Annotated in this window: 60 protein-coding genes and 1 other RNA gene (1 of these 61 running past the window's edge); 56 read left to right on the top strand and 5 right to left on the bottom strand. The window is 43.2% G+C overall.

Annotated features, from left to right (window positions below; genetic code table 11):
* From BLR65_RS13085 to BLR65_RS13070, 4 genes are all read left to right on the top strand, one after another.
* Window positions 1–224, top strand: partial view of a DUF421 domain-containing protein gene (locus BLR65_RS13085; protein ID WP_093794632.1) — the 3' portion only. It extends 448 nt beyond the left edge of the window; the window shows 224 of its 672 coding nt (coding positions 449–672); the start codon falls outside the window, past its left edge; it ends in the stop codon at window positions 222–224.
* Between the two features lie 71 nt (window positions 225–295).
* Window positions 296–1,198 carry an alkaline phosphatase family protein gene (locus BLR65_RS13080; RefSeq protein WP_245692751.1) on the top strand — a complete coding sequence of 301 codons (903 nt, stop codon included), beginning with the start codon at window positions 296–298 and terminating at the stop codon, window positions 1,196–1,198.
* Window positions 1,195–3,693, top strand: a complete 2,499-nt coding sequence (locus BLR65_RS13075) for a U32 family peptidase (RefSeq protein WP_093794630.1) — start codon at window positions 1,195–1,197, stop codon at window positions 3,691–3,693. Before BLR65_RS13080 ends, BLR65_RS13075 begins: the two co-directional genes overlap by 4 nt.
* Window positions 3,694–3,713: 20 nt before the next feature.
* Window positions 3,714–6,074 carry an endonuclease MutS2 gene (locus tag BLR65_RS13070; protein WP_093794629.1) on the top strand — a complete coding sequence of 787 codons (2,361 nt, stop codon included), beginning with the start codon at window positions 3,714–3,716 and terminating at the stop codon, window positions 6,072–6,074.
* Window positions 6,075–6,148: 74 nt separating this feature from the next.
* Here BLR65_RS13070 and BLR65_RS13065 read toward each other — a convergent pair whose 3' ends face one another.
* Both BLR65_RS13065 and BLR65_RS13060 read right to left on the bottom strand, forming a co-directional pair.
* On the bottom strand, window positions 6,149–6,742 hold the full coding sequence (locus tag BLR65_RS13065) for a hypothetical protein (protein WP_093794628.1): 594 nt from the start codon (window positions 6,740–6,742) through the stop codon (window positions 6,149–6,151).
* A 12-nt stretch (window positions 6,743–6,754) separates the two neighbouring features.
* Complete coding sequence (locus tag BLR65_RS13060; RefSeq protein WP_093794627.1) at window positions 6,755–7,075, bottom strand: YbaB/EbfC family nucleoid-associated protein; 321 nt, start codon at window positions 7,073–7,075, stop codon at window positions 6,755–6,757.
* A gap of 143 nt (window positions 7,076–7,218) precedes the next feature.
* Between BLR65_RS13060 and BLR65_RS13055 the strand changes: the two genes are divergently transcribed.
* Window positions 7,219–7,617 (top strand): hypothetical protein, encoded by a 399-nt coding sequence (locus BLR65_RS13055; protein ID WP_093794626.1) that lies wholly within the window; start codon window positions 7,219–7,221, stop codon window positions 7,615–7,617.
* Window positions 7,618–8,203: 586 nt separating this feature from the next.
* Here BLR65_RS13055 and BLR65_RS13050 read toward each other — a convergent pair.
* Window positions 8,204–10,345: a transglycosylase domain-containing protein gene (locus tag BLR65_RS13050; RefSeq protein WP_093794625.1), complete on the bottom strand. Its 2,142-nt coding sequence runs from the start codon at window positions 10,343–10,345 to the stop codon at window positions 8,204–8,206.
* Window positions 10,346–11,100: 755 nt separating this feature from the next.
* Here BLR65_RS13050 and tyrS point away from each other — a divergent pair.
* A complete protein-coding gene (gene tyrS, locus BLR65_RS13045; protein ID WP_093794624.1) occupies window positions 11,101–12,315 on the top strand; it encodes a tyrosine--tRNA ligase in 1,215 nt (404 codons plus the stop codon).
* Window positions 12,316–12,432: 117 nt separating this feature from the next.
* Here the strand turns inward: tyrS and BLR65_RS13040 are convergent, their stop codons facing one another.
* A complete protein-coding gene (locus tag BLR65_RS13040) occupies window positions 12,433–12,750 on the bottom strand; it encodes an alpha/beta-type small acid-soluble spore protein (RefSeq protein ID WP_245692749.1) in 318 nt (105 codons plus the stop codon).
* A 132-nt stretch (window positions 12,751–12,882) separates the two neighbouring features.
* On the opposite strand from BLR65_RS13040, the gene yunB reads away from it, so the two are divergent.
* The 33 genes from yunB to BLR65_RS29065 all read left to right on the top strand — a co-directional run bounded on the left by yunB (window position 12,883) and on the right by BLR65_RS29065 (window position 41,633).
* On the top strand, window positions 12,883–13,584 hold the full coding sequence (gene yunB, locus BLR65_RS13035; RefSeq protein ID WP_093794623.1) for a sporulation protein YunB: 702 nt from the start codon (window positions 12,883–12,885) through the stop codon (window positions 13,582–13,584).
* A 212-nt stretch (window positions 13,585–13,796) separates the two neighbouring features.
* Complete coding sequence (locus BLR65_RS13030) at window positions 13,797–14,048, top strand: (2Fe-2S) ferredoxin domain-containing protein (protein WP_093794622.1); 252 nt, start codon at window positions 13,797–13,799, stop codon at window positions 14,046–14,048.
* The gene (locus BLR65_RS13025) at window positions 14,044–14,424 is read left to right on the top strand and encodes a 4Fe-4S dicluster domain-containing protein (protein WP_093794621.1); all 381 of its coding nucleotides are present in this window, start codon (window positions 14,044–14,046) and stop codon (window positions 14,422–14,424) included. The genes BLR65_RS13030 and BLR65_RS13025 overlap by 5 nt, the downstream gene beginning before the upstream one ends.
* A 4-nt stretch (window positions 14,425–14,428) precedes the next feature.
* Complete coding sequence (locus tag BLR65_RS13020) at window positions 14,429–14,710, top strand: hypothetical protein (protein WP_176772741.1); 282 nt, start codon at window positions 14,429–14,431, stop codon at window positions 14,708–14,710.
* 74 nt (window positions 14,711–14,784) lie between these two features.
* Window positions 14,785–15,525 carry a YebC/PmpR family DNA-binding transcriptional regulator gene (locus tag BLR65_RS13015; protein ID WP_093794619.1) on the top strand — a complete coding sequence of 247 codons (741 nt, stop codon included), beginning with the start codon at window positions 14,785–14,787 and terminating at the stop codon, window positions 15,523–15,525.
* Window positions 15,526–15,709: 184 nt separating this feature from the next.
* Window positions 15,710–16,324 (top strand): BofC C-terminal domain-containing protein, encoded by a 615-nt coding sequence (locus BLR65_RS13010; RefSeq protein ID WP_093794618.1) that lies wholly within the window; start codon window positions 15,710–15,712, stop codon window positions 16,322–16,324.
* Between the two features lie 84 nt (window positions 16,325–16,408).
* Window positions 16,409–16,915 carry a crossover junction endodeoxyribonuclease RuvC gene (gene ruvC, locus BLR65_RS13005; protein WP_093794617.1) on the top strand — a complete coding sequence of 169 codons (507 nt, stop codon included), beginning with the start codon at window positions 16,409–16,411 and terminating at the stop codon, window positions 16,913–16,915.
* Window positions 16,899–17,516 (top strand): Holliday junction branch migration protein RuvA, encoded by a 618-nt coding sequence (ruvA, locus tag BLR65_RS13000; protein ID WP_093794616.1) that lies wholly within the window; start codon window positions 16,899–16,901, stop codon window positions 17,514–17,516. The genes ruvC and ruvA overlap by 17 nt, the downstream gene beginning before the upstream one ends.
* An 18-nt stretch (window positions 17,517–17,534) precedes the next feature.
* Window positions 17,535–18,557: a Holliday junction branch migration DNA helicase RuvB gene (gene ruvB / locus BLR65_RS12995; RefSeq protein ID WP_093794615.1), complete on the top strand. Its 1,023-nt coding sequence runs from the start codon at window positions 17,535–17,537 to the stop codon at window positions 18,555–18,557.
* Between the two features lie 10 nt (window positions 18,558–18,567).
* Complete coding sequence (locus BLR65_RS12990; protein WP_093794614.1) at window positions 18,568–19,122, top strand: epoxyqueuosine reductase QueH; 555 nt, start codon at window positions 18,568–18,570, stop codon at window positions 19,120–19,122.
* Entirely contained in the window at window positions 19,122–19,349 is a 228-nt protein-coding gene (locus tag BLR65_RS12985) for a DUF2905 domain-containing protein (protein ID WP_093794613.1), read from the top strand. Before BLR65_RS12990 ends, BLR65_RS12985 begins: the two co-directional genes overlap by 1 nt.
* Before the next feature lie 28 nt (window positions 19,350–19,377).
* On the top strand, window positions 19,378–20,721 hold the full coding sequence (locus tag BLR65_RS12980) for a SpoIID/LytB domain-containing protein (protein WP_093794612.1): 1,344 nt from the start codon (window positions 19,378–19,380) through the stop codon (window positions 20,719–20,721).
* Between the two features lie 19 nt (window positions 20,722–20,740).
* On the top strand, window positions 20,741–21,760 hold the full coding sequence (gene queA / locus BLR65_RS12975; protein ID WP_093794611.1) for a tRNA preQ1(34) S-adenosylmethionine ribosyltransferase-isomerase QueA: 1,020 nt from the start codon (window positions 20,741–20,743) through the stop codon (window positions 21,758–21,760).
* A 29-nt stretch (window positions 21,761–21,789) separates the two neighbouring features.
* The gene (tgt, locus tag BLR65_RS12970) at window positions 21,790–22,899 is read left to right on the top strand and encodes a tRNA guanosine(34) transglycosylase Tgt (protein WP_093794610.1); all 1,110 of its coding nucleotides are present in this window, start codon (window positions 21,790–21,792) and stop codon (window positions 22,897–22,899) included.
* A 61-nt stretch (window positions 22,900–22,960) separates the two neighbouring features.
* Window positions 22,961–23,254, top strand: coding sequence for a preprotein translocase subunit YajC (gene yajC, locus BLR65_RS12965; RefSeq protein ID WP_093794609.1), 294 nt, complete (start codon window positions 22,961–22,963; stop codon window positions 23,252–23,254).
* A gap of 113 nt (window positions 23,255–23,367) precedes the next feature.
* The gene (locus BLR65_RS12960; protein ID WP_093794608.1) at window positions 23,368–23,949 is read left to right on the top strand and encodes a 5-formyltetrahydrofolate cyclo-ligase; all 582 of its coding nucleotides are present in this window, start codon (window positions 23,368–23,370) and stop codon (window positions 23,947–23,949) included.
* 97 nt (window positions 23,950–24,046) lie between these two features.
* On the top strand, window positions 24,047–24,730 hold the full coding sequence (locus BLR65_RS12955; protein ID WP_093794607.1) for an HD domain-containing protein: 684 nt from the start codon (window positions 24,047–24,049) through the stop codon (window positions 24,728–24,730).
* Between the two features lie 105 nt (window positions 24,731–24,835).
* On the top strand, window positions 24,836–25,972 hold the full coding sequence (secD, locus tag BLR65_RS12950; RefSeq protein WP_093794677.1) for a protein translocase subunit SecD: 1,137 nt from the start codon (window positions 24,836–24,838) through the stop codon (window positions 25,970–25,972).
* Window positions 25,973–25,983: 11 nt separating this feature from the next.
* Window positions 25,984–26,892 (top strand): protein translocase subunit SecF, encoded by a 909-nt coding sequence (secF, locus tag BLR65_RS12945; protein WP_093794606.1) that lies wholly within the window; start codon window positions 25,984–25,986, stop codon window positions 26,890–26,892.
* Window positions 26,893–26,981: 89 nt separating this feature from the next.
* Complete coding sequence (locus tag BLR65_RS12940) at window positions 26,982–28,010, top strand: hypothetical protein (protein WP_093794605.1); 1,029 nt, start codon at window positions 26,982–26,984, stop codon at window positions 28,008–28,010.
* Between the two features lie 44 nt (window positions 28,011–28,054).
* Window positions 28,055–28,522 (top strand): DUF456 family protein, encoded by a 468-nt coding sequence (locus BLR65_RS12935; protein ID WP_093794604.1) that lies wholly within the window; start codon window positions 28,055–28,057, stop codon window positions 28,520–28,522.
* Between the two features lie 382 nt (window positions 28,523–28,904).
* Complete coding sequence (gene recJ, locus BLR65_RS12930) at window positions 28,905–30,959, top strand: single-stranded-DNA-specific exonuclease RecJ (protein WP_093794603.1); 2,055 nt, start codon at window positions 28,905–28,907, stop codon at window positions 30,957–30,959.
* Window positions 30,960–30,975: 16 nt separating this feature from the next.
* Window positions 30,976–31,488, top strand: coding sequence for an adenine phosphoribosyltransferase (locus BLR65_RS12925; protein ID WP_093794602.1), 513 nt, complete (start codon window positions 30,976–30,978; stop codon window positions 31,486–31,488).
* Between the two features lie 60 nt (window positions 31,489–31,548).
* Window positions 31,549–33,777 (top strand): RelA/SpoT family protein, encoded by a 2,229-nt coding sequence (locus BLR65_RS12920; protein WP_093794601.1) that lies wholly within the window; start codon window positions 31,549–31,551, stop codon window positions 33,775–33,777.
* Window positions 33,778–34,227 (top strand): D-aminoacyl-tRNA deacylase, encoded by a 450-nt coding sequence (dtd, locus tag BLR65_RS12915; RefSeq protein ID WP_093794600.1) that lies wholly within the window; start codon window positions 33,778–33,780, stop codon window positions 34,225–34,227.
* A gap of 15 nt (window positions 34,228–34,242) precedes the next feature.
* The gene (locus BLR65_RS12910) at window positions 34,243–34,869 is read left to right on the top strand and encodes an MBL fold metallo-hydrolase (protein WP_093794599.1); all 627 of its coding nucleotides are present in this window, start codon (window positions 34,243–34,245) and stop codon (window positions 34,867–34,869) included.
* The gene (locus tag BLR65_RS12905) at window positions 34,869–35,933 is read left to right on the top strand and encodes an AI-2E family transporter (protein ID WP_245692748.1); all 1,065 of its coding nucleotides are present in this window, start codon (window positions 34,869–34,871) and stop codon (window positions 35,931–35,933) included. The genes BLR65_RS12910 and BLR65_RS12905 overlap by 1 nt, the downstream gene beginning before the upstream one ends.
* A 7-nt stretch (window positions 35,934–35,940) precedes the next feature.
* Window positions 35,941–36,390, top strand: a complete 450-nt coding sequence (locus BLR65_RS12900; protein ID WP_093794598.1) for a Fur family transcriptional regulator — start codon at window positions 35,941–35,943, stop codon at window positions 36,388–36,390.
* Window positions 36,380–37,966 carry a coproporphyrinogen dehydrogenase HemZ gene (gene hemZ, locus BLR65_RS12895; RefSeq protein ID WP_245692746.1) on the top strand — a complete coding sequence of 529 codons (1,587 nt, stop codon included), beginning with the start codon at window positions 36,380–36,382 and terminating at the stop codon, window positions 37,964–37,966. The genes BLR65_RS12900 and hemZ overlap by 11 nt, the downstream gene beginning before the upstream one ends.
* Window positions 37,967–37,968: 2 nt before the next feature.
* The gene (gene hisS / locus BLR65_RS12890) at window positions 37,969–39,234 is read left to right on the top strand and encodes a histidine--tRNA ligase (RefSeq protein WP_093794597.1); all 1,266 of its coding nucleotides are present in this window, start codon (window positions 37,969–37,971) and stop codon (window positions 39,232–39,234) included.
* Window positions 39,235–39,275: 41 nt separating this feature from the next.
* The gene (aspS, locus tag BLR65_RS12885) at window positions 39,276–41,063 is read left to right on the top strand and encodes an aspartate--tRNA ligase (RefSeq protein ID WP_093794674.1); all 1,788 of its coding nucleotides are present in this window, start codon (window positions 39,276–39,278) and stop codon (window positions 41,061–41,063) included.
* 93 nt (window positions 41,064–41,156) lie between these two features.
* Window positions 41,157–41,338, top strand: a non-coding RNA gene (ssrS, locus tag BLR65_RS12880) — 6S RNA.
* A gap of 115 nt (window positions 41,339–41,453) precedes the next feature.
* The gene (locus BLR65_RS29065; protein WP_143122573.1) at window positions 41,454–41,633 is read left to right on the top strand and encodes a hypothetical protein; all 180 of its coding nucleotides are present in this window, start codon (window positions 41,454–41,456) and stop codon (window positions 41,631–41,633) included.
* A 62-nt stretch (window positions 41,634–41,695) separates the two neighbouring features.
* On the opposite strand, the gene BLR65_RS12875 is transcribed toward BLR65_RS29065, so the two are convergent.
* Window positions 41,696–42,985 (bottom strand): replication-associated recombination protein A, encoded by a 1,290-nt coding sequence (locus BLR65_RS12875; protein ID WP_211285133.1) that lies wholly within the window; start codon window positions 42,983–42,985, stop codon window positions 41,696–41,698.
* 278 nt (window positions 42,986–43,263) lie between these two features.
* Between BLR65_RS12875 and BLR65_RS12870 the strand changes: the two genes are divergently transcribed.
* The 17 genes from BLR65_RS12870 to BLR65_RS12790 all read left to right on the top strand — a co-directional run bounded on the left by BLR65_RS12870 (window position 43,264) and on the right by BLR65_RS12790 (window position 57,565).
* Window positions 43,264–43,692: an RrF2 family transcriptional regulator gene (locus tag BLR65_RS12870; protein ID WP_093794596.1), complete on the top strand. Its 429-nt coding sequence runs from the start codon at window positions 43,264–43,266 to the stop codon at window positions 43,690–43,692.
* A 9-nt stretch (window positions 43,693–43,701) separates the two neighbouring features.
* Window positions 43,702–44,910: a cysteine desulfurase NifS gene (gene nifS / locus BLR65_RS12865; protein WP_093794595.1), complete on the top strand. Its 1,209-nt coding sequence runs from the start codon at window positions 43,702–43,704 to the stop codon at window positions 44,908–44,910.
* Between the two features lie 39 nt (window positions 44,911–44,949).
* Window positions 44,950–45,321 (top strand): Fe-S cluster assembly scaffold protein NifU, encoded by a 372-nt coding sequence (gene nifU / locus BLR65_RS12860; protein ID WP_093794594.1) that lies wholly within the window; start codon window positions 44,950–44,952, stop codon window positions 45,319–45,321.
* Window positions 45,322–45,328: 7 nt separating this feature from the next.
* Window positions 45,329–46,423, top strand: coding sequence for a tRNA 2-thiouridine(34) synthase MnmA (mnmA, locus tag BLR65_RS12855; RefSeq protein ID WP_093794593.1), 1,095 nt, complete (start codon window positions 45,329–45,331; stop codon window positions 46,421–46,423).
* Window positions 46,424–46,520: 97 nt separating this feature from the next.
* Window positions 46,521–47,033: a PRC-barrel domain-containing protein gene (locus BLR65_RS12850; protein WP_093794592.1), complete on the top strand. Its 513-nt coding sequence runs from the start codon at window positions 46,521–46,523 to the stop codon at window positions 47,031–47,033.
* Window positions 47,034–47,043: 10 nt separating this feature from the next.
* Window positions 47,044–47,241, top strand: coding sequence for a hypothetical protein (locus BLR65_RS12845; protein ID WP_093794591.1), 198 nt, complete (start codon window positions 47,044–47,046; stop codon window positions 47,239–47,241).
* Between the two features lies 1 nt (window position 47,242).
* On the top strand, window positions 47,243–47,446 hold the full coding sequence (locus BLR65_RS12840; protein ID WP_144036425.1) for a hypothetical protein: 204 nt from the start codon (window positions 47,243–47,245) through the stop codon (window positions 47,444–47,446).
* Between the two features lie 60 nt (window positions 47,447–47,506).
* A complete protein-coding gene (locus tag BLR65_RS12835; protein ID WP_093794589.1) occupies window positions 47,507–48,532 on the top strand; it encodes an AI-2E family transporter in 1,026 nt (341 codons plus the stop codon).
* A gap of 94 nt (window positions 48,533–48,626) precedes the next feature.
* Window positions 48,627–51,245: an alanine--tRNA ligase gene (gene alaS, locus BLR65_RS12830; RefSeq protein ID WP_093794588.1), complete on the top strand. Its 2,619-nt coding sequence runs from the start codon at window positions 48,627–48,629 to the stop codon at window positions 51,243–51,245.
* A gap of 123 nt (window positions 51,246–51,368) precedes the next feature.
* Entirely contained in the window at window positions 51,369–51,626 is a 258-nt protein-coding gene (locus tag BLR65_RS12825; protein WP_093794587.1) for an IreB family regulatory phosphoprotein, read from the top strand.
* Window positions 51,627–51,835: 209 nt separating this feature from the next.
* Window positions 51,836–52,255: a Holliday junction resolvase RuvX gene (ruvX, locus tag BLR65_RS12820; protein ID WP_093794586.1), complete on the top strand. Its 420-nt coding sequence runs from the start codon at window positions 51,836–51,838 to the stop codon at window positions 52,253–52,255.
* Window positions 52,256–52,336: 81 nt separating this feature from the next.
* Window positions 52,337–52,675, top strand: a complete 339-nt coding sequence (locus tag BLR65_RS12815) for a DUF1292 domain-containing protein (RefSeq protein WP_093794585.1) — start codon at window positions 52,337–52,339, stop codon at window positions 52,673–52,675.
* A gap of 82 nt (window positions 52,676–52,757) precedes the next feature.
* Window positions 52,758–53,771, top strand: coding sequence for an endolytic transglycosylase MltG (gene mltG, locus BLR65_RS12810; protein WP_245692744.1), 1,014 nt, complete (start codon window positions 52,758–52,760; stop codon window positions 53,769–53,771).
* Window positions 53,771–54,379, top strand: a complete 609-nt coding sequence (locus BLR65_RS12805) for an O-methyltransferase (protein WP_093794584.1) — start codon at window positions 53,771–53,773, stop codon at window positions 54,377–54,379. Before mltG ends, BLR65_RS12805 begins: the two co-directional genes overlap by 1 nt.
* Window positions 54,376–55,614 carry a peptidase U32 family protein gene (locus BLR65_RS12800; protein ID WP_093794583.1) on the top strand — a complete coding sequence of 413 codons (1,239 nt, stop codon included), beginning with the start codon at window positions 54,376–54,378 and terminating at the stop codon, window positions 55,612–55,614. The genes BLR65_RS12805 and BLR65_RS12800 overlap by 4 nt, the downstream gene beginning before the upstream one ends.
* The gene (locus BLR65_RS12795) at window positions 55,611–55,832 is read left to right on the top strand and encodes a DUF4911 domain-containing protein (protein WP_093794582.1); all 222 of its coding nucleotides are present in this window, start codon (window positions 55,611–55,613) and stop codon (window positions 55,830–55,832) included. The genes BLR65_RS12800 and BLR65_RS12795 overlap by 4 nt, the downstream gene beginning before the upstream one ends.
* A 113-nt stretch (window positions 55,833–55,945) precedes the next feature.
* Entirely contained in the window at window positions 55,946–57,565 is a 1,620-nt protein-coding gene (locus BLR65_RS12790) for a peptidoglycan D,D-transpeptidase FtsI family protein (RefSeq protein ID WP_245692742.1), read from the top strand.
* Window positions 57,566–57,671 lie beyond the last annotated feature (106 nt).

Below are 57,671 nucleotides of genomic sequence, written 5' to 3'. Positions count from 1 at the left end.
CCATGATTCGTACGCCTGAAAATGAACCTTTGACAAAAAAAGATTTTGAGAGTTATATTAAGAGTGTCTATGATAATCCTCTTAGCTTGGCAGGCGAAAAATTGACAAAGTTTGAGCAGTTTATGGATAATGTCCAGTTTTTAGCGGAAAATCTGCGGCAGCAGCAGGGGCTAAACAAGAATGATGAGCGAATAAATGTAGACAAAGATAAAGAATTCCATTGACGAGAGGAAGGGATGAACCCTTCTTCTTTCTTTACGCAATATGAGGACGGTTTTTATTGATGCGAATACTCATGATTTTTATTGATGGTATTGGTTTAGGGGCTAATATCCCGGAGATTAATCCGTTTATACGGTTTGGCCTGCCCGTTATTCATGAATTGTTTGGTTGCCATTTGAGTCAAGAAATGGAACCTATTTTAACTCCGGAGAGTAGCATGGTGCAAATTGATGCCACATTAGGCGTGGCGGGACTTCCACAAAGTGCTACCGGCCAGGCGGCTATTTTAACAGGGTTAAATACGGCTAAGATAATGGGACGCCATATTCAGGCCTTTCCCGGTCCGGAACTGTCAAAGCTTATCATGGAACATAATATTATGAAACAATTGTTGGAACGTGAAATGCCGGTAACTTCCGCCAATATGTATTCACCGGATTATTTTGAACTAGTGGCTAAGCGTAAACGGCGGCATTCGGCAATTACTTTAGCGGCCTTAAGTATCGGTATGTTACTGCGATCATTAACTCATATACAAGCTGGGCAAGCTGTGTACCAGGATATCACCAATGAAATGTTGCCAAGGTTTGGAATAGAAAATGTACAGCCTATAACACCGAAGCAAGCAGCAATAAATTTGGTTAATATTTCCAGGAAATATTCATTTACCATCTTTGAATATTTCCAGACAGACCGCGCGGGACACAAGCAGGATTGGCAGCACGCCCAAAATATCGTTCGGATTTTGAATGAGTTTATCCGGACAGCTTATACATTATTGCCTGCAGATACCTTACTCCTGATAACAAGTGATCATGGTAATTTTGAAGATTTCAGTGTTAAGACCCATACCCTTAATAAAGTTCCGCTTATTGCGCTTGGTTTTAAAGCGCAAGCGACGATAAGCGGCGTTACTGATTTAACAGGTATTACGCCGGCGATAGTCGAAGCTTTGGGAAAGGATGAATTTTTGTGATTGAATTACTCGCACCTGTTGGCAGCAAAGAAGCTTTGGTTGCGGCGGTAGAAAGCGGCGCGAATGCCGTTTATCTGGGGGGCAGGATGTTTGGGGCTAGACAGTATGCTCCGAATTTTAGTGATAAGGAATTAGCGGAGGCTGTACGTTTTGCCCACTTGCGTGCCGTAGCAGTCTTCGTTACTGTTAACACGCTTGTAGACGATAGCGAGCTTTCTGTTTTGGCCGATTATTTACGGCACTTATATGACAGCGGTGTTGATGCTATTATTGTGCAGGATTTGGGAGTAGCGGCAGTAGCCCAAAAAATTGTGCCGGATATGCCCTTGCATGCCAGTACGCAGATGACAGTACATAATTTAGAAGGAGTTAACTTCTTAGCCAATATGGGCTTTAAGCGGGTAGTACTGGCCCGTGAATTATCGCTTGCCGATATTACGTATATCTGTAAAAACTGCACAATTGAGATAGAAACCTTTATTCATGGTGCGTTATGTATTTCTTATTCAGGGCAATGCCTGATGAGCAGTATGATTGGCGGCCGCAGTGGAAATCGCGGGCGCTGTGCTCAGCCGTGCCGCTTGCCTTATACGTTAGTTGATAGCGCCGGCAATGATGTATTAAGCCAAGCGGACGCTGGTGAATATTTGCTCAGTCCCAAAGATTTGAATACGATTAAAATACTTCCCGAACTTATAAAGGCCGGGGTGACTTCTTTTAAAATCGAAGGCCGGATGAAGCGGCCGGAATATGTTGCTGTTGTCGTTGATGCTTACCGGCGGGCGATTGACCGTTATTCGTCGAATCAGGAGCAATATACTATCGGCGAGCAGGACCAGAAGGATTTGGCGCAAATTTTTAACCGCGATTTTACCACCGCCCACCTATATGGTAAAAACGGGAGGGCGATGATGAGCGACAGACGCCCCAATAACCGGGGAGTGAGACTTGGGCGGGTGCTAGAATATCAGCCGAATGGTAAAGTCGCCGTTATAAAATTGGATGAACCACTTGCGGTCGGCGATATTATCGAGTTTTGGGTTAAAGTCGGCGGTAGGGTAAACGTCACGGTCCATACGATGTGGGTTGACGGCAAACCGGTTGGTGAGGCGCAGGCTCATGCTATCGTGGCGGTTCCAGTCACTTCGCCAGTTCGGGTTAATGACCGGGTATTTAAGGTATTTGCTGCTAAACTAATGGAACGAGCCCGCGCTTTTTTTAACAAAACAGAAGCCGTTCGGCGGATTCCCGTAAATGTGGCTGTAGCCGTTGAAGAAGGACGGCCGCTGGTCATTACCTTCACAGACGCAGACGGTTTTACCGGTCAGGCTCAAACCGGTTTTATTGCGGAAAAGGCTATAAAAAGACCGCTTACGGCAGAGAGTGTCGCTAAACAAATTGAACGTTTGGGAACTACGGTTTTTGCTTTACATTCCTTGGACTGCCAGATAAAAGGGCAAGTAATGGTACCTGTCAGTGAAATTAATGAAGCCCGGCGCCAGGCAATTGAACAATTGGAAGCCGACCGCTTGGCAAGGTTCAACAGAACCCCGCTGACTGAGAATAAAACAATCCATGATCTCTTGCCGCCAATACGGAGAAAACCTATCAGGAATAAGCCTGAATTGGTAGTCAATGTTGATCAGCTTGATAAAGTCGTGGCCGCGGTTGAACATGGTGCCGATATTGTCATGTTTGGCGGCGAATGTTTGGAAAAACGCTCATTATTTGCTGAAGATTATTATCAGGCGGCCGCTTATGTAAAAAAGCACGGACGCAAAATTATCTTGAATACACCGCGATTGGTGCATCCCGGACAAATAGCCGGCGTAAAAGAGGAGATTGCGGTATTTAATGAGATTAAACCGGATGCCATCAGTGTAGGCAATATGGGCCTTATTTCGTTGGTACAGGAACTTTCGGCAATCCCTTTGCACGGCGATTATCCCTTAAATATCTATAATAGTGTTACAGCCAATTACTTAACAGGGTTAGGATTTGCCAGTCTGACACTTTCGCCGGAACTAACTTTTGCGCAAGTCGAAGCGCTCACTGGTAGGAAACTGGCACCACTGGAATGTCTGGTGCATGGTTATTTGACACTGATGATTTCTGAATATTGCCTGCTTGGCAGTTTTTTAGGCGGACAGAACGGCAAAAACTGTAAGCGGGCTTGTTTGCGCGGGCGGTATTGGCTTAAGGACCGCAAAGATGAATTATTTCCGGTGGCAACCGATCAATTTTGCCGTATGCATATTCTGAACGCCAAAGAATTATCCATGTTGCCGCATGTGCCCAGATTGACCGGCACCGGTCTGAGCCGCTTGCGGTATGAGGCTAAATATAGTAATGTAGAAGAAGTTGCCAGGGTTACCGGGTTGTATCGAGCGCTAATCGACCTGGGAGAAGACCATCCGTTATTTGCGGAAGATAGAATTGCCGGTGCCGAGCATGAACATATTACCCGGGGACATTATTTCCGGGGAGTACTATAGTTAATTAGGAGAGAAATTACATGGAAGCAGCCGTATTATCAACCTTGGAATACGATAAAATCCGTGATATGCTTGCAGCGCGTACAGGTTCAGTTATGGGCAGGGAACTTGCCCATGAACTGGTACCGGTAAGCGAGGCGCAGCAAGTACAAAAGCGCCTTGCCGAAACGGCTGAAGCTCGCGGGATATTGAATCATATTGCGACAGTACCGCTTGGCGGAATTCGGGATGTGCGCTCTACGCTAAAAAAAGCTGAACTTGGTGCTATTTTAGAGCCGCATGAACTTTTAGCTGTGGCCAGTACGTTATATGCTGCTAGAAGGATAAAAGCCTTCTTCGCTGATTTATCTATTGAAGCACCGCTTTTGGCTTTGCGTGCCAGTCAAATTATGGTATTAAGAAATATTGAAACAGTCATTGAGGCGATTGTTAACGAACAGGGCGTTATCCGCGACGACGCCAGCAGTGAACTGCTCAAGCTCAGACGGGAAATTAAGCAGGCCCAAAGCCGGGTAAAAGAAAAATTGGACAACATTTTACGTTCTGGTGAATATCAGAAGTATTTTCAAGATGCACTTGTTACTATGCGTGGTGACCGCTATGTTATTCCCATTAAACAGGAATATCGCAATAATTTTCCCGGTATTGTGCATGATCAATCGGCTAGTGGCGCCACTTTATTCATCGAGCCAATGGCTATTGTGAACTTAAATAATGATATTAAACAACTCATAACTGCCGAAAAGCATGAGATTGAACGGATTTTAACAGTAGTAACCGGTCAAATTGCCCAAGTGGCGGAACCTCTAGGGGAAAACCTTGTAATTTTGGCTCAGCTGGATTTTGTTTTTGCTAAAGCTAAACTAAGTATTGATATGAGAGCTACTCAGCCAATTATTAGTCAACAAGGTTTTGTAAATCTTATCCAAGCCAGACATCCGCTGATCCCTGCTGAACATGTGGTGCCAATAGACGTACAGCTTGGGCGCCACTTTACTACTTTACTGATTACCGGTCCGAATACCGGTGGGAAAACGGTAACACTTAAAACGGTAGGTTTGTTTGCCCTTATGACGCAAGCAGGTTTATTTATCCCCGCTGCGCCTGATTCTGAGATGCCGATTATTGGCAATATCTTTGCCGATATAGGGGATGAGCAGAGTATTGAGCAGAGTTTGAGCACGTTTTCCGGTCATATGACTAACCTGGTAGGAATTTTAAAGAAAATAGGCGCGGACGATTTAGTTCTCATTGATGAAATAGGTGCAGGGACCGACCCCAGCGAAGGGGCGGCTTTGGCCATGTCAATTTTGGAACACATTCATACAGTTGGGGCGAAAACTATCGCCACTACACATTATAGTGAGTTAAAAACATTTGCCTATTCCCGCGAGGGCATTGAGAATGCCAGCGTAGAATTTGATATACAAACCCTGCGGCCAACCTATCGGCTGCTGATTGGGATACCCGGCAGCAGCAATGCATTTGCCATCAGCCAGCGCCTGGGCTTATCCGCTAAAATTATTGAGCGCGCAAAAGCGTTAATTCATAAAGAACATGCAGATTTTGAAACGGTTTTGCGGGCGTTGGAAGATCAGAAAAAAGCATATAGTTCACGTTTGGATGAGCTAAGTCGTTTAGAACAGGAAATGGGTAGAGTAAAAGAAAAAGTATTGGCCGATGAACGGGCTGTTGCGGAAAAAAAGAATGCGGTATTGATAAAGGCTCAGGAAGAGGCCGCCGCCGTTATTCGCCAGGCCCGGCGTAATGCTGAAGAGATAATTAGTGAGCTGAAAGAGCAATTTTCTGAGCATAATAGCCGTGAAAGACAGCAGGCTATTGAACATGCCCGGCAGAAGTTGCGGGCCAGCAATACAGAAATAAACGGACTTGCCATCACAGATCAAGCAGCCGGTGCCGAGTTATCCGCAGAAGCACTTAAACCAGGCATGACTGTTTATGTTACGACAGTGAAACAAAAGGGGGAGGTGCTGGCTGTCAATGGCACCGATGTAACTGTACAGCTTGGAGTTCTAAAATTAACGGTAGCAGTATCTGCTTGCCGATTATTGGCCGAGTCAGGCAAACCCAAAAACCAGCCGGTAACCAAACATGTAAGTATGGTAAGAACCGATTCCGTAGCAAGGCAAATTGATATTCGCGGTATGACAATTGAAGAAGCAGAAGTGCTCCTTGATAAATATATTGATGATGCAGTGCTATCTGGTTTAAACGAAGTGCTGATCATCCATGGTAAAGGAACAGGGGCTTTACGAAAGGGAGTTAAATCATATCTTGAAAACCATTCGCACATAAAAGGAATACGAATTGCCGACCTTAATGAGGGTGGCACCGGTGCCACTGTCGCCAGATTGGCTTAGATTGTCGTATACGTATACGTAAAAAATTAACCAAAACAAGGGTCCGCTTTAATAGAAGCGGACCCTTGTTTTGGTTAAAAATTATTTTTCCAATTTAAATAACGGCTATGGTTTTTCGTTTCTGCTTCTTCTGCCTCCTCATTAGTCTGAGGAGGCTTGGCGACCGGAACTTGTTGGGCAACATTTGTTGAGGGAGCGAGAGCCTCAGTTTCTTGTTGTGGAGGAGTTTCTGTAGGCGGCGAAGGTTTAAGTTCAGCTTTAGCCTTATCTTTATCCTTGTCCGGTGAGGGACTGCCGCCTCCGAGACTGCCAAGATTATTTAATAAACCTAATACAGTAGACATAGTACCAGGATTAAGTTTTGATTTAAGCTGCGGGTTGTTTAACAGCGGTAAAAGAGACATCAGTGTGTCTGGGGTAAAGCCGCCGTCACTGCCTTTTGTCAAATCACCCAGCAATTTATGTAAGGGGTTAGTGGCAGTTGCCGGCTGAGTTTGCGGGGTATCTTTACCGGCATGATTTCGGTTCATTATTGAAAATAGGCATAACAGTGATAAAACAGTTATAATGTTGTCAAGTCCAGCACCAGTATGCATACCAGTGTCTAGCATCCGGGTTATTGAGTTCAGTAGTGACGAAGACCCGAGATGATCGGTGTCATTCGGCATAAAACCGCCTCCTTAGAACATGCCGGGAATTTTAGGCAGATTTAAATCACTGGCAAGTTTACCCATTGCCGCTTGATTTAAATCACGGGATTTAGCTAAAGCATTATTTATGGTAGCTAATAATAAGTCTTGCAATAAAGCAGCATTTTCGGTGCTTAAATATTTGCCGTTTAAGTGGATGGCAATAAGTTCTTGCTGACCATTAACGGTTATCTTAATAACATCACCACTAGACACTTCAATTCTTTCCTGTTTTAGTTGTTCTTGTACAGTGTCAACGTTTTGCTGAACTTTTTTTACTATTTCCATAATGTTACCAAACTGTTCAAACACTTGTTATGCACCTCCTATATTTCTATCTAATTTATTCAGTTTAACAAATATTTGTGAGTGTCCAAACAGGCAATAGAGACCAAATCCGGGTGTATTTCATATATTGGGAGTAGAAAAATGAATTACAGAAAGGTGGTGGACATATGCGTGTGCGGAAATATCATAAAAATACAGGAGCGCCGCCTGTAGAAAGGCCGGAGAAAATTAACCAGCAAGATCCTGAAAGCAAAGAACCAGTAGTGGAAAAAACTCCTGCTGCCCCGCCTGCTAAAATACCGCAGAAAAACACGAGCCCACGAGGGCCTGCCGCTTTATTTAGAAAGGTAATGCAAAATCCGAATCTTAATATTCAACTTATGGTAATCCTATTATCTTTGGCATCAGACAATTTTTCCATGGACAGGCGCATTGACTCAATGTCGTCTACAGTGGATAAAATCCGCAATATGACTGAGGTTATAAATAATACTATGCAATCGGTTAAAGTGGCAGCGGATGCCCCTAAACAGATTAGAAGATTATTTGAGGTAAACAAGGATTAGCAAACCAAATGTCCGGTTAAGCCAGTAACACTTCCTCGATAAAATGTATATATTGAAGTAGAAGGGCGGGTGCTTGCTACACCTTCATGAATGATAAGAAGTAAGGAGGTAGTTTAAATGTCTCGTTGTGGATTTGGCGGTCACGGATTTGGTGGTATTTGGATTATCATCATTATTCTGCTACTGTTCTTCTTCGAAGGGGATGACACTACTTTATAATTCCTACTTACATCGGAAATGCGGAAAACGGGTTTCGTGCTTTCTGGGTATCAATACTTCAAATATAGCTTAAAATTGTTGATTTCCGGAAGGTGACCAATAAAACGTAAAGTTCATAGATTGCATTGAAGAGAAGGATCTCTTTAACAAGATGGGAAGGAGGAAAAATAAATGGCACGTGGATTTGGCGGTTGTGGCGGTTTTGGAGGTAGTTGGATAATCATTATTATTATTATAATCCTTTTATTCTGGCTGGGTGAAGAGGATACGAGTATTACTTGTTAATAAAGGCCATGGTAATGTATATGCGCAAACAAACGAAAAAAAACACGCGTATTTTTTACGCGTGTTTTTTATTCTATTATTTTTAATTCTTCTTGGAATCATTAGATTTAGGTGGCGGTGGTGGAGGGGACGGCATTGTCGATCTATCTTCTTTGGAGGGCGGCGGCGGCAAAGTTTTTTCTGCAGATGGATCAGTACCCTTATTATCCTTATTGTCTTTGCCATCTTTTGTTGTAGCTGTGGAAAGTTTGTTCGGCTGAGTGCCCTCCACGAAAATTTCATTATGCCCGTCTTTATTATTGGGATCATTAACTAAGAGACCGTCTTTATCTGAGACTCTGGCAGCCACAATACCGGAAGGTCTTACAAAATCACGCGCTACATATTTGTCGGCAACGCCATTCATAAAGCTTTTCCAAATACTAGCGGGCACTGTAGCGCCGGTAATACCGTGCAAGTATTCCGGATTATCACAGCCAAGCCAGACCGCAGCCACCAAATCAGGTGTAAAGCCAACAAACCAAGCATCTTTGTTATCGCTGGTCGTGCCAGTTTTACCTGCAGCCGGGCGGCCAAAATAAGCACCTGTACCTGTACCGCGAGTCATAACTCCCTTTAACATATCGGTAAGCAAGAACGCACTGCGTTCGTTGACAACAACTTTTTCGTTAGGGGTATTCTCTTCAATTACTTTGCCATTGCGGTCAACAATTTTCACAATGGCCGTAGGTTCAACCCGAACGCCGTTATTTGCCAGTACCCCGTAGGCACTGGCAAGTTCGAGCGGGGTAACTCCATGGGTAAGGCCGCCTAAAGAAATGGCTAAATTGCGATCATTTGTCGCACCATTAAGCACCAGCGTAGAGATGCCCATTTGTTGGGCATAGTATAAAGCCTTATCAATGCCGACTTGTTGCGCCAGCTTAACGGCCACAACATTGAGAGATTGTTCAAGTGCTGAACGCATGGTAACAGGGCCGTGGAATGTCCTGTCGTAGTTTACCGGCGACCAACTGCCAAAGCTGACAGGGCTGTCGTCAATAACACTGGCTGGTGTAAATCCGCTTTCAATGGCAGCTAAATAGACGAAAGGTTTAAATGCGGAACCTGGTTGCCGCACCGCTAAAACCGCCCGGTTAAACTGATCGTTGCCACGGCCGCCGACCATTGCTTTAATATAGCCTGTATGCGGATCAATCGCAACAAGTGCGCCTTGGGGCTGTTTGATGCCATTTTCATCAGTGCGTATTGTTGGCAGCTGCTTCAGAGCACGTTCGGCAGTATTTTGCATTTCCAAATCCAATGACGTATAGACTTTAAGGCCGTCTTTATATACGGCATCGGCCCCATACTTGTCAATAAGTAATTGGATTACATAGTCGGTAAAATACGAAGCAGGTGAAGCAGTGGCTGCCGGACGGGGAGCAATCTTGATTTCGGTTGTTTTTGCCTTGGCGGCGGAAGCCGAATCAATATAGCCATATTTCACCATTTGCTCAAGTACGACGGCTTGCCGTTCCCTGGCAGCTTTTAAATTAGTTGTAGGTGAGTAATAATTTGGGCTTTTAGGGATACCTGCTATCATTGCACATTCAGCTAAATTGAGATCTTCGACATTTTTGCCAAAGTAGACTTGCGCCGCTGTTTGAACTCCATACGCACCCTGACCAAAATAAATTTGATTCATGTACATTTCAAGAATTTCATCTTTACTGTACTGATGTTCAATTTGTAAAGATAGAAAAGCCTCCTGGATTTTACGTTTGAGTGTTTGTTCTTGGGAAAGCAAAGCATTTCTGGCCAGTTGTTGTGTGATCGTACTGCCGCCTTCTGAAATTCCCCGATCTGTCACATTTGACCAGATAGCCCGCAAAATTCCGCGGGGATCAATACCGCTGTGTTGGTAAAAGCGGGCGTCTTCCGCTGCGATAAAGGCGTGCTGAAGATTTTTAGGTATTTTATTAATTGATGCTGGTAAACGATTTTCAACAGAATGAACGGTGGTAATCAATTTACCGTTTGCATCAAAGATTTGAGAAGAGACAGCCGGACGAATGTCGCCCTTTAGGCTTGGCATGGTATTTATACTGGCAGTTAAAAAGCCTAAACCAGCTCCCAGCAGCATAACCAAAAACACGAGAACGGCAATAACGGTAATTGTTCGTGTATTTTTGGAGCGGCGTGTCCGGCTATCTTTCTGGTGCTCATTCTTTCTATCTTGCATACTTTTCTCTCCTTACCGATTCGATATTATTACATGTAAATGTGCATAGTCAATTGCAAAGGATTAGATTCGCTAACCATTATATCATAAAAGAGGTCCAGATAGGTATTGCTTTACGTTTGCAATCATAAATTTGTTATGTTATAATGCGGCTTAAAACGCCGTATTTTCTATATTTATATGAAATTCAATCAAGATGTTCTTTTGTCAGAGTGTTAGTAACGTTCCAACGCTGGCGCTTGATTTTCGTTTTTGCTACAGGCCGCTCGCCTGTAAGAATCTTTAGTACGTTGTAGAGAGAGTATGTGGCTGAAATTGACAATCCGGTTATATTCAGGTATAGTAAAATAGTATATAATATGCAATATTAATGTATATGGGGAAAAGTAAGTTAGATATCCTGTAGTTTTTTGGATATAAGGTTGGTGAACTTAGCAAGCAGGCTGGCTGAATAAGCTAAGAAGCAGGCCAAAGTGCAAATTGTAAAGCCGGGCTGGTAAATTGTCGTTACATGGCTGGGAAAAAGGTATCCAACTTTGCTTGCGTGGCTAATGGCGGTAACAAGGTAGTACCACGGGTTTACTATCCGTCCCTGACCAGGGGCGGGTTTTATTTTCAAGTGAAAAAGTATAGCTTTCTCTGAATAATGATTATACCTCGAAGAGCACAGTCGGCTTCAGCAGGGGCTGAGGGAGACCTAAGACTTTGTATACCTACCGGTTTGGTGAAGCCGGTCAATGAAGGAGGATTTAATTATGTCTGTATTAGATATTCTCAAAGAACGGGGATTTGTTCAACAGTTAACGCATGAAGAAGAGATCGCGGAACTATTGGCCAAAGAAAAAATTACCTTTTATATCGGTTTTGATCCTACAGCTGACAGCCTGCATGTCGGACATTTTCTGGGAATGATGGTAATGGCTCATATGCAGCGAGCCGGGCACCGTCCTATTTGTCTCATTGGTGGCGGGACGGCCATGGTAGGAGATCCTTCCGGCAAAGCGGACATGAGAAAAATGTTAACATTAGAAGATATCCGGCATAATGGTGAACGCTTTAAAAAACAGATGCAGCGGTTTATAGACTTTGCGGATGGCAAGGCCTTAATGCTCAATAATGCTGATTGGTTATTAGGACTAAATTATATAGAGTTTCTTCGGGATATTGGCGTGCACTTTTCCGTTAATCGCATGTTGACGGCAGAATGCTTTAAACAAAGACTAGAAAAAGGCTTATCTTTTTTAGAATTTAACTACATGCTGATGCAGGGCTATGATTTTCTGGAGCTTAATCGTCGGTGCAATTGTATCATGCAAATGGGAGGCGATGACCAGTGGTCTAACATACTGGCTGGCGCCGATCTTATCCGGCGCAAGGAAAGTAAGCCGGCTTACGGCCTAACTTTTACCTTATTAACTACGAGTGATGGACGAAAAATGGGTAAAACAGAAAAAGGTGCCTTATGGCTGGATGCCGAAAAAACTTCACCTTACGATTTTTACCAATACTGGCGCAATGTTGACGATCAGGATGTAGAAAAATGTCTGGCCTTGCTTACCTTTTTACCTATGGGTGAGGTTAGGCGGTTAGGTGCCCTTCAGGATAAAGAAATTAATGTCGCCAAAAAAACGTTAGCCTTTGAGGTGACGAAATTAATTCACGGCCAGAAAGAAGCGGAAAAAGCAAGACAGGCTGCAGAAGCACTGTTTGGCGGCAATGGAAATTTTGATAATGTGCCAACTGTCTCGATAACTGCTGATTCACTTGGATCCAGATTGCTTGATATTCTTGCAGGTGCGGGCATCATTGCTTCTAAAAGCGAGGGGCGGCGGCTGATTCAGCAGGGCGGACTTTATATTGGTGATGCTAAGGTAACTGATCCGGACCTTCTGTTGACTCTCGATCTCTTTGATAATAATAGTCTCATTATCCGTAAAGGCAAAAAGCATTATCATCGTATTACCATGTGAGAAAACCTTGGACAATACCAAATGTCTATGCAAGCACGTCTACTATATCTTCAAAATTACGTGTATAAAAGCAGTGAAAATAAAAACAGGGTCGCAGCTGCGACCCTATTTTTATTTTCACTGTTTACCTTCCAGATGTTTCTTGGCATTATGAAGTGTATCATCATCCACAGGGGCCATTTGTGCCTCTGCCGCCGCTATCAAATTTTTTACCATTTGACCTCCAGTTTTGCCGCCAATTTGACCAACTTCTTTTGTTGTCATATTCTTCCAACCAACATTCTCAATTTTTTCTTTAAGACCTAAGTCCTCGGCAACCTCCATCTTTTTTTCATCAAGAATCGCTTCGTAATTGGCGTCGCTTACTTTTTTCTTCATCTCCTGACCAAGAGTCTCATTGGCAATACGTAATTTGAGTTCTTTTAAATTGTCCATAGTCAACACCTCCATAATTTTTCTTAGTATTTCCGCAATTTCAATTATGATCAATGCATATATTTAGTAACTTATAGCCGACTTTCGCCATATATATAAGAGTAGTGTAGGAGTGGTGGAGGAGGGGAAAAGATGCGGTTTTCAGTGCGGCGCCGACGTGTATTGCCACTCTTTCCAATTGTGTTAGTTGTTTTGCTATTTTTTATGGTTTTTATATTCTGGCGGATCGAAACGCATTTGAAACCTACTCTCATGGCGATAGCTGAAACCAAGGCAACATTAATTGCCACTGAAGCTATTAATAATGTAATCAATACGAGAGTCAGTCTTACGGTTGATCCGAAAATGTTGGTCAATGTTACGTTGGATGAACACGGGAGGGTCGTGCTTATTCAGCCCAATACCATGGAATTTAACCGGCTGGCAGCCGATACTACCATGAAGGTACAAGAGGCTTTAGAAGAAGTGACAGAGGAAAAAATTAATATTCCAATTGGGCAGGTTTTGGGGAGTCAAATGTTGGCTAGTATGGGACCCAAAATTACAGTTACGATTATTCCTATGGGTACAGTTCAAGTAAAAGTCATAGATAAATTTGAACAGGCTGGAATTAACCAAACCAGGCATATGGTTTACTTGGCGGCTACTACACAAATTCGCATTGTAGTTCCACTGGTAAGCCAAAGTGTTAGTGTTAATACTCAGGTACCCATCGCGGAATACGTTGTGGTTGGTGAAGTGCCCAACACGTATGTTCAAATTCCGTTTCCGCTCGATGGCGAATTGTTTAACGGAACGAATAATAGTACGGATGCTGCTAAGACTAACACCTAACTGTATTAAAGTAACCAATTACTTACATATTGCATAATCGGAATAATTTGAATTAAGGCCACAGTAAGCTGTGCTTCTACTGTGGCCTTTTTCTTTCTCATAGTTTTTACCTGAACTAATTTTGGAAGTTGCTTAGGATATGTTTATGGGGTAAAATAATCGTGATATAGAGCAACAAATAAAGTGAAAATATTCACAAAAGAGGTGCGATTATGCTGAAGTTATCGATTTGCTTTGGAAGTGCTTGTCATTTACGGGGGGCTTATAGTGTTTTGAATGCCTTTAAGGCATTAATCGACAAATATCAGATTCAAAGTGAGATTGACATTGAGGGGAATTTTTGTCAGGGTCGGTGTACAGAAGGCGTGGTTATTAAATTAAACGATGAGATGATCACTAATGTAGCCAAAGAAAAAGTTCATGGCATTTTTGTAGAGAAAGTGTTAGGGGGTAAACACAATTAGTACGATTGTAACTCGCAAGGTAAATTGCCAGGATTGTTTTCGATGTGTGCGCTCATGTCCTGTTAAAGCAATTGGGATCGACAAGGGCCATGCCCGTGTGATTGAGGAAAGGTGTATTCTTTGCGGCAGGTGCGTGTTGGAATGTCCGCAACAGGCCAAAGAAATAGACTGGCAAATGCATGAAGTAATACAGGCAATTAACACTGGTAGGCAAGTGATAATGAGTTTAGCTCCTTCTTATGTAGCGGCATTTCCGGAATATTCATGGGAGAGTTTGGTGGATTGCCTAACAGGTGCCGGGATTGCTACTGTTCTGGAAACTGCCGAAGCCGCCGATATTGTTTCTCAGGTATACGGCAATTATTGCTTATCTTGACGGCGTGGATTTGGTTACTGAGGGAGTCTTGACCTTAAATGCCGCTGTTGACCGGTTAGCAGAACTGAAAAAATTGCGCAGTTCCCGGAAACAAGACGGTGCTACTTTGCTGGCTAAAATGTTGAGTAACGCGGATACGATAAAGATTATTGCCGGACTTGCAATTAATCCGGCTCATCAAAATCCAAGTTTCCCTATGCAGATGAATATTAAAGCACAGGTGCTAAATAAATTGAAAACTACCTTACAATCTAAAGGGAAAGAAGTTATTATTGAATGGGTGTAAAAATTTCGGCTTTGCCAATTCTTTGCTATTGTGATACAATATTGGCGATCCACATTGCGGAGAGGAGTATTTACATGTCGGGACATTCAAAATGGGCTAATATTAAGCACAAAAAAGGTAAGGTAGATGCGATTCGTGGCAAAATTACTACCAAAATCAGCCGTGAGATAACTGTCGCAGTAAGAATGGGCGGCCCGGACCCAACCGGCAACATGCGGTTAAAATTGGCCTTGCAAAAAGCAAGAGAAAATAATATACCCAAAGAAAATATCCAACGGGCTATTCAAAAAGGCTCGGGAGCATTGGACGGCAATAGTTATGAAGAAATAAAATACGAGGGATACGGCCCAGGCGGAGTCGCCATCATGGTGGACGCCATGACGGACAACCGGAACAGAACTGCCGCCGATGTAAGACATTTATTTTCTAAATACGGCGGTAATCTGGGAGAAACAGGCTGTGTTTCCTGGATGTTTAAGCAAAAGGGCGTATTTGTTGTTGAACAGGACGAGATTGCCGAAGAAGACCTGATGCTTTTGTCACTTGACGCCGGTGCGGAGGATTTTGAAGCAGCGGACGATGAGTATGAAATCACAACTCAGCCGGATGATTTTGAACAGGTGCAAGAAGCCTTGGAAAAAAACAACATTAAAACAATAGTTTCCCGGATTACAATGGTGCCTGAAACTATGACCAGTCTGGCTGGTGATGAGTCCGAAAAAATGATGAAACTTTTGGAAGCACTGGAAGACCTTGATGATATTCAGGAAGTGTATACCAATTTTGACATGCCTGAAGAGGATGAAGAAGAGTAGAAAATCTAACATACGTTCAATAAAATGATAGATATGCTTTAAACCTTTCTGCTAAAATGGCGGGAGGTTTTTATTTTTATGATAAAATATGCGTTAAATTATGACCGACTGTTGGGATATTACGAATAAAGCTTGTATTATTTGGTAAAAATAGTGACAACACTAAAGAAAGGAGTGTTTCATTATGTTATCAAAATTTATTGCTAAATTTTCTTTATCGCATCAGGCGAAGACGTACATTCGAGCAATACTTGGCAAGCCTGTATTCATTGGTGGTCTAATTTTATTGTTGTTAGGCATCACGTATTATTCCTTACTAGTGAATCCGGAATTAAAACTGCCCTTTCTACAGCAAAATAGTGAAGTTGTAAAGCAGGATGGGAAAATAAAGATTTCGCCTGAAACGGATCTAGTGCAAAAAATCAGCTATACTAAATGCAACGACCAGGAGATATTCCGCGCAAAGCCGCCAGATAATTTAGTTGGACTTAATTATTATCAACTGCAAAAAGTCTATTCAGGCTGGAATATTGAAAAGTTTGATACAAAAGAAGTAGAAATGTCATTGACGGTTGACAGTTTATGCAGGGAACATGCCAATAATATGTTTATTGGTATCAAAGATGGTTACGTCGCCGTGTTTTATGGAATACCCGGTCCTAAAGCCCTGGTAAAGGAAGTAACGAAAATACCGGTTAATCATTTAGCACCTCAGGATCTACAAGAATTACACCAAGGTTTGGTTGTACAGTCCAAAGAGGAGTTGTTAAGAACACTAGAAGGAATGCAGGCACGTTAAAGAGAGGGGAACCTCTCTTTTTGCTTTATTTTAACAGGAATATAAATAACGGCTGTCGAATGTTATTAAAAAAGGGGGCAGCAGATGTTAGCATTAGGAATTGACCCTGGCACCGCAATCTGCGGGTATGGTGTGGTCGAGACGCAAGGAAGCAGATTAAATCCTGTTATTTATGGTGTGATTGAGACAACGCCTGATATGGAGCCGGCCATGCGGCTAAAGAAAATCCATCAGGAACTCAATAGGCTGATTAAAGAGTATCAGCCGGATATTATGGGTGTTGAGCAGTTGTTTATGAACAAGAATGTACGTACTGTTATGGCTGTAGGACAAGCCAGAGGTGTTGTGCTGCTGGCGGCAGCTCAAAATGAACTGGCTATTGCCGAGTTTACGCCACTACAGGTAAAGCAGGCGGTAACCGGGTATGGCAAAGCTACTAAAGAACAAGTTATCTATATGACGCAAAGATTATTGAATTTGCGAACAAAGCCGCATCCTGACGACGCTGCCGACGCGTTGGCCGTGGCTATCGCTACCATACACTGTGAAAGTATAAATAGGATGAGGATAACCAATGATAGGTTATGTTAAGGGTGTTGTTACCCATTTATTTACGGATTATTGTTTCATTGATGTGCAGGGAGTAGGCTATCGGGTATTTATACCCAATTCTACCAGGCAAAAGCTGGTGATAGGTCAACAGGCTATTTTGTTTACCTATTTAAATGTCCGTGAAGATGCAATCACTTTACATGGATTTTATACGCAAGAAGAGTATGAACTTTTTTTACGTCTTATTTCTGTATCCGGCATTGGTCCTAAAGTAGCTGCCGGTGTTTTATCTGCCATTACGCCGCAAAACTTCCGCTCGGCAATTAGTACTAATAACGCGGCTATCCTGACAAAATTACCGGGTATTGGCAAGAAAACAGCGGAAAGAATGATCCTAGAATTAAAAGATAAAATAGGTATGGGGAAAGAGGGCGCAGCCGGTGCTGCGGGACAGCCAATTGCTGATATCAGTTTGCCGGGGGATATCCTGCAAGAAGCCGTACAGGCCCTTATATCGTTAGGCTATAATCATGCGGAGATAACACCGGTTATTAAGAGAATATATGAGCGTGAAGATAAATCTGAGATATCATTAGAACAGTTAATTAAACTAACGTTAAAGGAGTTTGGCCGGAGGTAATTGGGAGGTAACAAATTAGTGGAAGAACGTGTTGTGGGGCCGGACGAACAGGATGTAGATTCCTGGCAGTTCAGTTTGCGGCCGCGGCGGCTAGCCCAATATATTGGACAAGATCAAGTAAAAAACAATCTTTCGATATTTATACAGGCTGCACTGGCGAGGAATGAAGCGCTTGATCATGTATTGTTATATGGTCCGCCGGGGTTAGGTAAAACTACCTTAGCCGGTATTGTTGCCAATGAACTTGGTGTCAACTTTAGAATTACATCAGGTCCGGCCATTGAGCGCCCGGGAGATTTGGCATCATTGCTGACAAATTTGGGTGAGAAAGATGTGCTGTTTATTGATGAAATCCATCGCCTGTCGCGGGCGGTTGAAGAAGTCTTATATTCGGCGATGGAGGACTATGCGCTTGACATTATTATCGGCAAAGGTCCGTCTGCCCGTTCCATACGTCTGGATTTACCAAAGTTTACGCTTATTGGCGCGACAACCAAAGCGGGCGCGCTGGCGGCGCCGCTGCGGGACAGATTTGGAGTTATTTGCCGTTTAGAGTACTACGAACCCGAGCATTTAGAATGTATAGTGAACCGGGCTGCTGAAATATTGCAAGTAAACATTGAACCGCGCGGTGCGCGGGAAATTGCCAGACGTTCACGGGGTACGCCACGAATTGCCAACCGTTTGTTAAAGCGGGTACGCGACTTTGCCCAGGTGACGGCCGACGGGATCATTACGGATGCTTTAGCGGATAAGGCACTGGAACTTTTAGAAGTAGACAAGCGCGGCCTGGATAAAACCGACCGGAATATGTTGGCTGCGATTATTAAAAAGTTTAATGGCGGACCGGTGGGCCTGGATACGCTGGCGGCGGCAATCAGTGAAGAAACTGAGACGATTGAAGATGTATATGAGCCGTTTCTCCTGCAAATGGGTTTTATCGCCAGAACCCCGCGCGGACGGATAGCAACTCCCGCCGCCTATGCACATCTTAATATTCCTTATGAAGGCAAATCCATTAATCAAGAAAAATTGTGGTAGGTGATTCGTTATGCGTTTGCTGTTGCATGTGTGTTGCGGGCCGTGCTCCATTTTTCCTGTAAAACATTTACGGGAAACGTATCCGCAATATGAGGTAACCGGCTATTTTTTTAATCCCAACATTCATCCCTATAAGGAATTTATGAGACGCTTAGATACGCTTAAAATTTTTGCAGAGAAAATTGGTTTTAATAATTTGATCATCGATGATAGCTACACATTGGAAGAGTTTTTACAACAAGCATTACATACTCCGGGGGGACGCTGCATTCATTGTTATGATCTACGAATGCGTCAAACGGCACGTTATGCCAAGGAACAAGGTTATGACTGCTTCAGTACTACTTTGCTGGTTAGTCCTTACCAACAGCATGATTTGATAAAAGCAGCTGCCGAAAAAGCAGCTGAAGCCGAAGGAGTTCAGTTTTGCTATATGGATTTTCGGCCAGGCTGGCAGGAAGGGGTCAAGATCAGCCGTGAGCTTGAAATGTACAGGCAGCCTTATTGTGGCTGTGTTTTTAGTGAAAGGGACCGTTACTATAAACCGCGAAAGGAGCAAAAATAATGCCCGGAGGCTTTGATTCACTAGGAAAGATGCTTATGTTTTTTGGTTTAGTTTTACTGATAACCGGGGCTTTATTCCATTTTGGTGGCAAATTTCTTAGCTTGGGCAGACTGCCGGGTGATATTCATATCGAACGCAGCACTTTTAGTTTTCATTTTCCGATTGTTACATCAATAATTCTGAGTATAATTTTAACGGTAATTTTGAACCTATTTTCAAGAAAATAATGCCGAGATAGGCGGAGTAGATAAACATATGTTAAAATGGTTATTGCTGGTTGTTTTTTTGGTATTTCCTTTAGCCGGAAATGCCCAGGCACTTGACGTAAGTGAGGGAGTTTTAAACGAGCCAATCCTTCGTGTGGGGATATTAACCAATCAACCCAGTATACAGATTTCATCTGACGCTAATTTTGACATTGTCAATTCCGGAACGGCTGAGATATTGAGAAGTTTTCGAGCCTATGACGGAGTAACCATTGCTGCCAAGGATACCGGTGGCTTTGTGATTAACGGTGTGCCGGTAGCGGCTGCCGGGTTAACCGTTGTTCAGAAAAAAGACGATTTATTGTTCTACGTTGAACAGCATATTTACGTAAATAAACACCGGTACCGGGGAGATATCAGCATTCATCCAACTGCTGGCAAGGCAGGAATAACGGTAGTTAATACCCTGCCTATTGAACAGTATTTATATGGAATCATCAAGAATGAAATATCTCCTGATTGGCCAATGGAGGCAGTTAAAGCACAGGCAGTTGCGGCGCGAACCTATGCCTTGGCTAATTATAATAAGCATAAGGCCGATGGCTTTGATGTGTGTGCAACTACCGACTGTCAGGTATACGGCGGACGAGAGAGTGAGGTCCCGCGAGCACGGGAAGCCGTAGACGCAACAAGAGGATTGGTCATTACCTACAACGGCAAATTAATTACAGCCTATTTTCACAGCAGTTCAGGCGGTTATACCGAAAATAGCGAAAATGTCTGGTCTTCGCCGCAACCTTATCTTCGTGGCGTAACTGATTTCGATCAAAGCTGTCCGTATTTTAAATGGGAAAAAAGGTTAACAGTTGCGGAATTTAATCAAATTATTACTAATGCAGGCTACAATGTTGGAAGTTTGCAGGCGATAGAACTGTCACCGCTTACTACGCCACCGATTACTAGCCCTGACCGGGGGGTTTCAGGAAGGGTCAAGAGTCTTGAGCTTGTGGGTACAAACGGCAGTGCGCAGGTATCGGGAGTAAAATTAAGAAGTATATTGGATTTAAAAAGTACACTATTTGATGTTGACGTGATTGCCAATGAAATTAAGCAGTTTGCTATGCCCGTTTATGCCCATAATGGAAAAACGGAAAGAAAGCCGCAGATTACCTTACCGTTAATTCCCAAAGAAAATCCCAATATTCGTTCCGTTAGCAGCAGTGAACCCGGTGATTATATCGTTATTGCCGGTTATGGCTGGGGTCATGGTTTAGGGCTTTCCCAATGGGGAGCTAAAGCGATGGCGGAAAAGGAGCAAAGTGGAAATCCGGAATATTTTAAAGCTATTTTGAAACACTACTACCAAGGGGTAGAAATAAAAAAAGCCTACTAGGCCATAATGAGGGAGTTACATGCTGGTTTCAGATTTTGATTACTACTTACCGGAAGAACTAATAGCCCAACAACCGGTTGAGCCGCGTGACCATTCACGCTTGCTGGTGCTTGACCGGCAAAATGGGCATATTGAGCATAGCAAGTTTTATAATTTGCCACAATATTTACAACCAGGGGATACCCTGGTTTTTAATGATACCCGGGTAATTCCAGCCCGGTTATTGGGTTTTAAACCGGAAACAGGCGGCAAAGTGGAAGTGTTTCTGTTAAATCGTACGATGAAAGATGAATGGGAAGTACTGGTGAAACCGGGAAAAAAAGCTAGACCGGGAACGATCATTGAATTTAGCGATGCCTTACGTTGTGAGGTTTTGCGCGATACTGATTTTGGCGGACGGGTAGTGCGGTTTAGTTATCAGGGAGTTTTCGAAGAAATTCTTGATATTTTGGGTGAAACTCCTTTGCCGCCCTATATTAAAGCAAAATTAGCAGATAAAGAACGCTATCAGACTGTTTACGCCCGGGAAAGGGGCTCGGCAGCGGCGCCGACCGCAGGTCTTCATTTTACCCGGGAACTTATGAATACTATTAAACAAATGGGAATTAATCTTACATTTGTGACTTTGCATGTCGGTTTAGGGACATTTCGGCCTGTATCAGTGGAAAACATTTCTGAACACGTTATGCATCGCGAGCACTATTCGGTACCTGAGGAGACCGCAGCGATTGTTAATCAAACATTGGCTGCCGGCAACCGGGTCATTGCGGTAGGAACGACGGCGGTACGCACTTTGGAAACGGCGGGTGCTAGTGGGCGTTTGGAAGCTAAAAGCGGTTGGACGGAAATATTTATTTATCCTGGCTATGATTTCAAAATTGTCAAGGCGCTTATTACTAATTTTCATCTTCCCAAATCCACACTGTTAATGCTTGTTAGTGCTTTGGCCAGTAGGAAACATATTTTTAATGCCTACCAGGAAGCCGTCAATAAGCGCTATCGTTTTTTTAGTTTTGGCGATGCCATGTTTATTCGTTAATTATGTTTCACTGATGGAGGTGCAGTTTTTTGGCTGTTACATACGAACTTATTAAACGCTGCTCAAAAACAGGCGCGCGGGCAGGGCGGTTATACACGCCACATGGTGTATTTGATACGCCTATTTTTATGCCTGTAGGCACACAGGCTACCGTTAAAGCTATGTCGCCTGATGAACTTAAAGCCATGGGAGCAGGTATCATATTAAGTAATACGTACCATTTATATTTACGCCCAGGTCATGATTTAGTGGCAGAGGCCGGGGGCCTTCATAAGTTTATGCAGTGGGACCGCGGAATTTTGACAGATAGTGGTGGCTTTCAGGTTTTCAGCCTGGGGCCGCTGCGCAAAATTACGGAGGACGGAGTCACTTTCCGGTCACATATTGACGGTTCTAAGCATTTTTTATCGCCTGAAAAAGCCACAGAAGTGCAAATGGCCTTAGGCTCTGATATTATTATGGCGTTTGATGAGTGTGTTCCCTTTCCTGCTGATCATGAATATGCCCGTGAATCAACCGAACGGACGACCCGGTGGGCTGAACGCTGTCGAGAGGCCCACACCCGCAACGACCAGGCCTTGTTTGGTATTGTTCAAGGTGGCATGTACAAAGATCTTAGAGCCATGAGTGCAAAAGATCTTGTTTCTTTGGATTTTCCAGGTTATGCGATCGGCGGTCTCAGTGTGGGTGAACCTAAGACGCTTATGTATGAAATGCTGGAACATACAGTGCCCTTATTACCTGAAAACAAACCGCGCTATTTAATGGGGGTGGGTACGCCCGATTGTCTCGTGGAAGGTGTTATGCGCGGTATTGACATGTTTGATTGCGTTTTTCCGACAAGGGTTGCCCGCAATGGAACGGTCATGACTACTCATGGGCGCCTTGTTGTTAAAAACGCCGAATTTGCCCGTGATTTTCGTCCTATTGATCCGGAATGTGGTTGTTACGCCTGCAAGAATTTTTCCCGGGCTTATATTCGGCATTTACTGAAAACGGAAGAAATTTTCGGGCTGCGTTTGACGACTACTCACAATCTTCATTTTTTACTAAACTTTATGCGGGAAATGCGAAACTCTATTCTTGAAGACCGTTTTTTAGCTTTCCAAGAGGAGTTTTGGGCTCATTACCGTAAATAATAAGAGGAATTGCGGTAAAAATGTGGAATATACTGCTATGACAACAGGAGGTGATCAATAGATGCCAGAGCTTTCACCCGAAATAATGCAAATGATTCAGGCTTCATGGCCAATTGTATTAATGGGCGTAATTTTTTATTTTTTACTGTACCGTCCGCAAAAGAAAGAACAACAGCGCCGCCAACAACTTTTGGATAACTTGAAAAAAGGCGAAAAAATTGTTACCATTGGCGGAATGTACGGAACGATTACAGCATTAAATGAAAAAACCGTTACCCTTAGAATTGCCGATAAAGTAGAAGTTACCGTAGCCCGTTCTGCTGTCAGCCATAATCAAAATCAGCAGAAAGATTAATTAGTCAACTGCTCAGACTATACGCAATGCTCAAACCGCCTATACCCTGGTGAGGTACAGGCGGCTTTGCCGTGATTGATCGATAAGAATGAATTGTAAGGAGGGGAACCATCATGGAGGTCAATAAAGACGCCAAACAAGAATTGCGTAAGAATATTTTGGCTGTTCGGCGGTCAATGAGCAAGGAGGCAGTTGCTGCCGGCAGTTCCAGACTCGCTGAACATATACGCACTTGGCCGGTTTATCAGGCAGCGAAAAATATTATGCTTTATCTGGCAATGCCTGATGAACCTCATCTGGATAAAGTGATATCCCACGCGCTGGCTGCAGGCAAAACACTCTGTGTACCATTTATGCATGCGACGCGGGGGCTAATGGACGCGGCTGTTATCAAAAATCTTGATGACCTGGTGGTAGGTCAATTTAATCTTCTAACTCCTAATCCGGCAACTTTGAAGCTTTTGGAACCGCGTGAACTGGATCTTATTATTGTTCCCGGCGTGGCTTTCGATAAAGCGGGCAGACGTCTGGGGATGGGCGCCGGCTATTATGACCGGTTTTTGCCGAAAGCCACTAAAGCCGAACTGATCGGCGCGGCCTGGGCTGCACAAATCCTTGAGAAAGTACCGACTGACGAACATGACCGGCCAGTCAATTATTTAGTTACTGAAGAAGGCATATTTACGCGCAGGTAAGGGAAAATGTAAATAGTTACATTTTGCCTTTACGCTGTCAAATGATATAGCTGCTAGACGGGTAAAGGCTAATTTTGAAAAACGGAGGATTAGCCCGATGTCAGTAGCTGCTATTGAACAACCAATCACTATCGCACAAATTAAAGCAGATCACGAAGTGAACGTTTATTTAACCCGCAGTACCCAATATCTTGGTAATCTTGGTTTTACCGAACATGGACTTAGACATGCCGGAATTGTTTCGGCGTTAGCTTATAAGGTTTTGCAGGAACTCAATTATCCGGCACGGGATTGTGAATTGGCGGCGATAGCCGGCTATCTGCACGATATTGCCAATATGATTAACCGCTATAATCACGGAGGTTCCGGGGCCGTTATGGTTTTTAACATTTTGACTCGGATGGGGATGCCACCGGAAGAGGTTGCCTTAGTAATATCAGCCATCGGCAATCATGAGGAAGAGCGAGGCAATGCTGTTAATCATGTAGCTGCGGCACTGATTTTAGCCGATAAATCAGATGTGCACCGCGCACGGGTAACGAATCGTGATTTTGCCAAGTTTGAAATCCATGACAGGGTAAATTATGCCGCGGAATGCAGCAAATTACTGGTTGATAAGGTATCGCGTACGGTAACGCTTTCCGTTACGATTGATACTAAAATTTGTCCTGTCATGGAATATTTTGAGATTTTTTTACTGCGCATGGTTATGTGTCGGCGTGCAGCCGAATTTTTAAATTGTCAATTTAAACTGGCAATTAATAATTATGACTTACTATAGCCATAAAACGTATATTCAAGATTGGGGGACAAATTCTTGAGGTGGGATAATTTCACCAAATTTTTGGTGGTCGTGTTAGCAATTCTCGTTGTTGCCGGCTTTTACATGAGACCGCTGGCATTATCCATTAAACAGGGACTCGATTTGCAGGGGGGAACCCATGTCGTTCTGGAGGCTTCCGATACTGCTGAGACCCAGGTTAATGATGATGCGATGCAGCGGGTAGTTAGTATTCTCGAACGACGTATCAATGAGTTAGGGCTTACAGAGCCAATTGTCCAACGCCAGGGAGAACGGCGGGTCATTGTCGAACTGCCGGGTGTAAAGGATCCTGAAAAGGCGATTGAGATGCTTGGAAGAACAGCGTTAATGGAGTTTCAGGACGAAAGCGGCGCTGTTGTCTTGACAGGGAAAGATTTAAAAGATGCCAGAGCGCAAGCGGATCAAGGCGGTCAAAAACTGGTCGCTCTTGAATTTACCAGTGAAGGCGCTAAAAAATTCGCCGATCTGACTGCCAGAAGTGTCGGTAAGCATATTGGCATACTGTTGGATAAGCAAATGTTAACAAATCCGGTAGTCAATGAACCAATCCCCAATGGCAAAGCGGTAATTACCGGCAACCGGTCGATGGAGGAAGCTGAGCGGCTGGCCATCCTGCTTAGATCCGGTGCTTTGCCGGTGAAGCTTGATGTTCTGGAAACAAGAACGGTTGGACCGACCCTGGGGGAAGATTCCAAGGCCAAAAGCATGCAGGCTTTTACGCTTGGCATTGCTGCTATTGTTGTTTTTATGTTGCTTTTTTACCGCGTTCCCGGTTTTATTGCCAATATTGCCTTGATTTTATTTGTGCTGCTGTTGCTGTTCAGTTTAAAAATGCTTAATGCTACATTGACACTGCCGGGCATTGCCGGTATTATTCTGTCAATGGGTATGGCGGTTGATGCCAATGTGCTTATCTTTGAACGCTTTAAAGAAGAATACCGGAACGGCAAAACCTTGCGGGCGGCGATGGATGCCGGTTTTAGCAGGGCTTTTGCCACTATCTTTGATTCCAATATAACAACCCTGATTGCCGCGGCTGTCCTGTTTTTCCTGGGAACAGGCACGGTTAAAGGTTTTGCCGTTACTTTAGCATTAGGGATCGTTTTAAGTATGTTTACTGCCATTACGGTGACACGCTTTATGCTCAAAATGTTGATACAGGCTAACGTGTTTAAACACAGCAAGCTGTTCGGGGCTTAGGGGGGAAAAACATGAAATTTGATATTGTTGGTAAACGCTATTGGTGGTTTTTACTCTCAGCGCTCGTCCTAATCCCCGGCATCATATCCATGGCGACACAAGGGTTTAATTTAGGAATTGACTTTACTGGCGGTACGCTCATCGATCTGAAGTTTGCCCAGCCGGTGGCGGTAGGCGAGATTAGAGACGTACTTAAAGATTATCAGTTGGAAGGCAGTACCATTCAGTTAGCTTTGACCGCTCAGGGAGATCGCTCAAATAATGTATTTATCCGGACCCATGTGCTTAACGAAGATGAACGCCGTGATGTGCTCAAGGGTTTTGAAACTAAACTAGGAAGTTTTGACGTTTTAAGAGTTGAAAAGGTCGGTGCCGTGATTGGGGCCGAATTGACCAGGCAGGCAATTTGGGCATTATTAGTATCCTGGGTGCTGATGATTGCTTACATCACTTATCGGTTTGAATATCGTTTCGCGATTGCTGGCATTGCCGCCCTTGTACATGATATATTCGTTGTTCTTGGTATATTCTCTATACTCCAAAAGGAAATTGACGCTACTTTTGTAGCCGCATTATTGACGATTGTCGGTTATTCGATTAACGATACGATCGTTATATTTGACCGGATTAGAGAAAATTTAAAAACATATAAGAAGAGCGAAGGTCTTGCCGAACTTGTCAATCGCAGTATCTGGCAGACGATGACCCGTTCGATATACACCGTACTCACAGTAGCTTTTGCAACTGTCGCCCTGTATGTATTTGGCGGGGAGACAACCAAGAACTTTTCGCTGGCTTTGCTGATTGGTTTTGCCAGCGGTGCTTATTCATCGATATTTAACGCCAGCCAAATTTGGGTTACATGGCGGGAACATGACGAGAAACGTCGCACAGAACAACGAATCAAAGGTGCCAAATAATTTTTAGCCTGAAGCAAAACTGCTTCAGGCTTTTTTGCACAATTAAGCTACTATGGCAATATCATATAAGCAAGCAGGGGGGCGATGACATGGGAGTTATTCTACCGGCATTATCACTGGCGATTGTTCACATTGCCGGTGATAACGTAGCTGTTGTTCCGGCAATGGCTTCATTGATCGGTAAGGGAATTTACCCTACAGTGTTCCTGGCTTATATGATATTTGGCTCCGCTGTAGCAGGGGTGTCGGCATGGATCGGTGTAAAGAGCGGGCGCGAACTGACAACCGTAGTTAAACGACTGTTTGGATCACGCGGCAAATTACTGCTGGCGGTGGTTGTATTGGCCGTGTCACTGCCGGCCAGTGCATTAACCGGTGGTTATTTTGCAGGCCATCTATTGCAAAATCTGGCTGGGATACCATATAGTTGGAGTGTTCCGGTTTGTGTATTTTTATGTTGTGCATTATCTGCCGGCTATGGTCAGGAATTTCTTAGGATATCCAATTATCTTGCTTTATTGCTCATCCCGGCAACAGGCATCATGGCGGTGATGTTATTTTCTACCGTCCCGGTTTTTGAGCTTGATAACCTGTTTTCTTTACAGCCTATCAGCTGGCCGCTGGTACTTGCGCTTATTGGTTATAATGCGGGCGGCATGCGGTCGGCACTGGTAGTAGAAGCGGGCACCTATCTTTCCAATAAAAATTGTGCCGGAGTGTATCTTGTAATACTGGCAAAATGTTTTGAAGGATTGTTTACCTTATTTTTAGCCCATATAGTTCTTATTACCGGAGCTTATGGATTTATGCCTCTGTCCATGGTTGCCAATCGAATGTTTTGTTCATGGCTTGCTGCCGGTTTTAATAGTGTATTGCTATGTATTTTAGTGAATACAATGGTTCCAGCCATGTTGGTCAACGCCAAACAGCTCAGTATAGTTACAAAGTCCAATTTTAAGTCAGCCTTGTTACTGGCAGGATTATTGGTGTGGTGCGGCAGTTTTATCCACTTAGAGTTTCTTCTCATGATTATGAGCGCTACAGGTCTTTTTATGATTTTTTTTATTGGGTGTGTTGCTTACTTTTTACATAAACAGGAAGATAACCAGTCACAATAACAACATTAATAAGTTTATATTAAGTGAAACGGGGTAAAGTACGTTTGTTAGTTGAATTTTTAACCACATTGTTGATGATGATCGGGCTTTTTTGTACGGTTTCAGTTAAGCTACCTGGTACCCTGCTTATTTTACTGGCAGTTGCTTTTTATGGTACGGCAACTGAATTTGTTAGTTTTTCTTCCCGGTCTGTCGGTTTATTACTCTTCATTTCAATAGTAAGTGAGCTGGGTGGAAGAATATTACAGAGTTATTGGCTTGCCAAATTTCCAGTTACACGTGAGTTTAGTGTTAACAGTGCGGTCTGTCATTTAGGCGGTATGCTGGTATGTGATTTATTGCTTGGTGCTAATCTGGGCTTTGTGGTGTGGGAAATGATTGCCGGTAAGACATTTATTCCACAGAGTGATACTGTTATTCAAGTACTGCTGCGATTAGCAGGAGTTGCTGTTTTCCGATTCATGTGCGGGTTTATTATGATTGTCATTATCCACATGTCTATTTTTCTATAACAGGTATTGCTATTTTTACAGGCATTGGCCTGTTTTTGTTATATTATCAGAAAGGTTAATCTTTCTGATAATAAGTAAGAACGCCTATACCCCCTAAAGGGGTACAGGCGATTTCTGCCGGCGTCCTGATGGACTTGGCACAAGCCAAGTCTTTTCTTATATTTGTAAGTTTATTCGAGGATATTGTTCCATTTTAAAGGAATCTTGATCTTTTTGCGAGAATAATATTCAGATATGTCTTTAGCGATTATTTAACGATCATAGGGCAAATATATTTAGAAAAAATAGGATAAATGAGGATAATTCCGGGTAAAGTTGCAAAAATTTGAACTGTATACTACAATTATCTAGTACGTCGTTACGGAGGGCTGTAATCTTTATTATGGCAAGACTGAAAAAAACATGGAGATTGTTTCCGGCTAAACGCGAACTGGCAAATGAGCTTAGCCGGAAACTTAATATCTCAAGATATATTGCACAGGTATTAATCAATCGCGGTATTACTAGCGAACAGGCAGCGTATGAATTTCTCTATGCCGATACGAAAAATATGATTGATCCCTATTTATTAAAAGGGATGAAAAAGGCTGTTGCACGAATTGCCCAGGCTGTTGAGAGACAGGAGAAAATTACAATTTACGGGGATTATGATGTAGATGGCATTACCGCCTGTGCCGTTCTTTATAAAACAATGAAGAGGTTTGGCGCAAATATTGAATTTTATATACCTGACAGGCAGAGTGAAGGATACGGGCTAAATTCAACTGCGTTAAATAGCCTTATACATGCGGGAACAAAACTTGTTATTACCGTTGACTGTGGTATTAGTGCTGTAAAGGAAATTGCGGCAGTGCTCGGGCAGCTTGATGTCATTATAACCGACCATCATCAGCCCCCTGCCGAACTGCCTGGGGCTCTGGCAATCATTAATCCTAAACAGCCAGGATGTTTATGTCCGGATAAAAATTTGGCGGGAGTTGGCGTTGCTTTTAAATTATGCCAAGGCTTATGGCAGCATTACCATGGAGCTGAAGGCCAATTTTTTGACTATCTGGATATTGTGGCTATTGGCACAGTGGCTGATATTGTGCCACTCACCGGAGAAAATCGGGCTTTGGTGAAAGCCGGTCTGAAACGGTTGCCCATGACGGAGAATTTAGGCTTAAAAGCCTTGTTGGCAATATGCGGTTTAGCTAATAAGGCCATTGATAGTGGCAATATTGGTTTTGTTATTGCGCCGCGTCTTAACGCTGTAGGACGTGTCAGTCAAGCCACCGCAGGGGTAGAATTGTTAATAACCAATGACTATCAGCGTGCCCAGGAACTGGCACAGTTGTTGAATGAGGAGAATTTAGCCCGGCAAAATATTGAAAAAATGATTTTGGCTAAAGCGGAAAAACAATTAGAAGCAATTGATTTACATACAACTAAAGTATTGGTATTAGCCGGGGAAGAATGGCATTCGGGCGTCATTGGTATTGTGGCTTCTAGGCTGGTGGACAAATATTATAAACCGGTAATTATGATTAGTCTGTGTGATGGAATAGGCAAAGGGTCTTGCCGCAGCATACCTGCCTTTGACATATATATGGCGCTAAATCATTGCTCTGATCTGTTAACCCAGTTCGGTGGTCATCGTCAGGCCGCGGGTCTAGTGGTACCAGCGGAAAATATACAGGCGTTGCGTCAGCGATTGAATGATCTTGCGGCGAGTACCCTGTCGGCAACAGATTATGTACCTGTCCTTACTATTGATTCTGTGATATGTCTGGAGGAAATTGGCGCTCCCTTTGTTGAACAAATGGCCTGCCTGGAACCATATGGCTTCGGTAATCCAAGCCCGGTATTTGCCTGCCGGGACGTAGCCCTGGGGGAAAAAAGATGTATCGGGCAGCAGAGCCGCCATCTGAAACTCAAACTAAAAAACAATGGGGTGAAGGATGTAATTGCCTGGAACATGGGGGAATTGTCCAACAACCTTACCTGCGACGAAAATATTGATTTAGCATTTGTGCCTAAATTTAATGAGTGGCAGGGACAAAAAAATTTGCAATTGGTCGCTCAGGATATACGACAATCACTTACTAGTCAGACGCAAGCTGCGCTAAATCAAATTGCGCCTGATCGCGATTGCATTGTGCAAGTATATTTACTCCTAAAACAAAGTAATCAATCAGGACAGTATAATTTTTTTCTGAAAAATATCATGGATAAAATTTCCGACAACTATCATACTGTTATATCGGTAAAAGTCCTTGAAACGGTTTTAACTATTTTAAGGGAATTGCACTTAATAACAACCAAAGAAAACCAAGAAAGAGATGAGATTACCATTCAGCTTACTCCTGCACCAACTAAAAAACTGGATCTAATGGATTCGCCTACTTTTCGGAACTGCTTAAAAATGCGTGCTGAGTACTTGGCTGAAAATATTTAGCTTGAGGAGGTTTATTATGAATTTACGGGAAAAAATTCGAAATATACCTGATTTTCCGCAACAGGGTATACAGTTTAAGGATATTACAACGCTGTTAAAAGACGGCAAGGCATTTCGTTTGGCTATTGATATGCTGGCAGCACCGTATAAGGATAAAAATATTGATATAGTTATCGGACCTGAGGCACGTGGCTTTGCTATCGGGGCTCCGGTTGCGTATGTGTTGGAGGCAGGATTTGTGCCCATCCGTAAGCCCGGTAAATTGCCAGCCGAAACAATAAAATACGAGTACTCCTTAGAATATGGCAAAGATGCCTTGGAAATTCATAAAGATGCCATTGAAGCGGGAAGCCGGGTGCTGATTGTGGATGATTTGTTAGCGACAGGTGGAACAACGAGGGCGACAGTTAACATGGTTGAGCAGTTAGGTGGTAGGGTCATTGGCTTGGCTTTTTTAATTGAGTTGTCTTTTTTAAACGGACGCCAGGTAATAGCAGGTTATGATATTACATCCCTGGTCGAGTATTAATCAGCTAAACTATAACATGTAACCTATTTTGTAGCAGCGACAGTGTAAAGAGGGTGAATCATGGGTAACAGCGATGTGCAGGAAACAGCGAAAAAGGAACTAACAATTGCAGATATAATGGCCAAAATTAAAACATATCAGCCTGATGCGCCTTTACAATTAGTTGACAGAGCCTATCAATTTGCTCGTAATGCCCATGATGGTCAACTTAGGGTATCTGGGGAAGAGTATATTTGTCATCCGGTGGAGATTGCTGCTATATTAGCGGATTTGCAAATTGATGCGGTAACGATCAGTGCCAGTTTACTTCATGATGTGGTGGAAGATACAGAAGTTACCCTTGAGGTATTAGAAAAAGAGTTTGGTAAAGAAATCGCTATGCTTGTTGACGGGGTTACTAAATTAAACCGAATTGAGTATAAATCCAAAGAAGAGCAGCAATTAGAAAACTATCGCAAGATGTTTTTGGCGATGGCCAAAGATATCAGGGTGGTACTGATAAAACTTGCGGACAGATTGCATAATATGCGAACTCTCAAGTATATGGCACCGTACAAGCAAGCGGAAATATCCCGGGAAACGTTAGAAATATTTGCCCCTTTGGCACACCGGTTGGGAATTTCCAATATAAAATGGGAATTAGAGGATCTCTCCTTCCGGTTTTTAGAACCGGAAAAATATTATAAACTGGTCGAACAGGTAAAACAAAAACGTAAAGAACGTGAAAAAATAATTACTGATGCGATAGCGCTGATGGCAGAACGGCTTGAGGCTGTCGGCATAGCCGCTGAAATTCAGGGGCGCCCCAAACACTTTTACAGTATTTATAAAAAAATGAAAAAAAATCACAAACAAGATGTCAGCGAAATTTATGATTTGTCTGCTATCCGGATTGTTGTTGATTCAGTAAAAGACTGTTATGGTGCTTTGGGTGTTGTACATACGTTGTGGAAGCCATTACCTGGTAGATTCAAGGATTATATCGCTATGCCTAAATCTAACGGTTATCAGTCTTTGCACACTACTGTTATCGGGCAATCCGGACAACCGCTGGAAATCCAGATTCGTACCTTGGACATGCACCGGATTTCGGAATATGGTATTGCTGCTCACTGGCGCTATAAGGAAGGCAATAAAGGGATCCATAAAGACACTGACCAAAAACTAGCCTGGCTTAGGCAACTATTGGAGTGGCACCGTGATTTACGGGACCCGCGCGAATTTATTGAGACCGTAAAAATGGACGTTTTCGCCGATGAGGTGTTTGTGTTTACCCCCCGGGGTGATGTCATTGATTTGCCTGCCGGGTCGATTCCCATTGATTTTGCTTATCGGATTCATACTGATGTCGGTCACCGGTGTGTGGGCGCTAAAGTTAACGGAAAAATTGTGCCATTAGAATATAAGCTTGCCAATGGCGATATAGTGGAAATAATTACAACTAAACAGGGAAATGGTCCAAGCCGTGACTGGCTGAATGTTGTTGGATCATCAGAAACCCGTAATAAAATCCGTGGCTGGTTTAAAAAAGAAAAACGCGAGGAAAATATCGCCAAAGGCCGGGAAATGATTGAACGTGAAAGTAAGAGACTCGGCTATGAGTGGCGTGAGCTTGTAAAGGGTGACCGGCTAAGCGAGGTTGCCAAAAAATTAAATATTTCCAGCGAAGACGATTTGTATGAAGGTTTGGGTTACGGTGGGGTAACGTTGCACGGAGTGATGACTAAACTGATTGAAGCTCATAAAAAAGAGCTGAAAAGTACGACACCACCTGATGTTTCTGCTATGTTGGCTGAGCTTAAACCCAAACGTCCCAAGAAAAAAACCAGTCATGGCATCTTAGTAAAGGGTGAGTCAGGTCTTATGGTCAGACTGGCACGTTGCTGCAATCCATTGCCCGGTGATGTTATCGTCGGTTATATTACCAGGGGACGGGGGGTGTCGGTACACCGTGCCGATTGCCCCAATATCCTGAATAATTCTGAAGAGTACGAACGCATGATTGAGGTTAACTGGGATATTCCCGGGGACATGCTTTATCGAGTATCTATTGAAATCACCGGAACGGATCGGCATAACTTATTGTCAGATATTATGATGGTGGCAGCAGATGCAAAAATTAACGTGGGTTCTCTAAATGCTCGGGTGCAAAAAAATAAGACTGCCAATATTACTATGGATATCGATATTGCCAATCTCAGTCAACTGGAGCATATAATGAACAAAATGCGTAAGATCCAGGATGTTTATACTGTACGTCGTACCACCCAAACCTTAGGAGGAGTCTAATTGCGTGCTGTTGTTCAATTATCCGACTGTGCCAGCGTTACAGTAGATCAGCAGGAAATATCCAGTATTCAAGCAGGCTTGACGATATTTTTAGGAGTCGGACAAGATGATACTGAGCAAGATGCGAAGTATCTTGCGGAAAAAATTGTAAATTTACGAATTTTTCCTGATGAAGCGGGAAAAATGAATTTATCTCTAAAAGACATAAATGGTGAATTACTGGTAGTATCCCAGTTTACTTTATATGGTGATTGCCGCAAGGGACGCCGTCCAAGTTTTGATACGGCCGCTCCACCGCAAAATGCCATGGCATTATATGAGACTTTTGTACAATTATGCCGCAACATGGGGATACATGTATTTTGCGGACAGTTTCAGACTGAAATGATTGTGCGGTTGACTAATCATGGACCGGTAACTATATTGCTTGACAGTAAACGGCTATTTTAATAGGAGTGTGATTAGGTGAAAATAATTCATTTGGGAGTAGGCCAGCTTGGAACAAATTGCTATATCGCCTATTGCGAGAAAACCTTACAGGCAGGGGTAATTGATCCGGGAGGAAGCCCGGAAGCCATACTGGCAGAGATTAATAAGGCTAAACTTAAAGTAGAGTATATCATTAATACGCATGGTCACGCCGATCATATTGGTGCTAATGATGCGATTCAACAGGCCACTGGTGCCAAGGTTTTAATTCATTATGAAGATGCCGGTATGTTGACAAGTGCGCAGCTTAATCTTTCCATGTATATTGGTGGAGGATTTGTTTGCCAGCCACCTGATCGTTTGCTTAATGATGGCGATATGATATCTATCGGCAATATTGATTTTAAAGTTTTGCATACGCCCGGACACACGCCCGGCGGTATATGCCTTTTGGCTGATGCAGAAAAGGTGCTTTTCGCCGGTGACACCTTATTTGCGGAATCGATTGGCCGGACTGATTTTCCGGGAGGATCTTCCAGTCAACTCATTAATGGCATAAAAAACAAATTGCTGATTTTGGATGATGATATTAAAGTTTTGCCGGGGCATGGGCCAGAAACCAGTATCGGCTGGGAACGTAAGCGGAATCCGTTTATTCAATAATGGATAGAATGATGATCAAATCTCCTGCTGTATTGATTAAAATTGTCATTTTAGTTTTAGCCCTGTATATGCTTAGTCAAATCACCCCGATCTATTTGCCTATTATTGCAGCTGTCATTGTGGCTTTTGTCCTAAATCCTTTTGTGAACGCTATTGTGGACATACCTTTGGGGGCACGGAGACATCATTTGCCGAGAGGGATCGCTATTCTGCTGGTTTTTCTATTAGCGGGCCTGCTTCTTACCCTTGTGACGACATTTGTTCTGCTGCCGTTTATTAATGAATTTAATAAATTTGTTGTTGATTTGCCTAGACTTATAATTAAAATTAGAGATTTGACGCTGTTGATTGAGCAGCAAGCCAATTTAGCTCAGGTACCGGACAATGTTCGCCAACTCATTGTCAACGGACTGGGGGAAGCGGCGTCTTATGCTGTAAGTTTGACGCGTAATGCGCTAAACACAGTATTGGCATTTGCAACCCAAATCGTGGAATTGGTAATTGTTCCTGTGCTGGCTTACTATTTTCTGAAGGATTGGAAAAACCTCAAGGATGAATTCATCGCTCTTTTTCCGCCAACGTTAGAAGTGAAGGTAGTCAATGTCATTGAAGAGATGGCCATAGTCGTCAGTAACTATATTAGGGGTCAAGTGCTGATCAGTGTAATCATGGGGCTTTTAGTGTTTAGCGGCATGTACTTCCTAAGAGTAGATTATCCATTGGTTTTAGGGCTGTTAGCTACCCTCACCGAGACGATTCCGATTATTGGCCCGATTATTGGAGCCATTCCCGCCCTCATGCTTGCTTATTTGGTGTCACCGATACTGGCAACAAAAGTAGCTGCTTTTTACATAATCATTCATCAAATCGAAAACCACATAGTTGTCCCTAATATTATGGGGCATACAATAGACTTGCATCCCACACTGATCATTATCAGTTTGTTGATTGGCGGTCAATTATATGGTATTCCAGGTATGATTTTAGCCGTACCTGTTGCCGCGCTTTTGAAAGTGCTGCTTCGCCACCTTTGGTACCTTGATGATGATAAAAAAGACAGGTGAGATTTTTATGAATTTTGATTTATCTAGTTTGCGCCAGAAATTTAGAGAACGGGATTATAAGCTTACGCCGCAGCGTCAGATTATTTTACAGGTGTTTATTGATAACCGTGGTAAACACTTAAGCGCTGAAGATGTGCACAACATCGTACGGCAACAATCCAGCGATATTGGTTTAGCGACAGTATATCGTACGCTTGAGTTATTAAGTGAGTTAGATGTATTGCAAAAAATGGATTTTGGTGATGGCCGCAGCCGTTATGAACTCAATGAAAACACTTCCCCTCATCATCATCATCATCTCATTTGTCTTACTTGCGGCAAGGTAATCGAATTTGCCGATGACTTACTTGAAGATCTTGAAAATATGATCGCTAAAAATAGTAATTTTACGATTATTGATCATCAAGTAAAGTTTTATGGATATTGTCAGGAGTGCCGAAATAAAAGTGAAGTTTGATAATTTCGTACTTGCTCCTAACATGGGTACAACTGTTGATGTTCTGGCTGCGGTACGTGATACCATGGCTTTGTTTAAGGTCGCCGCTGCGGACTTTCCGGGGTCAATTAAGGTAAGCGAATTAGAGGCTGGCAGTTTGCTTGTAGCCTGTGCGGTTCAGTGTGAACAAGATAAGGTAGAGGTTAAAGTAACCATCGATTTTTGTGATTCCAAGAACAACCGAAACCAGTTGACTGCCTGTGAATATCGACTTATATCCAGTGAACATGCTAAATGCGATGAAGCCGAAGATCTGACAGGACTTATACGGCGTTTAGTGCGGCTTAATGTACTAGCCTTAATGCGGACGATAACAAAATCAAATCCCGGTCCGTGGGGGATTCTCCGGGGTGTCCGTCCAACGAAAATTGTTCATCGATTACTTGATCAGGGCTTTAGCCCTTCTGAAATTATCACAAGGCTTGAAAAAGAGTATGCGGCGGAGACCTGTAAAGCGGAACTAGTTACGCATATTGCTATCCACCAGCGGCCGGTCATTGCAACTCCGGGCAAAAATACAGGAAATAAAAAGGTAAGCGTCTACATTGGTATACCTTATTGTCCATCAAGATGCTTATACTGCTCATTTCCTGCTTATGTTTTGCCGGAACGCCGGGAACAGCTTGATACTTTTTTGCGGGCAATTATGAAAGATATAGAGAGTGCAGCAAATTTGGTTGCCAAGTTTGACTTGGCGGTTGAAAATATCTATATGGGCGGTGGAACGCCTACAAGCCTGACGGCAACCGACTTGGCCGGTTTATTGGCGTTAATAAAGAAGGCTTTTTGGGGGATAACGACCCGGGAATTTACTGTTGAGGCTGGCAGGCCTGACAGTATTGATGATGAAAAAATTGATGTGTTCCGTCAATATGGAATTAACAGAGCAAGTATAAATCCGCAGACAATGCAGGATAAAACATTAAAACAGATTGGACGGCGGCATACAGTTCAGGATATAATAGATATATTCGCTAAAATTCGCCATGCAGGGGTTCCTGTCATCAATATGGATGTTATTGCCGGATTGCCGGGAGAGAATCAGGCTGATATGGATGATACCATGCGGCAAATTGCTTTGCTTAATCCGGAGAACATTACGGTTCATACGCTAGCTTTGAAACGTGGCTCTATCCTGAAGGAGTCATTGAGTGCAGGCATACTGGCAGGACAAGTGTTGCCTAATGAGGAAATAACTCATTCTATGTTGAAAATTGCGGCTGCCTATACTGCCAAAATGAATATGCATCCTTACTATTTGTACCGTCAGAAATATATGACAGGTAATCTTGAAAATGTCGGTTATGCCAAACCGGCAACCGATTGCTTTTATAATATTCAAATTATGGAAGAAAGGCAAACTATTATCGGTATTGGCCCGGCAGCGGGAACCAAGGCGGTAAATACTCAAAATTGGCGGTTGCAAAGTTCGTATAACGCCAAAGATGTTTTTTCCTACATAAAAAATTTAGATATATATTTGAACGAAAGAAATACACTGCTTTCAAGATTGTATGGCGACCATGAGGAGGATTAAAGATGCTGACAACCGGACCACGGGGAACCAAGGATATATTGCCTGGCAGTAGCGAAAACTGGCAGTATGTAGAAAAAATTATTCGTCAAGTATGTCGTAAGTTTACTTATCAGGAAATTCGTACCCCAATCTTTGAGCACACGGAACTATTTTTGCGTGGTATTGGGGAGACCACTGATATTGTTGAGAAAGAAATGTATACTTTTATTGATCGCGGAAAACGCAGCGTCACCTTGCGGCCTGAAAATACGGCAGCGGCTGTTAGGTCGTATTTAGAGCATAAAATGTATGGAGGACCTCAGCCAACGAAGTTATTTTATATTGGTCCCATGTTTCGATATGATCGTCCGCAAGCCGGCCGCTATCGGCAGTTTCACCAGTTTGGCATTGAAGCCATTGGTGCGCCGGGACCGGCTATTGATGCGGAAATTATTAGCTTAGCTGTAGAATTTTTTTATAAACTAGGACTAAGCGATTTAAAATTACTCATTAATTCGGTTGGCTGCCCGCAATGCCGGCCAATTTATCGCGCAAAGCTGCAGGAATTTTTCCGGGATAAAATATCTTACTTGTGTTCAGATTGTCAATCACGCTTTGATCGTAACCCTATGCGCATTTTGGATTGTAAAAATGAGACTTGCGTAACACATTCCCAAGGAGCTCCTCACATGGTAGACTGTCTATGTGAGGAATGCAGCCGTCATTTTGCCGGTCTAAAAGAACTTTTAACGGCAGCGGGAATTCAGTATGCGTTAAATCCGCGATTGGTACGCGGACTTGACTACTATACTAAAACTGCTTTTGAAATTCAGTATTCGCCATTAGGTGCGCAAAGCGCCGTATGTGGCGGCGGACGTTATGACGGACTGGTTGCTGAGTGTGGTGGGCAGCCAACACCCGGCATTGGTTTTGCCATTGGAATTGAACGGGTACTCTTAGCACTGGAAAAGCAAGATTTGCTGCCTACAACCGAGAATGAGATTGACGTTTTTGTTGCGCCGTTGGGGGATGCCTCCCAGGCAATGGCTTTTCAGATAGTAACCGAACTTCGTCGAGCAGGTATCGCTGCTGATATGGATTATATGAACCGCAGTTTGAAAGCGCAGATGAAGTATGCCAATAAATACCCGGCCAAATATGTGGCGCTTATTGGCGAAAATGAGTTAGCAGAGAAAAAAGTAATGTTAAAAAACATGGAAACGGGCAGCCAGGAACTAATCAATAAGGCTGAACTGGTACACATGATTTCAGAGGGGATGGAGAAGTAATGTCACAACTGGGAACAGCTGACTATGAATCTACAAATACAATTGATACCATGCAGGGGCTTAAACGAACTCATGCCTGCAATGATTTAAATAAGGACCATACAGGGGAGGAAGTTACCCTGTGCGGCTGGGTTTCAAGGCGCCGTGACCATGGCGGGCTTATTTTCGTTGATTTGCGTGACCGTTCTGGCATTGTCCAGGTGGTATTTTCGCCTGATGTTAATAAAACCGCATTTAATAAGGCCGAGATGGTTCGTAATGAGTATGTACTGGCTGTATGCGGTGTTGTAAAGGCTCGCTCCGAAAGTACGATTAATCCCAATATGGATACAGGGATGATTGAAGTCAATGGCAGTGAATTGAGAATATTAAATACGGCAAAAACACCACCTTTTTATATTCAAGACAACATTGATGTTGACGAGATTTTACGGTTAAAATACCGTTACCTGGATTTACGGCGTCCGGAAATGCAGCAGGATCTTAAACTGAGACATCGGGTAACCAAATCAATGCGGGACTTTTTAGACAAACATAATTTTATGGAAATAGAAACACCAATTCTTACTAAGAGCACACCGGAAGGCGCTAGGGACTATCTGGTTCCCAGCCGTGTAAATCCGGGAAAATTCTATGCCCTGCCGCAATCCCCGCAAATTTATAAGCAATTGTTAATGGTAGCCGGGATGGAACGTTATTTTCAAATTGCCCGTTGTTTCCGTGATGAGGATCTCCGGGCCGACCGTCAGCCAGAATTTACCCAGCTTGATATAGAAATGTCCTTTATTGAGCGGGATGAAATTTTATCGCTCATGGAGCAAATGATTTCTTATTTATTTAAAGAATGCATCGGTGCTGATGTTGCTACACCATTTACGCGGTTAAACTATGAGGACGCTATGGCGCGTTATGGCTCTGATAAGCCTGATCTTCGTTTTGGCGTGGAACTCATTGACCTATCGGCTATCTTTAGAAATTCAGGTTTTAAAGTCTTTGATACGGTACTGGCAAACGGCGGGCAGGTTAAATGTATAAATGTTAAAGGCTATGCCAATGCACCCCGCCGCGAACTTGACGGTCTCGTAGACTTTGTTGCTACCTATGGCGCTAAAGGATTAGCCTGGATCTGTTACACGCATGAAGGATTGAAATCACCGATTACCAAATTCTTCAGTGAAGATACGATCAATAAAATGACGGCAGCTGCACAGGCCGAAACTGGCGATTTACTTTTATTTGTTGCCGATAAGCCCAAAGTTGTAGCCGCTGCTTTAGGACAACTCCGCTTGGAGATGGGACGCCGTCTTAACTTAATAGATCCGGATAAACTCTCTTTCTTGTGGGTTACTGATTTTCCAATGTTTGAATTTGATGAAGAGGACAAACGGTGGGTAGCCATGCATCATCCGTTTACCTCACCCCGCGATGAGGATGTAGAATACTTAGGGGCAGAACCAGGAAAAATTAAAGCCAAAGCCTATGATATGGTGCTCAACGGGATTGAACTTGGCGGTGGCAGTCTGCGAATTTATAATCGCAGCATTCAGGAAAAGGTGTTTTCCGCGATTGGTCTTTCACCGGAAGAAGCGCTTGAAAAATTCGGTTTCCTGCTGGAAGCCTTTGAGTATGGTACGCCACCCCATGGCGGCATTGCTTTTGGCCTAGACCGGTTAGTAATGCTGATGGCGAAACGTGCTTCCATCCGGGATGTAATCGCTTTCCCCAAGACACAAAGCGCTGCCGATTTGATGATGCAGGCACCGTCTGATGTTGGGACACGCCAACTTAAAGAACTGTTTATCAAATCAACAGTAGTTGCAAAAAAGTAAGAAAAATGCGGTTGGAATAATATTCCTTACCGGAAACTCTTGCAATTGTGTGATTTATTTGATAATATAAAAAGCGAACTAAAGAATCACGCTCATACCCTGCTGTGTGCGTGTAATGTCTATATGTTTTGAGCCAACACATTTACTGCGGGAGCTTGGCTCTGGTTACAGCATGTATGCCCTTGTTCGTTGGGGGACACATAAAATAATCAGGAGAGCACCCACCTGCCGCGGGCAGGTTCAAAACAGAGACAGTACGGCATAGTGGGGATTGGGTGTGCTTAATGCCTCATATATCTACAGTTAGACCATCATTAACGGTAATGCCGCAATGATGGTCTATTTACTTATTGTAGCCGTATTTTACAATTTAATATTTTTCGACAATAATTGACGTTTCACTATAACCAGTTGCCGGACGGGTTATTTTGCCTGTTGGCAAACCGCATTATTTTAGATACGCGGCCGCTTGGTAAAACTGCCGCTGAATTATCCATTCGGTTAGCAGAACAGGGAGTTAGAGTAAGTCAGTTTGGCGATTATAAAATTCGTATGGTGACCCATCATTGAATTGTTCGTGAAGATATTAACCATACGATTGAAATACTGGCGCGTATAGTGGGAGAATAATGCTAAACTTTTTGGTTATATTTAGCAAAAATTTTTTCTTCCATTCCCGAATTCTGTGGTGTGTAGAGGCTCGGCTCATTTAATTCAACCGGCAGATAAGCAAGGGGAGTTCCAGGAGTGTCAATGGGATTGACGTACAGACCGGTAGAATTTTTTAGCTGATTTGGTACCGGATAAGGATGGGTCCTTTTGACCAGTTCTAATGCTGAATGAATTGCTTTGTAGGCTGAGTTGGACTTAGGGCTTTCAGAGATATAGATAACCGCTTCTGCCAAAGGAATGCGGGCTTCCGGCATACCAATGAATTCTACAGCTTGTTTTGCCGCAACAGCTATCTGAAGTGCCTGAGGATTAGCCAAGCCGACATCTTCAGCAGCATGAATTACGATCCTGCGGGCTAGGAAAATAGGGTCTACGCCTGATACCAACAGTCGAGCCAGCCAGTACAGTGCCGCATTAGTCTGGCTGCCACGCATTGATTTTATGAAAGCAGATGTAAGATCATAAAAATCAGTCGTGGAGATACCGTTAAGCCGGAATTCAAATGCCTGCTGAATTGTATTGAGATCAATTGTTTCGTTGTCTTTAAGTGAAGAGGCGGCAACTTCTAAAGCGTTGAGCGCACTCCTGACATCACCATTACAGATATCAGCGACGTAGCTTAAGGCGGATTCGTCAATTTTAAGTTGGTGGCTTCCAAGACCGCGTTCAGAATCAGTAAGTGCCGAATTAATAATTTTTTTGATATCAATTGGAGCCAGGGGGGAGAGGGTGTAGACTTTGCAACGTGAGGTTAATGGCGGGATTATGTCATGCGTAACACTCTCCGTAGTTGCTCCAATCAAGATGAATGTACCATCCTCTACAGCCTGCAGAAGAGACATTTGAACATTGGATTTCATCGCGTGAATTTCGTCGATAAAAACGATAGTACGCTTTTGGTAATATTTGAGATTCTCGCGGGCCTTTTCCAGTATAGACCTGAGTTCCGCGATTGCAAGTGAAATCGCATTTAATTTAACGAACTCGGCATTTGTCATGGAACTTATAATTGTCGCCAATGTGGTCTTACCTGTGGCGGGTGGTCCCTGCAGAATCATCGACTGGATCTGGTCGGATTCAATAAGCGTGCGTAAAAGCTTTCCCTTGTCCAATAAATGCTTTTGACCGACGAATTCGTCCAGATTTCGGGGCCGCATACGAACTGCAAGCGGTTCATGCGTATTTTTTTTCTTAGCCGTAAAGTCAAAAAGATCCATAAAAAAAATCCCTTCGTGGTTAATGTCTTTCATTGTGCAGCTTTCTTTTGAAGTTGAGAATCCTGCATCTTCCTTATTATATCATCTCTTTGGCGTTTATGTTTTTTTATAAAAAATATCTGCAGGGTTGCTGTGTATGGTCAATTAAAGATTATCGGGCGGGCGAGTATTCCAAATGACAGTAAAGCTTATACTAATAGAAATGCAACCAGTATACACATTCTTCTTTGACAACTGTTTGTAATTCTGTTATATTTAAATCAAGAAAACCTATCATAATAGTCGGAAAAGCCGGGGCGGGAGAGATTACAGTGAAATTGTCAACAAAGGGTAGATATGGTGTGGCGGCAATGTATGATTTGGCACTCCATTATGGGCAAGGTGCCATTTCCCTGAAAAGTGTTGCCCAACGTCAGGGAATATCTGAACATTATCTTGAGCAGTTAATGGGTACACTAAGGAAAGCTGGCTATGTGAAAAGTGTGCGCGGTGCCCAAGGTGGTTATGCATTGACTAAAGAACCGGCACAGATCTCAGTCGGTGACATTATCCGAGTTATGGAAGGTCCAATTGCCCCCGTAGATTGTCTGTTGGCTGATGACGCCAGCAGAACTTTCTGCGAACGGGTTGATATATGTGTAACCCGGGGAGTGTGGGCTAAGGTTAGAGATAGTATCACTGCAGTATTGGATTCAATCACTCTTGACGATCTATGTAAGGAAGAACAGGGAAAGGAATGAGTACTTACCATGAAGCGTATTTATTTTGACCACTCGGCTACGACTCCGGTTGACCGGGAAGTTGCCGAATTAATGCTGGAATATATGACCGATAAATATGGCAATCCCTCCAGCGTCCATGCTTTTGGCCGGGAAACACGCAAAGCACTGGAAGAAGCCCGTGAAAAAGTAGCCGCTTTGATTAATGCCGCGCCTAATGAAATATTTTTTACCAGCGGGGGCACTGAAGGTGACAATCTGGCCCTTAAGGGTGTGGCTTATGCAAATCGCAAGAAAGGCAACCACATCATTACTACTGCCATTGAACACCATGCTATTTTGCATACTTGTGAATATCTGGAGAAACAAGGCTTTTCCGTAACTTATTTACCGGTTGACGAAAATGCAATGATCCGCATGGAAGATTTAAAAAATGCAATAACAGATCAAACAATCCTGATTAGTGTCATGTTTGCCAATAATGAAGTTGGCACAATTCAGCCAATCAAGGAAATCGGACAACTTGCCAAAGAAAAAGGGATTTATTTCCATACAGATGCTGTACAGGCTGCCGGTAACTATCCTATCGATGTTAAAGAACTGAATATAGATTTACTGACTATGTCTGGACACAAATTTCATGCCAGCAAGGGAATAGGTGCTCTCTATATCCGCCGTGGCGTAAGGGTTGAGGAAATCCAGCATGGCGGCGGCCACGAACGCAATTTACGCGCCGGTACCGAAAATGTTCCGGGAATCGTTGGTCTGGGAAAAGCCGCTGAAATTGCCAAACGCGATATGGAAGAGAAAGTTACTTATATTCAAGGCTTGCGCGATAAAATAATTACTACCATTACGGAGAAAGTTCCCCATATTAAACTTAACGGTCATCCGGAATCAAGAATGCCTGGTAACGTAAATTTCAGCTTTCTCTATATCGAAGGAGAATCGTTACTGCTAAATCTTGATATGAAGGGAATTGCTGCGTCAAGTGGTTCTGCCTGTACATCAGGTTCCCTGGACCCGTCTCACGTACTGTTAGCTATGGGGTTGCCGCATGAGGTTGCGCATGGTTCTTTACGGGTAACACTTGGACGGGGAAACACAGAAGAAGAAGTAGATTATTTCTTAGGCATTGTACCCGAAATTGTGGAAAAACTGCGTAGTATGTCCCCCTTATATGGCAGCGCTGCGCAACTAAAACCTTCTAACCCTTGCTCCAGTTGCCATCATCATTGATGATCTATTATTTAATTTAACTTAGAGGAGAGAATAACTATGTATAATGAAAAAGTTATGGATCATTTCTCCAATCCTCGTAATGTAGGAGAGATAAAAGACGCCAACGGTATTGGCGAAGTCGGTAACTCCAAGTGTGGCGATATTATGAGAATTTATCTGCAAGTAGAAGATGATATTATAAAAGACGTAAAGTTTAAAACCTTTGGCTGTGGGGCCGCTATTGCAACAAGCAGTATGGTGACTGAAATGGTTAAGGGCAAAAGACTGGACGAAGCCTTGGAGATTTCCAATCAGGCTGTCGCTGAAGCCTTAGGCGGTTTGCCACCGGCCAAGATGCACTGTTCCAATCTGGCGGCTGACGCACTGCACGAAGCAATTAAAGACTACATTGCTAAAAAAGGAAAGTGATTCATAAATGGCTGATAAGCCCAGAGTGGTTGTGGCCATGAGCGGAGGGGTGGACAGTTCGTTAACTGCCGCCCTTCTTGTTCATCAAGGCTATGACGTAATTGGCGCTACCATGCAAATATGGGAAAAAGATCAGGAAAATAGAGATCCTGATAGCAGGGGATGTTGCTCGCTGTCTGCTGTTGACGATGCCCGCAGAGTTGCGAACAAACTGGGAATTCCCTATTATGTACTTAATTTTAGAGATATGTTTCAAGATACAGTGGTCAATTATTTTATAACGGAATATTCAGCAGGCAGGACGCCTAACCCTTGTATTGCCTGTAACCGCTATGTAAAGTTTGAAGGCTTATTATCTAAAGCGCTGGCGTTAGGTGCACAATATGTAGCTACCGGCCACTATGCCCAAATCATGTATGATGACAGCCGTAAGCGCTACATTTTGCGGAAAGGCATAGATCTTACCAAAGACCAGTCTTATGCTTTATATCACCTGAATCAATATACGCTCAGGCATTTTTTAATGCCTCTTGGCCGATTTGCCAAGACAGAAACCAGAAAGATGGCCAGAGAACTGGGGTTATCGGTTGCGGACAAGCCTGACAGCCAGGAAATTTGCTTTGTACCCAATGACGACTATAAGGCCTATTTAAAAAAGCGTATTCCTGAATCGTTGAAGCCGGGAAATATAGTAGATCTTGCCGGCAATATTCTTGGCAAACACCAAGGGGTGCAGTTATATACGGTTGGCCAACGCAAAGGTCTTGGCTTAGCGGTAGGCAACCCTTTATACGTAGTTGCGCTTGATGCCAAGCGTAATGAGGTGGTCGTTGGCTCCGACCAGGATGTGTTTGCTTCCGAACTGATTGCCGGTGACCTCAATTTTATTAGCATAGATGCATTGGATCAATCGCTGGCTGTTGAGGCTAAGATTCGCTATAATGCATCTCCCGCTCAGGCTATGCTGTTTCCTCTCGAAAATGGACAAGTGCATGTAAAGTTCGTTGCTCCGCAGCGAGCGATTACCCCTGGTCAGTCTGTAGTATTTTATCACGATGATATTGTTGTTGGTGGTGGAATTATAACAAAAACGGTCAAGTAAATTGGGTATGCAAAAAGCGTTACAGAGCAAATGTTGCTATAAACAGTCTCGATAATGGTCATACTAATAGTACAATCTGTTCTGGAGGCCTTACTGTATGGAAAAATTGCGTAATTTGTTAGGCCTGCCGGTACTTGTCACAGAGACCGGCACTCAGATTGGCGAGGTAAAAGAAGTAATTCTTGACTTGGAACAGGCTGTTGTCCGTGGTATTGTTCTTGTGGACGCTAATTTGTTTACCAACAATCAAGGCGTTATGTTTAAAGATGTGTGCAGGGTTGGTAAAGATGCTATTATGCTTCGCACCGCTTATGCCGTACAGGAGTTAACACCGGCAAGGATGCCGGGGACTGTTTATTATCTTTGTAACTTGCTGGATAAGCAAATTTATACAGATACCGGGTTGTGTTTAGGCATATTGGTTGACGCTCTATTTGACGATGCTACAGGAGAGATAAAGGCATATGAACTTTCTGACGGCCTAATTATTGATTTATTGTACGGCCGTAAACTTATGCCATTGCCGCAAGCTCAAGTTGTTGGTCAGGAGAGGCTAATTGTTCCTGATACTATGACCAGTCTTCTTATACCTGAATCCAAAGAGGTGTGAGGTGTAGTTTATGACAACTTGTCCTGTATGCGGAAAGCGGGGGATAGGCAAAGTCGGTGCCGGCCAGTACTACTGTTGGGATTGTTGTGTAGAGTTTGTAGTACGGGATCAGGATTTAAAGATTTTTAATGTCGAGGCTGACGGTACGTTAACTCTATATAACGATACGGCACAGAGTACTGTTAATTTAGAGGTACAAAAGGGGTGATATGATGCGCAGTAAGTTTTGGCAAGGACTAGTCTTTGGTGGAATTCTAGGAACAGCAGTTGGCGCCATCATAGGTCCCATGACGAAAAAGCCACAGAAAAAACCACTGTTTGAATGTAGTGCTGACACGATTACGGACACTACCCGCGATTTAATGCGAGGCGCACGCCGGGCGCGAAAGCGGTTAATGAAAAGGCTGGGTTAGTGTCCGGTAATAGGGAGGCCTGTGCGGTCTTCCTTTTTTTATTGACAAAAGGAGGAATCTATGCAGCTTACCAAAAAGCATGTTAGAATATGCATCCTTTTTCTGGCGCTATTGGCAGTTATGTATTTCTTCTGGCTTGTCCGCAGTGGATTATATCCATTTATTATTGCCCTGCTTCTTGCCTATTTGCTTAACCCGGCCGTATGCTATCTTGAGGGAAAAGGCTTGTCCAGAGGGCTGGCGATTATCCTGTTGTATGTTGCTTTATTTAGCATCCTTCTTTTCGGTGGAGCCCGCCTTGTCCCGATAATCCTTCGTGATTTGGAAAGCTTTGCCGGAGAACTGCCGCATATTTTGCAAAAAAGCGAGGAGTTATTTTATCTTATTCAGAGCCATTATCAAAATTCGTCTTTGCCTTACTCCATGCGAGTAGCTATTGATGACACAATATTATCAATCCAAAGAGAAGGGCAGCTATTTGCCCGCGAGTTAGCAAATGGTATAATGGGATTAATTAGCCACTTTATAGGAATTGCCATTACTCCCATATTGGCTTTTTACTTTTTACATGACTGGCGCGAAATAAAAGATAAATTTCAATTATTTGTTCCGGGACGTTGGCGGCAGGAATTTGCATTGGCGCTCAAAGATATTGATAAAGTGCTGAACGGAGTTATTCGGGGCCAAATAACAATTGCCGTTATTGTTGGGATTTTGGTCAGTTCCGGACTTTATTATTTTAAAGTTCCGTTTGCCCTGCTGATTGGTATTGCTGCCGGCTTGCTTGATGTTATTCCGTATTTTGGCGCATTTATCGGCGCGACGCCGGCGATAACTCTGGCTTTATTGGAATCTCCTCTGCTGGCTATGAAAGTGGCTGTGCTGTTTTTTGTCATTCATCAGCTCGAAGGGAGTATTATCAGCCCGAAGATTTTAGGGGAGAATGTCGGACTTCATCCGCTTACCGTCATCTTTTTTTTGTTTGCCGGCGGCGAATTATTCGGTATTATTGGCATGTTGGTGGGTGTGCCTATAGCGGCGGTAGGAAAAGTCCTGGTAAAGCATAGTATTAAGTTATTGGTTTAGCGATTCCTGCACCAAATATTGACACTAAATCTTAAATTGTAGTATAATTCCACCAGAATAATGGATTAATTTTAGTACATTGGAGCTGATTAGTTTGAAACAATTGACCGGAAACGAACTTAGAAAAATGTTTCTGGATTTTTTTGCGAGTAAAGATCATTTAATTCAGCCAAGTTCTTCGCTTATTCCTGAAAATGATCCGACCTTACTGCTTATTGGCGCAGGCATGGCACCATTTAAACCTTTTTTTACCGGCAAAATGAAGCCGCCACATCCGCGGATTTCAACAAGCCAAAAATGTGTTCGTACAGGGGATATTGAAAATGTTGGCCGGACGGCGCGCCATCATACTTTTTTTGAAATGTTAGGCAATTTCTCATTTGGCGATTATTTTAAAAAAGAAGCGATTTCCTGGGCATGGGAATTTTTAACAGAGTATCTGGAATTGCCTAAGGATAAACTCTGGATTACCATTCATACAAGTGATGATGAAGCTTTTGACATTTGGCACAATCTGATTAAGATACCGGCTGAGCGAATTATCCGGATGGAGGAAAACTTCTGGGAAATTGGCCCCGGACCTTGCGGGCCTTGTTCCGAAATTCATATTGATCTAGGTGAAGAGAGAGGCTGCGGCAAACCGGATTGCATGGTTGGCTGTGACTGTGATCGATATCTGGAAATATGGAATCTGGTATTTACTCAGTTTGATAGGGACGAAGCTGGAAACTATACTCCACTTGCCAAGAAAAATATTGATACCGGTGCCGGGCTTGAAAGAATTGCCTCTGTGTTGCAAAATAAGCGCTCTAATTTTGAAACCGATTTATTGTATCCGATTATTGAATATACCGCAAAATTGGCCAGGGTTACTTATGGACAGTCAGACAAGATTGATGTTTCTCTCAAGGTGATTGCCGATCATGGCCGGAGTATGACCGTAATGATTGGCGATGGTGTACTACCTTCTAATGAAGGGCGCGGCTATGTTTTGCGGAGAATTCTTCGCCGGGCGGTCAGACATGGCCGCTTGCTGGGAATTGAAAAACCATTTTTAACGGAAATTGTGGATATTGCCGCCAATATTTTGGCCGAGGCGTATCCGGATATTAATGATAAAAAAGTCTACATAAAGAAAGTTATTCAGTTGGAGGAAGAACGTTTTCACGCCACTTTGGCGCAAGGAATAGAATTATTGAATAAGCATGTCCAGGAACTGGCGCAAGCAGGTAAAAAAGTATTTGACGGGGCAATGGCTTTTAAACTATATGATACGTTTGGTTTTCCCTGGGAACTTACAGAAGAAATTTTAAATGAGCATACTATGTCTTTAGATAAACAGGGATTTGACCAGGCTATGGCCGAGCAGCGTGAACGGGCCCGTGCCGCTCGCCAGGATAGCGAAGAGCGGGTAGTTATCCCTGACCTATCCGGTTTGGTGACAGAATCCTTACACGCTAATCCGGATGCAGAAAGTGCGAAAGTAGTTTTAATTTTAAAAGACGGAAAAGTTGTGCCGGAAGCCTTTGACGGCGAGGAAATTGCAGTAATTTTGGATGTTACCCCATTCCATGCAGAAGGTGGCGGCCAGGTTGGCGATACCGGCACAATTACCAGTGGGCTTGGTAAATTTGAAGTTACTAATACACGGAAATTACCAGATGGAACTATCTATCACATGGGGCACATTACGGAGGGATCGCTTAAAACTGGTGATCCGGCAAAATTGTTTGTTGATGTAACCAGACGCCGCCATATTGCCCGCAATCATACAGCTACCCATTTACTTCAAGCTGCTTTAAAGCAGGTTTTGGGTGAACATGTCAATCAGGCAGGTTCTTCTGTTGACAGCAGCAGGCTACGATTTGACTTTACACATTTTGCACCGGTTACGACTGAACAGTTAACTGAAGTTGAACGAATTGTCAATGAGGTAATTTTAAGTAATACCAATTTAGCGATCATCGAGACAACGCAAGAGGTTGCTAAAGAAATGGGAGCCATGGCTCTCTTTGGAGAAAAATACGGTGAACGGGTGCGGGTAGTCATTGTTGGCGATTTTAGCAAAGAACTTTGCGGCGGTACACATGTTAGTTCAACAGCCGAAATAGGTTTATTCAAAATCGTCAGCGAGGCCGGTATCGGGGCCGGTTTGCGGCGAATTGAGGCGGTTACGGGGTATGGGGCGCACGAATATCTGAAGTCGCAAAATGAACTGCTTAAAGAAGCTGCCGCTGCGTTAAAGACTCGTCCTGAAGAAATTGTTGCGCGAATCGATACGCTTAACGATCGCGTACGCGAACTTGAAAAAGAAATTGGCGCCTTACATACAAAACTGGCAAAAAATGAAGTGCAGGATCTCTTAGCCGCTGCGAAGACAATAAATGGTGTTCAAGTTGTAGTTGGGCAAGTAGTTGCTGCTGATATGGAGAATTTGCGGGCAACCGGTGATATGATTCGTGATCGTCTGCAATCCGGAGTAGTGGTTCTTGGGGCCGTTAGTGGTGAGAAGGTTAATTTTATCGCTATGGCTACTGCTGACTGTGTTGCCAGAGGCATTCACGCCGGTCAAGTTATAAAGGAAACAGCGAAAGTAGCCGGTGGCGGCGGTGGCGGCCGACCGGATATGGCGCAAGCTGGCGGCAAACAACCGGAAAAAGTTGACGAAGCCCTTAAAACGGCTGAGCAAACAATTAAGTCTCAAATAAAATAGCGGATTTACAGGCAGGCTTGTGGCCTGCCTGTAAAAATTTAAAAAACTAACAGGAAAATCATAGCGATAAGTAGAATAGATAGATCTATACTTTGTAGATAATATAAGGGAGGAGGAGGCTTCATGACCAATATATCGCAGGAAACAATGATGTTTAAGGTAAATAACGACGATACCAATGCGGCAGAAGTAATTTTGACAACTGTTTATCAAGCATTAAATGAAAAAGGCTATAACCCAATCAATCAGTTGGTCGGATACCTTTTATCCGGTGATCCGACATATATAACCAGCTATAATAATGCCCGTGGACTGATTCGCAAATTGGAACGCGATGAAATTATTGAGGAGTTGGTACGGGCCTATCTAAAAGACAAATAAATGAATTGCTGTAGACTTGGACAAACAGGTAATGTATTTGTATCGAGACTAGTTTGGAGGACTTACGACTTAGATTGGCCCTTTGCAGTCAACCCGGCCTTTGGCCGAGAACGCTACCGTTATTCGGTTGCCAGTTGACGCGGGGGGTCAATTTTAATTAAATGCTGCATATTCTAATTTTAAATAAAATGTAATAATTTGGAGGATAAATGCGTATACTAGCACTTGATGTTGGGGACAAAACCATTGGAGTAGCGGTTTGTGATGAACTGAAGTTAACAGCACAAGGGGTTGAGGTAATTCGCAGGACATCGCCGACTAGAGATTTCAAACGGCTCAGCGAGCTTATTGATCAGTATCAAGTCGGGCTTGTCATCATTGGGTTACCCAAAAATATGAATGGCACCATTGGGCCAAGAGGCGAGCTTGTAAAGGAATTTGCTAAGGCCCTGGTCAAAGCTATTCCCAATATTGACACTGCATTTTGGGATGAGCGATTGTCTACCGTCGCAGCACAGAAATCGTTAATTGCCGCTGATGTTAGCCGAGCCAAACGACGTCAAGTTATTGACAAAATGGCAGCTGTATTCATTTTACAGGGATATCTTGATAGCTTACCGCGAGGGTAATTTTCCTTCTATAGGTTTCCTTGACAGGATATGTTTTCTAAGATACAATTACATTGCGTATGTGTAAAAAGAGGTGAAGAAATGTCTGAGAATGAAAAAGACGAGGCTATGGATTTTGATGAGCCGGTAGTAGTCATGACGGATGAAGAAGGTAACGAATACTATTATCGCGAAGATATGATTGTTCCTGTTGGTGACAAACGTTTCGCTATATTAGTACCAATCGACGTTGATGATGAAGGTTGTGAATGCGGTGACGACAGTTGCGACTGCGGTTGCAATGACGAAACCGATGTGTTTATTGCCCGTATCGACGTGGATGAAGATGGCGAAGAAATTTACGTAGATCCAACTGACGAAGAGTTTGAAGAAGTCCGTAAAGCTTATGAAGAATTAGTTTTTGAAGACGAGGAAGAGTAAAAAGAAGCCGATCCGGCTTCTTTTTTTGGTCAAACAGAATTATAATAGTATTTGCCAGCTTAACTTGAAAGGGGGATAGTGAATGGTAATCCTGAACGTTTTAATCTCAAAAAAAATGATAATTGGCATAGCCGCTGCTAGTATTCTCAGTTTTAGCGCGATTATTGGCTGGACGCTTACTCAGCCTGTTAGCAGGACGGGGGAGCCAGTGATTGTAAATATTAAAGCAGGCACTTCGGCAAAGGTTATTGCCGAAGAATTGGAAAGACAACATCTCATAAAAAATCCTTTTGTGTTTCGATTTGCGGCCAAACTACAGGGCCTTGAAAATTCACTGCAAGCAGGGGAATACTCTTTGAGTCCGTCCATGTCAGTAAGGCAAATACTTACGATGATGACTCAGGGCCAAACCGCTTATCAGCAAATTACTATTCCCGAAGGCTATACGGTTGATCAAATTGCAGATTTATTGGCAGAAAAAAAACTGGCCAATCCTGATAGGTTTAAAACCTTAGCTAAAAGTTATGCGCCATTTCTTTATATGGCACCTAACCCTAATACGAAATACAGTGCGGAGGGATTTATCTTTCCTGATACTTATCGTGTGGTCAAAGGTGCTACTGAAGAAGAAATCCTTACCATGATGGTAAAACAATTTGATGCCAAATTAACCCCGGAAATTCGGCAAGAAGCTGCCAGAAGAGGACTTTCTATCCGGGATGCCATTATTTTGGCTTCACTTATTGAAAAAGAAGCTAAATTAAAAGACGAGCAGCCGATCATTGCTGGGGTTTTTGCCAATCGCCTAAAGCAGGATATGCCTTTGCAGTCCTGTGCGACCATTCAGTATATTATTGGTTATCCTAAACCTGAACTAACCATTCAGGATACTCAAATTGCCTCTCCTTATAACACGTATCAGTCTACCGGGCTGCCGCCAGGACCTATTGCCAATCCCGGTATGGACGCAATTAAAGCCGTTCTTACCGCTGATAAAACAGATTATTTGTATTTTGTGGCTGATAAGCAGGGCCGGCATCATTTTAGCAGAACCTATGAAGAACATTTGGCTGCGATTAACCAGGTGCAGATATAATGGACAGGCTTAATGCTGTTTTGACGGAAATGGAAGCTTATGCCGAGAAATATAATGTACCGATTATCAACCGGGAAAGCGCTCAATTATTCACGAAAATAACTGCTGAGGCAAACCCTAAATTAGTTTTGGAAATAGGGACGGCAATTGGTTATTCGACGTTATTGCTGGCTGCAAACCTAGCACCGGGAGGCAAAGTTGTAACCATTGAGCAGGATGAAGAGCGAATAGTCATGGCTAAGCACTTTTTAACAAAAGCAGGGGTTTTAGAGCAAATAGAAATAATTACTGGCAATGCCGGTGAAGTTGTACCAGCAGTAGGCGGCAAATACGATTTAGTATTCATCGATGCCGCCAAGGGTCAATATTTGGATTATTTGCGGAAGGTTATGGACAAACTGTCACCAGGAGCCGTTATTATCGCTGATAATGTGTTATTTCGCGGCTGGATATTAAATAATGAGGCTCCGAGAAGGTTTAGGACAATTGTTAAACGCCTAAAGGCATACCTTGATTTTGTTACTTGTGACCCGCGTTTTAAAACGAAGGTATATCATATTGGCGATGGAATGGCCGTATCGCGCTACCGGGGAGAGACAAATTTATGAAAATTAAACCAGAGCTTTTAGCTCCTGCCGGAAATTTGGAAAAACTTAAAATGGCGCTTATTTATGGTGCCGATGCCGTGTATATGGGGGGGAAAGCGTTTGGCTTACGGGCGTTTAGTGACAATTTTGATGAGGCTGAACTTGAACAGGGAATTCGCTTTGCTCATAGTCTTGGCAAGAAGGCCTATATTACAATTAATATTTTCCCCCACAATAATGATTTGATTAATTTGCCCGATTATTTAAAATATGTTGCTAAAATTGGTGCCGACGCAATCATTGTATCTGACCCTGGCATATTTCGCATTGCCCGCCAAATAACTCCCAATTTGCCTATTCATATTAGCACACAAGCAAATAACACCAATTGGTCTGCCGTCCGGTTTTGGCAGGAATTGGGTGCGTCGCGGGTAGTGCTGGCACGGGAAATATCTTTGGCTGATATAAAACTGATTCGCCAAAAGGTTGAGATTGAGCTTGAAGCTTTTGTTCACGGAGCTATGTGCATGTCTTATTCGGGCAGATGTCTGATCAGCAATTATCTAACAGGTCGTGATTCCAATCGGGGAGAATGCGCGCAGCCATGCCGCTGGAAATACCATGTCATGGAAGAAAGCCGTCCTGGCGTTTACCTGCCGGTACAGGAAGACGAGCGGGGCACCTACATATTTAATTCTAAGGATTTATGTCTCATCAACCATTTACCAGAACTGATTGCTAGTGGACTGAGCAGTTTCAAAATTGAAGGCCGGATGAAAAGTGTTCATTATGTTGCTACCGTTGTTAAAGCTTATCGGGAAGCGATTGACAGTTATGCGCGTTCATCAGTATCTGCGGACGACCAACAAAAATGGCTTGACGAATTGCAAAAGGTATCGCATCGGGAGTATACAACAGGTTTTTATTTTAACAAAACAACTGCGCAAGACCAAATCTATGCATCATCCAGTTATATGCAAACCCACGATTTTATCGGACTTGTTAGGAAGTATCATGCAGAGACCGGGATGGCGGTAGTGGAACAGCGCAATAATATGAAAGTTGGCGAAACAATTGAAATTATGCAGCCTGGTGCTGAAAATTTCGTGCAAACAATAACCCAAATGTTTGATGCAGAGGGGAATTCTATTCAGGTAGCGCCGCATCCGCAGCAAATTGTGACAATGCCGGTGGCGAGACCGGTTGTGCCTTATGCTATGCTTAGGCGGCCTGAAATAAGGCGGGAAAGAGCATGAATACCACGAATGATAAACCAATCTATATCCAGGTTGAGCCTAGATACGTTAATTACGTAAATCGAATTATGGAAGGATACGAATACTTAGGAGTGGTGAGTACTCTTGATCGCAACAAAGGATTATTGATCATCCGTACGACACCGGATACGATAAGCGAAGTCCGTGAAATATTGGCACATCTCCCCATAGAAATCCAGCATGTAAGCGTTAGCTGACTGAATAACTGTTTGCCTGTATAAGCCATACTATACCTATCTAGCTTATAGAAGGTGTTGGTATGGCTTATTCCAGTATACGCATTTATCGGCTGGTTTTATTTTTTTTGATCATGTCAAGCTTGTTAGGTGCAAAGCTGTTTTATCTTCAAGTTATTCACGGACGGCAACTGGCACTGGAAGGCCTGAATATTCGTGTTCAGGAACTGCCGATAGAGGTTGCACGGGGCGAAATATTGGATCGCAATTACCAACCGTTGACCAATACCGCTAAGCAGTACAGCGTGGTAGTATTTCCCGGACAACTCCCAAAAACGACAACACAACAACTAGTTAAGCTAAAAAATATTTTGGATTTATCTAGTGAGCAGTTGGAGGATGTTGTTGATAGCCTTCATACCAATGAATATCCTTTTAGGTTGGTTAAAGGCATCAGCAGTGAAGCTGCTCAAAAAATAAATGCCATGCAAATTCCCGGGATTGTGGCAATCGCAGAGAAAGTTCGTTATGGTCAGGGATTATTGGCATCCCATATTATAGGCTATATTAATTCCGCCGATAATAAAGGGGTAAGCGGAATTGAAGGGATGTATGACGAATTTTTGCGCGGTAATCAAGCGGAATATGTTGCTGCCATTGTAGATGCAGGCCAGCAGATTATTCCCGGGTTAGGCTATAAACGGTTGAAATTGGACATTGGCAATAGAGAAAATAATGTAGTTTTAACAATTGACAAAAACATTCAGCAAAAAGTCGAAGAATCCATGGACCTGAGTATTGTTAAAGGGGCGGTAATTGTGATGCGGCCTACTACCGGAGAAATCCTCGCCATGGCGTCGAGGCCGGGTTTCGACGCAAATAATCTCAGCAATTATTTTGGGCAAAGTAGTGCACCTTTGTTAAATCGGGCTATTTCCGCCTATCAGCCTGGTTCGGTTTTTAAGCTGGTTGTAGCTGCCGCTGCCCTTGAAAACAAAATGGTGAAAATGGACGATGTATTTTACGATCCTGGCTATATTGATGTCAATAATGTCAGATTTCAAGGCTGGGATTATGAAAAAGGTGCAAAAGGGTATCTTACTATTACAGATGCTTTGGCGCATTCCAGTAACCCTATATTTATTGAAGTAGCTTTAAAATTAGGGGCCGAAAAGCTTATCTCTATGGCTGCAAAGTTTGGTTATGGTTCCAAGACCAGTCTTGGCTTTTTAGGTGAAAGTGGGGGAAACTTGCCAGAAGCTGATCTGTTGTACCCGGGTGATCTGGCTAATTTAGCTATTGGTCAAGGCTTTTGTGAAGCAACACCGTTGCAGATTGCCCAGACAGTGGCCACGATTGTAAATGACGGTATTAAAGTCGAACCCTATATCGTCAGAAGCTTCACAAATTCCGACGGAGCAGTTATAAAGAATTTCCAGTCACAGCCTGGTAAACGAATAATTGGCAGACAAACAGCCGAAAAATTGAAAAAAATGATGACAGCTGTTACCCAATATGGAACTGGCCAGGCCGCCTATGTGAAGGAATTTGGCTCAGCGGGTAAGACCGGTTCAGCTGAAACCGGCCGTACGAATACCATTGGAAAAGGGATAAACCATGCCTGGTTTGCCGGTTACACCCCACTCGATCATCCCCAATATGTTATTGTGGTTTTTGTTGAGGAAGGAATGTCCGGAAGTAATGTCGCTGCACCAATTTTTCATGAAATAGCCGAGAAAATTCTTAAAAGCTAGCATAAGATTTTCTTCTGTCTGCTTGTAAATCGGTATTGGATACTATATAGCTATCAGGTAACTCAGGGCATGTTCATGAAAAAAGGCAGGGATTAAAAAGGACTTT

The organism is Sporomusa acidovorans (assembly GCF_900101845.1).
Taxonomy (GTDB): domain Bacteria; phylum Bacillota; class Negativicutes; order Sporomusales; family Sporomusaceae; genus Sporomusa; species Sporomusa acidovorans.
This window is presented reverse-complemented; position numbering and strand designations above follow the sequence as displayed.

Bases quoted from the DNA above. Each gene is read 5' to 3' on its own strand.
- BLR65_RS12790 (WP_245692742.1), top strand. From the start codon at position 55,946: ATGTCAAGCTTGTTAGGTGCAAAGCTGTTTTATCTTCAAGTTATTCAC.
- ruvA (WP_093794616.1), top strand. From the start codon at position 16,899: ATGATAGGTTATGTTAAGGGTGTTGTTACCCATTTATTTACGGATTAT.
- yajC (WP_093794609.1), top strand. From the start codon at position 22,961: ATGCCAGAGCTTTCACCCGAAATAATGCAAATGATTCAGGCTTCATGG.
- BLR65_RS12985 (WP_093794613.1), top strand. From the start codon at position 19,122: ATGCCCGGAGGCTTTGATTCACTAGGAAAGATGCTTATGTTTTTTGGT.
- BLR65_RS12920 (WP_093794601.1), top strand. From the start codon at position 31,549: ATGGGTAACAGCGATGTGCAGGAAACAGCGAAAAAGGAACTAACAATT.
- BLR65_RS12875 (WP_211285133.1), bottom strand. From the start codon at position 42,985: ATGAAAGACATTAACCACGAAGGGATTTTTTTTATGGATCTTTTTGAC.
- BLR65_RS12825 (WP_093794587.1), top strand. From the start codon at position 51,369: ATGACCAATATATCGCAGGAAACAATGATGTTTAAGGTAAATAACGAC.
- BLR65_RS13065 (WP_093794628.1), bottom strand. From the start codon at position 6,742: ATGCCGAATGACACCGATCATCTCGGGTCTTCGTCACTACTGAACTCA.
- BLR65_RS13030 (WP_093794622.1), top strand. From the start codon at position 13,797: ATGCTGAAGTTATCGATTTGCTTTGGAAGTGCTTGTCATTTACGGGGG.
- BLR65_RS12960 (WP_093794608.1), top strand. From the start codon at position 23,368: ATGGAGGTCAATAAAGACGCCAAACAAGAATTGCGTAAGAATATTTTG.
- BLR65_RS12845 (WP_093794591.1), top strand. From the start codon at position 47,044: ATGACAACTTGTCCTGTATGCGGAAAGCGGGGGATAGGCAAAGTCGGT.
- BLR65_RS12805 (WP_093794584.1), top strand. From the start codon at position 53,771: ATGGACAGGCTTAATGCTGTTTTGACGGAAATGGAAGCTTATGCCGAG.
- BLR65_RS12940 (WP_093794605.1), top strand. From the start codon at position 26,982: ATGGGAGTTATTCTACCGGCATTATCACTGGCGATTGTTCACATTGCC.
- BLR65_RS12980 (WP_093794612.1), top strand. From the start codon at position 19,378: ATGTTAAAATGGTTATTGCTGGTTGTTTTTTTGGTATTTCCTTTAGCC.
- BLR65_RS12900 (WP_093794598.1), top strand. From the start codon at position 35,941: ATGAATTTTGATTTATCTAGTTTGCGCCAGAAATTTAGAGAACGGGAT.
- BLR65_RS13015 (WP_093794619.1), top strand. From the start codon at position 14,785: ATGTCGGGACATTCAAAATGGGCTAATATTAAGCACAAAAAAGGTAAG.
- BLR65_RS13070 (WP_093794629.1), top strand. From the start codon at position 3,714: ATGGAAGCAGCCGTATTATCAACCTTGGAATACGATAAAATCCGTGAT.
- ruvX (WP_093794586.1), top strand. From the start codon at position 51,836: ATGCGTATACTAGCACTTGATGTTGGGGACAAAACCATTGGAGTAGCG.
- BLR65_RS12990 (WP_093794614.1), top strand. From the start codon at position 18,568: ATGCGTTTGCTGTTGCATGTGTGTTGCGGGCCGTGCTCCATTTTTCCT.
- tyrS (WP_093794624.1), top strand. From the start codon at position 11,101: ATGTCTGTATTAGATATTCTCAAAGAACGGGGATTTGTTCAACAGTTA.
- yunB (WP_093794623.1), top strand. From the start codon at position 12,883: ATGCGGTTTTCAGTGCGGCGCCGACGTGTATTGCCACTCTTTCCAATT.
- mltG (WP_245692744.1), top strand. From the start codon at position 52,758: ATGGTAATCCTGAACGTTTTAATCTCAAAAAAAATGATAATTGGCATA.
- BLR65_RS12850 (WP_093794592.1), top strand. From the start codon at position 46,521: ATGGAAAAATTGCGTAATTTGTTAGGCCTGCCGGTACTTGTCACAGAG.
- BLR65_RS13055 (WP_093794626.1), top strand. From the start codon at position 7,219: ATGCGTGTGCGGAAATATCATAAAAATACAGGAGCGCCGCCTGTAGAA.
- secD (WP_093794677.1), top strand. From the start codon at position 24,836: ATGAGACCGCTGGCATTATCCATTAAACAGGGACTCGATTTGCAGGGG.
- nifU (WP_093794594.1), top strand. From the start codon at position 44,950: ATGTATAATGAAAAAGTTATGGATCATTTCTCCAATCCTCGTAATGTA.
- secF (WP_093794606.1), top strand. From the start codon at position 25,984: ATGAAATTTGATATTGTTGGTAAACGCTATTGGTGGTTTTTACTCTCA.
- mnmA (WP_093794593.1), top strand. From the start codon at position 45,329: ATGGCTGATAAGCCCAGAGTGGTTGTGGCCATGAGCGGAGGGGTGGAC.
- BLR65_RS13080 (WP_245692751.1), top strand. From the start codon at position 296: ATGATTTTTATTGATGGTATTGGTTTAGGGGCTAATATCCCGGAGATT.
- queA (WP_093794611.1), top strand. From the start codon at position 20,741: ATGCTGGTTTCAGATTTTGATTACTACTTACCGGAAGAACTAATAGCC.
- BLR65_RS12835 (WP_093794589.1), top strand. From the start codon at position 47,507: ATGCAGCTTACCAAAAAGCATGTTAGAATATGCATCCTTTTTCTGGCG.
- BLR65_RS12840 (WP_144036425.1), top strand. From the start codon at position 47,243: ATGATGCGCAGTAAGTTTTGGCAAGGACTAGTCTTTGGTGGAATTCTA.
- BLR65_RS12795 (WP_093794582.1), top strand. From the start codon at position 55,611: ATGAATACCACGAATGATAAACCAATCTATATCCAGGTTGAGCCTAGA.
- recJ (WP_093794603.1), top strand. From the start codon at position 28,905: ATGGCAAGACTGAAAAAAACATGGAGATTGTTTCCGGCTAAACGCGAA.
- ruvC (WP_093794617.1), top strand. From the start codon at position 16,409: ATGTTAGCATTAGGAATTGACCCTGGCACCGCAATCTGCGGGTATGGT.
- BLR65_RS12815 (WP_093794585.1), top strand. From the start codon at position 52,337: ATGTCTGAGAATGAAAAAGACGAGGCTATGGATTTTGATGAGCCGGTA.
- BLR65_RS13040 (WP_245692749.1), bottom strand. From the start codon at position 12,750: ATGGACAATTTAAAAGAACTCAAATTACGTATTGCCAATGAGACTCTT.
- hisS (WP_093794597.1), top strand. From the start codon at position 37,969: ATGCTGACAACCGGACCACGGGGAACCAAGGATATATTGCCTGGCAGT.
- BLR65_RS13010 (WP_093794618.1), top strand. From the start codon at position 15,710: ATGTTATCAAAATTTATTGCTAAATTTTCTTTATCGCATCAGGCGAAG.
- BLR65_RS12955 (WP_093794607.1), top strand. From the start codon at position 24,047: ATGTCAGTAGCTGCTATTGAACAACCAATCACTATCGCACAAATTAAA.
- BLR65_RS12925 (WP_093794602.1), top strand. From the start codon at position 30,976: ATGAATTTACGGGAAAAAATTCGAAATATACCTGATTTTCCGCAACAG.
- BLR65_RS12905 (WP_245692748.1), top strand. From the start codon at position 34,869: ATGGATAGAATGATGATCAAATCTCCTGCTGTATTGATTAAAATTGTC.
- BLR65_RS12800 (WP_093794583.1), top strand. From the start codon at position 54,376: ATGAAAATTAAACCAGAGCTTTTAGCTCCTGCCGGAAATTTGGAAAAA.
- BLR65_RS13050 (WP_093794625.1), bottom strand. From the start codon at position 10,345: ATGCAAGATAGAAAGAATGAGCACCAGAAAGATAGCCGGACACGCCGC.
- nifS (WP_093794595.1), top strand. From the start codon at position 43,702: ATGAAGCGTATTTATTTTGACCACTCGGCTACGACTCCGGTTGACCGG.